This window comes from Kribbella yunnanensis (assembly GCF_039529655.1).
Taxonomy (GTDB): Bacteria; Actinomycetota; Actinomycetes; order Propionibacteriales; family Kribbellaceae; genus Kribbella; species Kribbella yunnanensis.
On record NZ_BAAANF010000012.1, the window covers coordinates 75,426 to 123,254 of the forward strand.

General features: G+C 67.6%; 45 protein-coding genes. 11 read left to right on the forward strand and 34 right to left on the reverse strand.

Annotated elements, in window-relative coordinates; translation table 11 throughout:
• Nucleotides 1-29: 29 nt before the first annotated feature.
• From ABD231_RS17765 to hppD, 7 genes are all read right to left on the reverse strand, one after another.
• Nucleotides 30-482 carry a hypothetical protein gene (locus ABD231_RS17765; protein ID WP_344152577.1) on the reverse strand — a complete coding sequence of 151 codons (453 nt, stop codon included), beginning with the start codon at nucleotides 480-482 and terminating at the stop codon, nucleotides 30-32.
• 100 nt (nucleotides 483-582) lie between these two features.
• On the reverse strand, nucleotides 583-1,824 hold the full coding sequence (locus ABD231_RS17770; RefSeq protein ID WP_344152580.1) for a HAMP domain-containing sensor histidine kinase: 1,242 nt from the start codon (nucleotides 1,822-1,824) through the stop codon (nucleotides 583-585).
• Nucleotide 1,825: 1 nt separating this feature from the next.
• Nucleotides 1,826-2,491: a two-component system response regulator CseB gene (gene cseB, locus ABD231_RS17775; RefSeq protein WP_165952626.1), complete on the reverse strand. Its 666-nt coding sequence runs from the start codon at nucleotides 2,489-2,491 to the stop codon at nucleotides 1,826-1,828.
• Between the two features lie 39 nt (nucleotides 2,492-2,530).
• Nucleotides 2,531-3,136 carry a hypothetical protein gene (locus ABD231_RS17780; RefSeq protein ID WP_344152585.1) on the reverse strand — a complete coding sequence of 202 codons (606 nt, stop codon included), beginning with the start codon at nucleotides 3,134-3,136 and terminating at the stop codon, nucleotides 2,531-2,533.
• 142 nt (nucleotides 3,137-3,278) lie between these two features.
• The gene (locus tag ABD231_RS17785) at nucleotides 3,279-4,655 is read right to left on the reverse strand and encodes an FAD-binding oxidoreductase (RefSeq protein ID WP_344152588.1); all 1,377 of its coding nucleotides are present in this window, start codon (nucleotides 4,653-4,655) and stop codon (nucleotides 3,279-3,281) included.
• 49 nt (nucleotides 4,656-4,704) lie between these two features.
• Nucleotides 4,705-5,178, reverse strand: a complete 474-nt coding sequence (locus ABD231_RS17790; RefSeq protein WP_344152591.1) for a hypothetical protein — start codon at nucleotides 5,176-5,178, stop codon at nucleotides 4,705-4,707.
• Between the two features lie 318 nt (nucleotides 5,179-5,496).
• A complete protein-coding gene (hppD, locus tag ABD231_RS17795; protein ID WP_344152594.1) occupies nucleotides 5,497-6,699 on the reverse strand; it encodes a 4-hydroxyphenylpyruvate dioxygenase in 1,203 nt (400 codons plus the stop codon).
• A gap of 150 nt (nucleotides 6,700-6,849) precedes the next feature.
• Between hppD and ABD231_RS17800 the strand changes: the two genes are divergently transcribed.
• Nucleotides 6,850-7,320, forward strand: coding sequence for an Lrp/AsnC family transcriptional regulator (locus ABD231_RS17800; RefSeq protein WP_344152597.1), 471 nt, complete (start codon nucleotides 6,850-6,852; stop codon nucleotides 7,318-7,320).
• On the opposite strand, the gene ABD231_RS17805 is transcribed toward ABD231_RS17800, so the two are convergent.
• Nucleotides 7,321-7,965, reverse strand: coding sequence for an IclR family transcriptional regulator (locus ABD231_RS17805; protein ID WP_132409924.1), 645 nt, complete (start codon nucleotides 7,963-7,965; stop codon nucleotides 7,321-7,323). It lies immediately after the preceding gene.
• A gap of 83 nt (nucleotides 7,966-8,048) precedes the next feature.
• Here ABD231_RS17805 and ABD231_RS17810 point away from each other — a divergent pair, with 83 nt between their 5' ends.
• The gene (locus ABD231_RS17810; RefSeq protein WP_344152604.1) at nucleotides 8,049-8,789 is read left to right on the forward strand and encodes a hypothetical protein; all 741 of its coding nucleotides are present in this window, start codon (nucleotides 8,049-8,051) and stop codon (nucleotides 8,787-8,789) included.
• Nucleotides 8,790-8,950: 161 nt separating this feature from the next.
• Here the strand turns inward: ABD231_RS17810 and ABD231_RS17815 are convergent, their stop codons facing one another.
• Both ABD231_RS17815 and ABD231_RS17820 read right to left on the reverse strand, forming a co-directional pair.
• Nucleotides 8,951-10,183: an MFS transporter gene (locus ABD231_RS17815; protein ID WP_344152607.1), complete on the reverse strand. Its 1,233-nt coding sequence runs from the start codon at nucleotides 10,181-10,183 to the stop codon at nucleotides 8,951-8,953.
• A 28-nt stretch (nucleotides 10,184-10,211) separates the two neighbouring features.
• Nucleotides 10,212-10,946: a phytanoyl-CoA dioxygenase family protein gene (locus ABD231_RS17820; protein WP_344152610.1), complete on the reverse strand. Its 735-nt coding sequence runs from the start codon at nucleotides 10,944-10,946 to the stop codon at nucleotides 10,212-10,214.
• Between the two features lie 101 nt (nucleotides 10,947-11,047).
• On the opposite strand from ABD231_RS17820, the gene ABD231_RS17825 reads away from it, so the two are divergent.
• Both ABD231_RS17825 and ABD231_RS17830 read left to right on the forward strand, forming a co-directional pair.
• The gene (locus tag ABD231_RS17825; protein WP_344152613.1) at nucleotides 11,048-11,677 is read left to right on the forward strand and encodes a helix-turn-helix domain-containing protein; all 630 of its coding nucleotides are present in this window, start codon (nucleotides 11,048-11,050) and stop codon (nucleotides 11,675-11,677) included.
• 14 nt (nucleotides 11,678-11,691) lie between these two features.
• Nucleotides 11,692-12,237, forward strand: coding sequence for an NUDIX hydrolase family protein (locus ABD231_RS17830; RefSeq protein WP_344152616.1), 546 nt, complete (start codon nucleotides 11,692-11,694; stop codon nucleotides 12,235-12,237).
• A gap of 109 nt (nucleotides 12,238-12,346) precedes the next feature.
• Here the strand turns inward: ABD231_RS17830 and ABD231_RS17835 are convergent, their stop codons facing one another.
• Nucleotides 12,347-13,063: an SDR family NAD(P)-dependent oxidoreductase gene (locus tag ABD231_RS17835; protein ID WP_344152619.1), complete on the reverse strand. Its 717-nt coding sequence runs from the start codon at nucleotides 13,061-13,063 to the stop codon at nucleotides 12,347-12,349.
• Between the two features lie 101 nt (nucleotides 13,064-13,164).
• Here ABD231_RS17835 and ABD231_RS17840 point away from each other — a divergent pair, with 101 nt between their 5' ends.
• A complete protein-coding gene (locus ABD231_RS17840; RefSeq protein ID WP_344152622.1) occupies nucleotides 13,165-13,995 on the forward strand; it encodes a helix-turn-helix transcriptional regulator in 831 nt (276 codons plus the stop codon).
• A gap of 112 nt (nucleotides 13,996-14,107) precedes the next feature.
• Here ABD231_RS17840 and ABD231_RS17845 read toward each other — a convergent pair whose 3' ends face one another.
• From ABD231_RS17845 to ABD231_RS17865, 5 genes are all read right to left on the reverse strand, one after another.
• Nucleotides 14,108-14,443: a hypothetical protein gene (locus ABD231_RS17845; RefSeq protein ID WP_344152625.1), complete on the reverse strand. Its 336-nt coding sequence runs from the start codon at nucleotides 14,441-14,443 to the stop codon at nucleotides 14,108-14,110.
• A 519-nt stretch (nucleotides 14,444-14,962) separates the two neighbouring features.
• A complete protein-coding gene (locus ABD231_RS17850) occupies nucleotides 14,963-15,910 on the reverse strand; it encodes an alpha/beta fold hydrolase (protein ID WP_344152628.1) in 948 nt (315 codons plus the stop codon).
• 63 nt (nucleotides 15,911-15,973) lie between these two features.
• On the reverse strand, nucleotides 15,974-19,324 hold the full coding sequence (locus ABD231_RS17855) for a CARDB domain-containing protein (RefSeq protein ID WP_344152631.1): 3,351 nt from the start codon (nucleotides 19,322-19,324) through the stop codon (nucleotides 15,974-15,976).
• Nucleotides 19,325-19,508: 184 nt separating this feature from the next.
• Complete coding sequence (locus tag ABD231_RS17860) at nucleotides 19,509-21,296, reverse strand: DEAD/DEAH box helicase (protein WP_344152706.1); 1,788 nt, start codon at nucleotides 21,294-21,296, stop codon at nucleotides 19,509-19,511.
• Between the two features lie 64 nt (nucleotides 21,297-21,360).
• A complete protein-coding gene (locus ABD231_RS17865; protein WP_344152634.1) occupies nucleotides 21,361-21,933 on the reverse strand; it encodes a Uma2 family endonuclease in 573 nt (190 codons plus the stop codon).
• A gap of 119 nt (nucleotides 21,934-22,052) precedes the next feature.
• Here ABD231_RS17865 and ABD231_RS17870 point away from each other — a divergent pair, with 119 nt between their 5' ends.
• Complete coding sequence (locus ABD231_RS17870) at nucleotides 22,053-22,313, forward strand: DUF3039 domain-containing protein (protein ID WP_344152637.1); 261 nt, start codon at nucleotides 22,053-22,055, stop codon at nucleotides 22,311-22,313.
• Here ABD231_RS17870 and ABD231_RS17875 read toward each other — a convergent pair whose 3' ends face one another.
• The 3 genes from ABD231_RS17875 to ABD231_RS17885 are packed head-to-tail and all read right to left on the reverse strand — an operon-like array spanning nucleotide 22,314 to nucleotide 24,695.
• On the reverse strand, nucleotides 22,314-22,871 hold the full coding sequence (locus tag ABD231_RS17875; RefSeq protein ID WP_344152640.1) for a YqgE/AlgH family protein: 558 nt from the start codon (nucleotides 22,869-22,871) through the stop codon (nucleotides 22,314-22,316).
• 7 nt (nucleotides 22,872-22,878) lie between these two features.
• Nucleotides 22,879-23,265 (reverse strand): VanZ family protein, encoded by a 387-nt coding sequence (locus tag ABD231_RS17880; protein WP_344152643.1) that lies wholly within the window; start codon nucleotides 23,263-23,265, stop codon nucleotides 22,879-22,881.
• On the reverse strand, nucleotides 23,262-24,695 hold the full coding sequence (locus ABD231_RS17885; protein WP_344152646.1) for an NAD-dependent malic enzyme: 1,434 nt from the start codon (nucleotides 24,693-24,695) through the stop codon (nucleotides 23,262-23,264). Before ABD231_RS17885 ends, ABD231_RS17880 begins: the two co-directional genes overlap by 4 nt.
• A 120-nt stretch (nucleotides 24,696-24,815) precedes the next feature.
• On the opposite strand from ABD231_RS17885, the gene ABD231_RS17890 reads away from it, so the two are divergent.
• On the forward strand, nucleotides 24,816-25,817 hold the full coding sequence (locus ABD231_RS17890; protein ID WP_344152649.1) for a LacI family DNA-binding transcriptional regulator: 1,002 nt from the start codon (nucleotides 24,816-24,818) through the stop codon (nucleotides 25,815-25,817).
• A gap of 82 nt (nucleotides 25,818-25,899) precedes the next feature.
• On the opposite strand, the gene ABD231_RS17895 is transcribed toward ABD231_RS17890, so the two are convergent.
• From ABD231_RS17895 to ABD231_RS17920, 6 genes are all read right to left on the reverse strand, one after another.
• Entirely contained in the window at nucleotides 25,900-26,898 is a 999-nt protein-coding gene (locus tag ABD231_RS17895) for a substrate-binding domain-containing protein (RefSeq protein ID WP_344152652.1), read from the reverse strand.
• Between the two features lie 14 nt (nucleotides 26,899-26,912).
• Nucleotides 26,913-27,944 (reverse strand): ABC transporter permease, encoded by a 1,032-nt coding sequence (locus ABD231_RS17900; RefSeq protein ID WP_344152655.1) that lies wholly within the window; start codon nucleotides 27,942-27,944, stop codon nucleotides 26,913-26,915.
• The gene (locus tag ABD231_RS17905) at nucleotides 27,941-29,497 is read right to left on the reverse strand and encodes a sugar ABC transporter ATP-binding protein (RefSeq protein WP_344152658.1); all 1,557 of its coding nucleotides are present in this window, start codon (nucleotides 29,495-29,497) and stop codon (nucleotides 27,941-27,943) included. The genes ABD231_RS17900 and ABD231_RS17905 overlap by 4 nt, the downstream gene beginning before the upstream one ends.
• 259 nt (nucleotides 29,498-29,756) lie before the next feature.
• Entirely contained in the window at nucleotides 29,757-30,899 is a 1,143-nt protein-coding gene (locus tag ABD231_RS17910) for a CaiB/BaiF CoA transferase family protein (protein ID WP_344152661.1), read from the reverse strand.
• 77 nt (nucleotides 30,900-30,976) lie between these two features.
• Nucleotides 30,977-32,068 carry an alpha/beta fold hydrolase gene (locus ABD231_RS17915; RefSeq protein ID WP_344152664.1) on the reverse strand — a complete coding sequence of 364 codons (1,092 nt, stop codon included), beginning with the start codon at nucleotides 32,066-32,068 and terminating at the stop codon, nucleotides 30,977-30,979.
• On the reverse strand, nucleotides 32,065-33,888 hold the full coding sequence (locus ABD231_RS17920) for a hypothetical protein (RefSeq protein ID WP_344152667.1): 1,824 nt from the start codon (nucleotides 33,886-33,888) through the stop codon (nucleotides 32,065-32,067). Before ABD231_RS17920 ends, ABD231_RS17915 begins: the two co-directional genes overlap by 4 nt.
• An 84-nt stretch (nucleotides 33,889-33,972) precedes the next feature.
• Between ABD231_RS17920 and ABD231_RS17925 the strand changes: the two genes are divergently transcribed.
• On the forward strand, nucleotides 33,973-34,719 hold the full coding sequence (locus tag ABD231_RS17925; RefSeq protein WP_344152670.1) for a MerR family transcriptional regulator: 747 nt from the start codon (nucleotides 33,973-33,975) through the stop codon (nucleotides 34,717-34,719).
• Nucleotides 34,720-34,723: 4 nt separating this feature from the next.
• On the opposite strand, the gene ABD231_RS17930 is transcribed toward ABD231_RS17925, so the two are convergent.
• From ABD231_RS17930 to ABD231_RS17950, 5 genes are all read right to left on the reverse strand, one after another.
• The gene (locus tag ABD231_RS17930) at nucleotides 34,724-34,993 is read right to left on the reverse strand and encodes a type II toxin-antitoxin system VapB family antitoxin (RefSeq protein WP_344152673.1); all 270 of its coding nucleotides are present in this window, start codon (nucleotides 34,991-34,993) and stop codon (nucleotides 34,724-34,726) included.
• Nucleotides 34,994-35,101: 108 nt separating this feature from the next.
• Nucleotides 35,102-35,692 carry a hypothetical protein gene (locus tag ABD231_RS17935; RefSeq protein WP_344152676.1) on the reverse strand — a complete coding sequence of 197 codons (591 nt, stop codon included), beginning with the start codon at nucleotides 35,690-35,692 and terminating at the stop codon, nucleotides 35,102-35,104.
• 24 nt (nucleotides 35,693-35,716) lie between these two features.
• Nucleotides 35,717-36,325 carry a hypothetical protein gene (locus tag ABD231_RS17940; protein WP_344152679.1) on the reverse strand — a complete coding sequence of 203 codons (609 nt, stop codon included), beginning with the start codon at nucleotides 36,323-36,325 and terminating at the stop codon, nucleotides 35,717-35,719.
• Between the two features lie 111 nt (nucleotides 36,326-36,436).
• The gene (locus tag ABD231_RS17945) at nucleotides 36,437-37,054 is read right to left on the reverse strand and encodes a hypothetical protein (RefSeq protein ID WP_344152682.1); all 618 of its coding nucleotides are present in this window, start codon (nucleotides 37,052-37,054) and stop codon (nucleotides 36,437-36,439) included.
• Nucleotides 37,055-37,130: 76 nt separating this feature from the next.
• A complete protein-coding gene (locus ABD231_RS17950) occupies nucleotides 37,131-37,982 on the reverse strand; it encodes a helix-turn-helix domain-containing protein (RefSeq protein WP_344152685.1) in 852 nt (283 codons plus the stop codon).
• A 108-nt stretch (nucleotides 37,983-38,090) separates the two neighbouring features.
• On the opposite strand from ABD231_RS17950, the gene ABD231_RS17955 reads away from it, so the two are divergent.
• Complete coding sequence (locus ABD231_RS17955; protein ID WP_344152688.1) at nucleotides 38,091-39,167, forward strand: aldo/keto reductase; 1,077 nt, start codon at nucleotides 38,091-38,093, stop codon at nucleotides 39,165-39,167.
• 201 nt (nucleotides 39,168-39,368) lie between these two features.
• Here the strand turns inward: ABD231_RS17955 and ABD231_RS17960 are convergent, their stop codons facing one another.
• Together ABD231_RS17960 and ABD231_RS17965 are read right to left on the reverse strand one after the other, a co-directional pair.
• Nucleotides 39,369-40,682, reverse strand: a complete 1,314-nt coding sequence (locus tag ABD231_RS17960; RefSeq protein WP_344152691.1) for a hypothetical protein — start codon at nucleotides 40,680-40,682, stop codon at nucleotides 39,369-39,371.
• A 52-nt stretch (nucleotides 40,683-40,734) separates the two neighbouring features.
• Complete coding sequence (locus tag ABD231_RS17965) at nucleotides 40,735-42,189, reverse strand: flavin-containing monooxygenase (protein WP_344152694.1); 1,455 nt, start codon at nucleotides 42,187-42,189, stop codon at nucleotides 40,735-40,737.
• A 65-nt stretch (nucleotides 42,190-42,254) separates the two neighbouring features.
• On the opposite strand from ABD231_RS17965, the gene ABD231_RS17970 reads away from it, so the two are divergent.
• Both ABD231_RS17970 and ABD231_RS17975 read left to right on the forward strand, forming a co-directional pair.
• Nucleotides 42,255-42,881, forward strand: a complete 627-nt coding sequence (locus ABD231_RS17970; RefSeq protein WP_344152697.1) for a TetR/AcrR family transcriptional regulator — start codon at nucleotides 42,255-42,257, stop codon at nucleotides 42,879-42,881.
• A 699-nt stretch (nucleotides 42,882-43,580) separates the two neighbouring features.
• Nucleotides 43,581-44,975: a glycosyl hydrolase family 18 protein gene (locus tag ABD231_RS17975; RefSeq protein ID WP_344152700.1), complete on the forward strand. Its 1,395-nt coding sequence runs from the start codon at nucleotides 43,581-43,583 to the stop codon at nucleotides 44,973-44,975.
• Nucleotides 44,976-44,977: 2 nt separating this feature from the next.
• On the opposite strand, the gene ABD231_RS17980 is transcribed toward ABD231_RS17975, so the two are convergent.
• On the reverse strand, nucleotides 44,978-46,708 hold the full coding sequence (locus ABD231_RS17980; RefSeq protein ID WP_344152709.1) for a heparinase II/III domain-containing protein: 1,731 nt from the start codon (nucleotides 46,706-46,708) through the stop codon (nucleotides 44,978-44,980).
• 206 nt (nucleotides 46,709-46,914) lie between these two features.
• Nucleotides 46,915-47,745: a phosphotransferase gene (locus tag ABD231_RS17985; RefSeq protein WP_344152703.1), complete on the reverse strand. Its 831-nt coding sequence runs from the start codon at nucleotides 47,743-47,745 to the stop codon at nucleotides 46,915-46,917.
• Between the last annotated feature and the right edge of the window lie 84 nt (nucleotides 47,746-47,829).

The window sequence follows — 47,829 nt, forward strand, 5'->3', positions numbered from 1 at the left end:
GAGCCGGGCGCCGCTGGTTTTGGTTCAGCTCACTTGGTGATGGTGACGGCGACCGGGGCGCTGGCGGTCTTGGCGGCGACGACGCGGAACTTGTTGACGCCGACGCGGCCGCTCTGGACCCACACCGAGTAGGTGGACTTCGAGGTGACCTTGGTGGTGGCCGGGAAGTTGACCCACTTGTTGTTCTCCAGGCGCTGCACCTGGACGACCGTGCCCTTGGCGATGCCGGTGGTCTTGCCGGTGAACGAAACCTTGGCCCACGCCTTGGCGGTGGTCTTGTCCGACTTGATGGTGACCGCCTTCGCAACAGACGACTGCGCCACGGTCGGCTGGGTGACCGCGACCGGCTTGGTGTCCGCGGCGTTGGCCTGCAGTGCGCCGGCGACACCGAACCCGGTGGCGGCGAGAGCGATACCCGCGACGGTGGCGGCGGTACGACGGACGAACTGCGAACGGTTGCGGATGATGTTTGCCTCAGACATTGAAAATTAGCCCCTCGTTGTTCAAGGCCCTCGGTGAGCCTTTCACCAGAGGAGACGCCCTGACTCCGCAAGAGGTTGTGTTAAGACTTCGTCACAGCTCCTAGGCGTCACTTTCCAGTGCTGGCAGGACAAGTCGAGCCAGCGCTCCGCCGTCCGGGGCGGTACCAAAAGTGAGCTCGGCTCCGAGGACCTTGGCATGCCCGGCCGCGATGGTGAGGCCGAGACCGTGGCCGACACCGCGCTCGGCCATCCCGGAGCGGAACCGACGGGGGCCCTCGGCAATCAATTCCTCGGGGTAGCCGTTGCCGTGGTCAACGACCTCGACGATCCGGCCGGTGACCGTCACCTCGATCGGCGGGCGGCCGTGGCGCAGGCCGTTGACGATCAGGTTTGCCAGGATGCGCTCGATCCGGCGCGAATCGGTCGAGACCGTCTCGTCCTTCCCGTTCAGCTGTACGACGACGCTGTCCGGCGCGAGCGATTGCTGCATCCGCAACCGCGCGACCGCGGACCCGACGAACGCCCCGAGCCCGACCAGCTCAAGATCGGCCTGCTCCACGCCGGAGTCGAACCGGGCGATCTCCAGCAGGTCTTCGACCAGTCGGCGCAGCACCTTCGCACGGTCCCGGACGAGCTCACTCGGCCGACCGGGTGGCAGCAACTCGGCCGCGGTGGTCAGCCCGGTGACCGGCGTCCGCAGGTCGTGGGCAACGTCGGCGGTGAACCGGCGCTCCGCCTCCAGCTGACCGCGCAGCGAACTCGCCATGGTGTCCAACGCCCCGGCCAACGACGACACCTCGTCCTTGCCCTTGCCGACCACCTCGGTCGCCGACGCGTCCAGATCACCGGCCGCGATCCGGCGCGCCGTACCGGCCACTGCCACGATTCGTTTGGACAGGCCGCCGGCCAGGATCACGCTGACCAGCGCGACCAGGCCGACCGTGCCCAGACCGCCGACGATCAGCGCCTGCTGCAGCGCCCGCATCGAGTCGTCGGTGGTCTCGTAGTCCTGCACGATCGAGAGGATCTTGCCGTCCTTGACCGTGACCGCCGCCCACATCTTCGCGTTCGGCGAACCGGTCTTGAAGGTGGCCCGCTTCCCCTCCAGCACCGCGGCCCGCAGCTGCGGCGGCAGCTCCGGATCGTCCACCTTCGATCCGAACACCGGGATCTCGGTCTGGTCGTAGTTCTGCGCCGCGAGCTGCAGCCGCTCGTCGGCAAAGCTCCGCGTCCGGTCCAGGCGCGCCGACTGGGCCTGCGTGTAGACCGCCACGCAGAGCACCAGGATCGCCAGCGCCGAGACCAGCAGGAAGATGAGCCCGAGTTTGCCCCTCAGGCCCATGTCACGCCCTGAGCTTGTATCCGAATCCGCGGACCGTTTCGATGCGGTCGGCACCGATCTTGGTCCGCAGACGCTGCAGGTGGACGTCGACGAGGCGGCCGTCGCCACCCCATTCGTAGTCCCAGACCCGCTGCAGCAGCGTGGACCGGCTGAGCACGACACCCGGGTTGTTCGCGAACTCGATCAGCAGCTTGAGCTCGGTCGGCGTCAACTGGACGGTCGCGCCACTACGGCGTACCTCCAGAGCCTCGCGATCCAGCTCGAGATCGCCGAACGACTCCACCCCGGAGCCTGCGGCCGGGGCCGGGCGCTCAGGGTCGGAGACCGCCCGCCGCAGCACGGCTCGCAGCCGCGCCACCAGGACCTGGGTGTCGAACGGCTTGGTGACGTAGTCGTCGGCACCCGCCTCGAGCCCGAGGACGACGTCGAGCGCGTCACCGCGCGCGGACACCATCACGATCGGGACCGTGCTCGTCTCCCGGATCCGGCGGCACACCGAGATCCCGTCCAGCCCGGGGAGCATGATGTCCAGCATCACCACATCGGGATGGATCTTCTCGAATCGCTCGATCGCCTCCAGGCCGTCCTCGGCCGTGGTGACGTCGTAGCCGTGCCGCTCGAGGGTCAACTGGGTTGCCTCACGGATCACCGCGTCGTCCTCGACCATGAGAATGCGCGCTGCCGGTTCTTCCGGTACCACCGAACTTCAGTCTCCCTTTTGGTCCGTCGAGCTCACCTTGGCCATCTGCCGACCGTCCCAACGGTAGACCTCGACCTTGCGCCCGGAGGGGCAGCAGGGCTTGTCATCCGGCTGGAAGTTTTCGGATTCGACCACCAGGTCGCCCTGGGGACTAGCGTTGATCGTCGGCTGATCCACCTTCAGGGCCCAGATCCGCCGCGGGCCGCCCGGTTCGAGCGCCATCAGGAAGGCGCCGAACACGAACTTGTCCAGGGTATGGATGTAGACGACCTGCTGGGGAACACCGTTGTGCATAACATCAACGGTCGGACCCGGGCCGAGGCAACGCGAAATCACTGTGCATTTCACCAGAACCGACCGCGAGTAGCTGTCGAGCGCCTTGTCGGCGAGCAATTTGGTCCGGATCTGGGTCAGCGGGGCGGGCGTCACGGGCTTCGCGCGCACCCCGGGAGAGCTGGAAGTTGTCGGCGCAGAGACCCGCGGACTGACCGAATTCGCGTCGGCCGGCTCGGCACCCTCGACCCGCAGGCCGCTGCCGTTCCCACAGCCGGACAGGACGGCCAGAGCGGCCACGGCCGCGACGGCAGGGGCGAGCAGGCGCTGCATACGCATAGGGCGCCTCCTACCCTGCCTCATCGATGATTCCCCCGGGAGATTCAGACAACTACCTTCCATAGTGCTGGGCTCACGTCACATTCGACGGCCATGGACGTCGAATGGCCCCGGCAGTTCCGTTGCGGTTGGGTCACAGCCCTCAGCTCTCCACCACTTTGCCGGGATTCAGCAGATTTTCCGGGTCGAGCGCGGCCTTGATCGCCCGGTGCACGTCGACGGCGACCGGACCGATCTCCTCGGCCAGCCAAGTCCGTTTCAGTACGCCGACCCCGTGCTCACCGGTGATCGTGCCACCCAGCTCCAGACCGACCTCCATGATTCGGTCAAACGCTTGTTGCGCCCGGTCGGCCTGATCCGGATCGGTCGGATCGAAGACCACCGTCGGGTGCATGTTGCCGTCACCAGCATGCCCCAGGACACCGACAGTGATGTCGAGCTCGGTGGCTAGGGCCTCGACCGCGCCGATGAAGTCGGCCAGCCGGGACCGCGGAACACAGACGTCGTCGATCATCGTCGTACCGAGTTGATCGAGCGCGATCAGAGCCGCCCGCCGGGCCTCCAGCAGCAGCTCACCCTCGGCCGGGTCGTCCGCCTCGATGCACTCGATCGCGCCGTGGTCGCGACAGAGCTTGGCCACCGCGGCGACATCGGCCGCGCCCGCCTCACCACCCGCGTCGGACTGGGCGATCAGCATCGCGGCCGCCTCGGTCGGCAGATCCATCCGCTTGTACGAGTTCACGGCGGCGATCGTCGTACGGTCCATGATCTCCAGCAGGCTCAGCGAGACGCCGCTGCGGATGATCTCCACAATCGCCTCGCCGGCCGCGACACCGGAGCTGAACAGGGCCGCCATCGTCCGCGGGCGGGCAGTCTCCGGACGCAGCGCCAGGGTCGCCTCGGTGATGATGCCGAGCGTCCCCTCGCTGCCGACGATCAGCTTGGTCAGGTCGTACCCCGCGACACCCTTGACGGTTTTCCGGCCGGTACGCAGGATCCGGCCGTCGGCGAGCACCACCTCGAGACCGAGCACGTAGTCGGTCGTGACGCCGTACTTGACGCAGCACAGACCGCCGGAGTTCGTGGAGAGGTTGCCGCCGATCGAGCAGAACTCCCAGCTGGACGGATCCGGCGGGTAGAACAGCCCGTGCTCGGCCACGGCACGAGACAGTACGGCGTTGAACACGCCCGGCTGGGTGACGACGTACCGGTCGATGGGCTCGATCGCGAGGATCTTGTCCATCTTCTCCAGCGAGATCACGATGCAGCCGTCGAGCGCGTTCGCCGCCCCTGACAGGCCTGATCGCGCCCCTTGCGGAACGATCGGCACCCCGGCCGCGGCCGCTACTTTGACGGCCGCCTGCACATGGGCGGTCTCCCGCGCCAGTACGACGGCGACCGGCATCCCGGCCGGGCAGAACATGGCCCGGTCGTACCGGTAGCTCTCCATCCGGTCCGGGTCGGTCACCAACGCCTCAGGCGGCAACACCCGCCGCAGCTCCTCGAGCACCTCACTCATGTTGTGAGCCTAGTGTTCTCGGCGCCGTGGCGGGGGTTTGTCCCGAGTTTCAGCGGGCCTTGGGGGTCGCGTTCTCGGAGATCTCCTCGTAGCCGCCGCCGTAGTTGTGGTACTCACGGCCGATCGCGGCGAAACTGATGTTGGTGTTGGTGGCCCGCACCTTGGGTGTGCGGCAGGTGCGCTGGCCCTGGATGACCGCGCCGTTGCCGCCACTGCTGTCACAGCTCAGCGCGCGGCCGTTGTTGGATCCGCCGTACTGCACCAGGAACGCGTTGGCTCTGGCGTTGGCCGGTAGTCGTGAGTCCATCACGACCTCCGCCCAGTACTGCGAGCAGTTGTCGCGCATCAACCGGACCGAGCCCCAGCTCGGCGGGCGGTGATCACGCAGCATCTGCGCGGACGAAATGGATCGTGCACCCGAACAAGCAGCGGCCTCGGCTGCCTGGGCCGGCGCCGCGGCGAGCGCGATCGCGCCCACTCCGGCCAGACCGGCGGTGCTGAGCAGAATGCCCAGTGTCTTCATGACGAACCCTTCCTGAACACACGCCCCGACGCGCGTTCAGTAGCGCACACTACGCCAACAACCCCTGCCTTGACAGTCATTCCGGTAATCGGACGGCGACACGCCGTACAACTTCGGTGTGCCGCCGTCGCCCGTTGCCTGTGGCAAGCGATTGGAGGGTGTCTGGGAGCTGCACGCCGTAGCGAGCAAGTGCTCGGTGCGGTAGCTCGGCGTGCTGGGGCGGAGGCCTCGATGTTTTTCCATCGTGGCCTTTGCACCAGTGCGGCGAGGTGCCGTGCCGAGTGCTGCGCAGTAGGCGTGGAGCTCCCAGATGCCCTCCTAGAGGTTGCCGCGGCGCTCCTGCTCGCGCTCGATCGCCTCGAACAGGGCCTTGAAGTTGCCCTTGCCGAAGCCCAGCGAGCCGTGCCGCTCGATCAGTTCGTAGAACACCGTCGGCCGGTCGCCGAGCGGCTTCATGAAGATCTGCAGCAGGTAGCCGTCCTCGTCGCGGTCGACGAGGATCTTTCGCTTCTGCAACTCCTCGATCGGGGCCCGCACGTGACCGATCCGCTCCCGCAGCTCCGGGTCCTCGTAGTACGAGTCCGGGGTGTTCAGGAACTCGACGCCGTTGGCCCGCATGATGTCCACGGTGCGCAGGATGTCGTTGGTGGCCAAGGCGATGTGCTGCGCGCCGGCGCCGTCGTAGAACTCCAGGAACTCGTCGATCTGCGACTTCTTCTTCGCGATGGCCGGCTCGTTCAGCGGGAACTTGACCCGGTGGTTGCCATTGGCCACCACCTTGCTCATCAGCGCCGAGTAGTCGGTGGCGATGTCGTCGCCGACGAACTCCGCCATGTTCACGAAGCCCATCACCTTGTTGTAGAACGTCACCCACTCGTCCATCAGACCGAGCTCGACATTGCCGACCACGTGGTCGATGGCTTGGAACAACCGCTTCGGGTGCCCCTCCGGCCGCTGCACCTGGGTCTCGGCCGCGACGAACCCCGGCAGGTACGGGCCGTGGTAGTTGCTGCGGTCAATCAGCGTGTGCCGGGTGTCGCCGTACGCCGCGATGGCCGCCCGGCGGATCGTGCCGTGCTCGTCGCTGATGTCGTTCGGCTCCTCGAGCACGGTCGCGCCCTGCTCACGCGCGTGCTTGATGCACTTGTCCACATCCGGCACCTCGAGCGCGATGTCGGAGACACCGTCACCGTGCTTGCGGTGGTGGTCGTTGAGCGGGCTGTCCGGCGCGACCCCGCCGGTGATGACGAACCGGCCCGACCCCGCCTTCAGCACGAACGCCTTGTGGTCCTTATTGCCGTGTTCCGGACCGGAGTACGCGACCAGGTCCATCCCGAAGGCGAGCTGGTAGTACTTCGCGGTCTGGGTGGCGTTGCCGACGACGAACACCACCGCGTCCATCGCGGTGACCGGGAACGGGTCGGTGCTCTCGTCGTACGGCACCAGGCCGACGAGCTGCTTGAGCTGGTCGAGGTCGAGATCGGCGTCGAGCTCTGCGGGGGTGAGGTCGGTGCTGGTCATCGGTGGCTCCTCCAGGTTCGGATCAGTACGCCGAGCCTCGTCCGATGCATGCAGGTTGCGCAACAGTTCTCTGTTTGCCTAGTCAGTCTGTCTAGTATTGAGGTCGTATCGCTGGACTATTTGGTCAGTCTGACCATCGCAGGAGGCGTCATGTCGGTCGATGCACTGGATGCCCGGATCCTCGAACTGTTCGCGGCCGAGCCACGAGTCGGCGTCCTGGAGGCGTCCCGCCGCCTCGGCGTCGCCCGCGGTACTGTCCAGGCCCGCCTCGACCGCCTGCAACGCGACGGCGTAGTCCGCGGCTGGGGCCCCGACATCGACACCACCGCCATCGGCTACCCGGTCACCGCCTTCGCCACCCTCCAGATCGAGCAAGGCTCCGGCCACACGACAGTCGCCGCAGCCCTCGCCCGCATCCCCGAAGTCCTCGAGGTCCACACCATCACCGGCGCCGAAGACCTCTGGTGCCGCATCGTCGCCCGCTCCAACGCCGACCTCCAACGCGTCATCGACCAGGTAGTCAAAGTCCGCAACATCCAACGAGCCTCAACCGTGATCGCCCTGGCCGAACAAATCCCCCACCGAGTCCTGCCGTTGGTGGAGGCTGCGACCAAGGGTTAGTCAGGCGAGGCGTTTGGCTACTTCTACGGCGGCTCGGGCTACGCGGGGGCCTACGAAGTCGCGGTCGAGTTTGCCGAGGACTACGACGCCGATGGAGGCTTCGACGCCTGGTACGCCGAGGACCGGGGAAGAGACGCCTTGGGCGCCGGCCTGGAGTTCGCCGGAGGTGACGACGAAGGGGCGGCCGGCGGGGTCGGGTTTGCGGCGGCCGGCCAGGATCGCCTTGCCGGCCGCGCCCTGGTCGAGGGCGTGCCGGGAACCCATCCGGTACGAGACGTGGAAGTCGGTCCAGGACGGTTCGATGACGGCGATGGCCAGAGCTTCGTCACCGTCTGCGACTGTGAGGTGTGCGGTGGCGCCGGTGTCTTCGGCCAGGGAGCGGAGGACCGGGAGTGCTGCGTCACGCAGTGTGGGCTGGACGCGGCGGCTGTAGTGCAGGACGGCGAGGCCGAGGCGGGCCCGTCCTTCACTGTCGCGGCGCACCAGGCGGTGCAGCTCGAGCGTGTTCACCAGGCGGTAGACGACCGTCCGGCTGACCCGCAGGGCGGCGGCCAGCTCGGTGATCGAGAGACCGTCCGGCGCGTCCGCCAGCAACTCGAGGACGGTCAGTCCCCGGTCGAGCGTCTGCGAGGTCTCTGCGGGCACTCCTGAAGCCTATCCGCATTTCGGGCGTAGCCCAGTAAATGGCACCGTCGTGCGCGGACCCGTGGACCACGTATCTTGCTGCCGTGCGAAATTACTGGGCGCTCCTCCCCGCCATCGCCGTCATCGTGGGGCTGATCCTGCTCTACGCGATCCCCACCCTGATCAATCCGCAGTGGACGAAGACGGTTCTGAACCTCTTCCGCCAGTACCCGGAGGACGAGCAGGCCGAGGCCGGGAAGCCGGCCGGGACGCTCGGGGCCCAGCAGATCAAGTCGCGGCGGATGCTGGCCGGGCTGCTGGTGGTCGGCGCGTTCGCACTGGTCGGTTTCAACGTCAGCCTGAATCGGGAGTCCAACGGCTGCTACACCGCCGCCAGCGCCTTCGGAGCGATCGACAGCAAGGCGGCTGACGACCCCTGCATCTCGATGATCTTCGGGACCTTCATCGGCGACGGCACCGGCCCGTCCTTCGAGGAGAAGCCCCAGCCCATCACGGTCTACCAGGTGGTGGAGAAGAAGAACCCGAAGTACCTGCGCTGGATCCAGAACCCGCCGGCGTACGAGAACAACACCCTCCTGTTCGGTACGTCGATCGAGTGCGCGATGGACCTGCGCGTCGAAGAGAGCGATGACCAGATCAAGGCCTTCATCGACGCCGACACGCCGTGCTCCGAGTCCGGCAGTGTGTCGCTGACCCCGCTCAAACTCAAGCAGCCGCTCGGCAACCGCAAGGTCGTCACCGTCGGCGGCAAGGACGTGCAGCGGATCGACCCGGACGCCGCCTCCTGGCCGAAGATCCTCGGCAAGCTGGTGACCGGGGGCTAGGGGGTGTGCGGTGGGTCCGCGCCGTAGCGAGCATGTGCTCGGTGCGGTAGCTCGGCGTGCTGGAGGGAAGGCCTCGATGTGGTTCATCGTGGCCTTTCCGCCAGTGCGGCGAGGTGCCGTGCCGAGTGCAGCGCAGTAGGCGTGGGGCCACCGCACACCCCCTAACTGAGGGCTCGTACGTCGGAGTCGTAGACGCGGAACGGGCGGTTGCGGGCCAGCAGGATGAGCAGTCCGATGATGCAGACGCCGGCCCCGCCGAGCAGGGCGATGGTCGGGGTGGTGAGCGAGGCCGTCGTACCGGCGACGAAGTCTCCGAGGCGTGGCCCGCCGGCCACGACCACGATGAAGACACCCTGCAGCCGCCCGCGCATCGCGTCCGGCGCCGCGGACTGCAGCACGGTGTTCCGGTACGCCGAGCTCACCATGTCGGCCGCTCCCGACAACGCGAGCAGCGCGACCCCCAGCCAGATCGTGCGGGCCAGGCTGAACAGCCCGACAGCCATCGCGTACGCCGTGATCGCGACCACGATCGCGATTCCCTGCCGCCGGACCCGGGTCACCCAGCCGGAGAACAGCACCCCGATCAGCGCGCCGATCGCCGGTGCCGCCTGCAGCAGTCCGACCGTCCGCACTCCCCCGGCGAAGAACGCACCCGCGACCGCCGGGAACAGCGCCCGCGGCTGCGCGAACACCATCGCCAGGATGTCCGCGAGGAACGTCGCCAACAACGCCGGCGCGGCACGCAAGAACGTGAACCCTTCGAGCACCGACCGCAGCCCGGCCCGCCGTACCAGCCCGGTCGGCGGCACCGGAGGCAGCCTGAACAGCGCGTAGAGCGCCGCGGTGAACGTGATCACGTCGACCAGGTACGCCGCCGCGAAGCCGTGCCACGCGATCACCGCCGCACCGATCAGCGGTCCGGCGGTGAAGCCCAGGTTGAACGCGGCCTGGCTGAGCGTGTTCGCGGCCGGGAGCAGTTCCGGCCGGATCAGTCGCGGGATGATCGCCGCCCGCGCCGGGTTGTTCACCGCGAAACACGCCGACTGGCAGGCGACGACGCCGTACAGGATCCAGGTCTGGTTCCACTGCAGCTGGGACTGCACGACGAGGACCATCGACAGCAGCCAGAGACCGCCCGACGAGAACAACGCGAGCCGGCGCCGATCGATCGCGTCGGCCATCGCGCCGCCGTACAGGCCGAAGACGACCAGCGGCACGAGCGAGCAGAGGCCGACGAGACCGACTGCGAACGTCGAGTGCGTGAGCGCGTACACCTGGATCGAGACGGTCACCGCGGTCATCTGCTGACCGAGCTGCGACACCGTCGACCCGATCCACAACCGGCGGAAATCGGCGGACTCCCGGAGCGGTCGGATATCGGTGAGAAGCGGCACGAACCCTCACTTTATGTCATGACGTGAATTAACTCACTCGGGGGAAGCGTTCGTGGTCGAGCGGCTGGCCCGGGGTGAGGTTCAGGCCGTCGCTGACGACGTGACCGCCACCGGTGTACGTCGTCTCCGCGTCGATGTAGATCGTCACGTGCGCGATCCGCGGGTCGTCGGTGAGATTGGGGGTCGCGGAGTGCGCGAGATACGCGTTGTGGAAGGTGCAGTCGCCGGCCCGTAGCGGGATCGTCAGGCGTGTGTCCCAGCGCAGGTCCGGCGCGACGCGGAACAGATCGTCGCGGTCCGCGAGGTCCTGGGCGCGCAGTCCTTGGTGGTCGTGGGAGCCCGGGATGAACGTCATACAACCGCGCTCAACCGGTACGTCGACCAGCGCGATCCACGCCGACAGGGAGTGCCGCGAACCGCTGTGCGGCCAGTACGGCGCATCCTGGTGGAACTCGGTCGCCGCCCCGTTGTGCGGCGGTTTGATCAGCAGGTGGTCGTGCCACATCTTGAGTGGTACCCCGGCGAGCGCGGTCGCAGCCTCGGCGACTCGCGGGTGCAGGGTCAGCTCACGCAGTACGTCGTTCTGCTGCCAGACGTTGACGTACTGGTTGAAGATCGCCGAGCCACCGGCGTAGTCGCTAGCCCTGCTGCTCACCTCGACAGCCGCGTCCCGGAACTTCGCCGCCTCCTCGGGCGTGATGACGTTGCGGACCCGGACCACGCCGTCCCGGCGATAGGCAGAAATGGACTTCTCGTCGATCATCACGGCTCCTTGAGCTTGTGCATCTGATGCATCCAGCTTCGTGGTGCGGCTAAGTTGACGACCAGACGGCTGTTGACCACTCCTTGACTGGAATTGACCTCATGCACAAGATCTTGAGCAGCGAAGTCTTCCCGGAACCCCGGCTGCCGGTCGCCGAGGAACTGCTCTCGGTCGACGACGACGTGGCGCCGCACAGCCACGCGTTCTTCGAGATCGCGGTCGTGGTCGCGGGAACCGCCGTACATGTCTCGGCCGATGGGTCGCGGGAGTTGTCGGCCGGGTCGGTCGTCGTACTGCGGCCTGGGCAGTGGCACGGGTACTCGCAGTGCGAGGGGTTGGTCGTGCGGAACGCCTACCTCGGGACCGATGTCTTCGGGCTGCTCTCCGGATCGCTCGGTGCGCCGGCCGGGCATCCCGCCGTACAGCATGCGATGCGGTTGCTGGAAGCGGACCTGACCGCCGGGTGGACCCTCGACCGCCTCGCCGCCGCCGTGAACCTAGCCCCCGGCTACCTCGTCCGCCTCTTCGGCAGAACCGTCGCGGTGTCCCCGATGGCCTACCTGCAACGCCTCCGCGCCGAGCGCGCAGCCGGCCTCCTGATCGAGACCGATCTCCCGATCGCCACCATCGGCACCCTCGTCGGCTGGCCCGACCCCAGCCACGCAACCCGCCGCTTTCGCGCCCATTTCGGTCTGAGTCCAACCCGCTACCGAGAGGCATTTCGGCCATAAGTAAAGATGTGCCTGTGACTTCTGTGCGCACGCCTGACCCGAACCCCGGCTGGCTGTCCGACCTGGCCCTGCAGGAGACCCGTTCCCGGGTCCCGATCCTGTACGTCGAGGCCGTCCCGGCCCGCGTCGACGCGACCGGGCACATCGAGCACGTCGGCGTCCTGCTCCGCGGCTCGGCCCAGACCAACCAGATCGTCCGAACCCTGGTCTCCGGCCGCGTCTTCCACGGCGAGACCATCCGCGACGCCCTCCAACGCAACATCGAAAAGGACCTGGGCCCGGCGGCCTTCCCGCGCCTCCCGGTCAGCCCGGTCCCCTTCACGCTCGCGGAGTACTTCCCGCTGCCCGGTCTGACGCCGCTGCACGACCCCCGCCAGCACGCCGTAGCCCTCGTCTACGTCGTCCCGGTCACCGGCGAATGCAACCCCCGCCAAGACGCCCTGGAACTCACCTGGCTGACGCCGGAGGAAGCCCAGGCCCCGTCGTTGCTGGCCGACCTCGAAGGCGGCCGAGGCCAGCTGCTCAAGCAAGCCCTCGCCTGGTCCGGCGCCCTCATCTAACGTCCGAAGGACCCGCAGGCGTGGTCTCCGCGTCATCGGACGTTAACCACCGCTCCCCGCTAACGTCCGAAGGACCCGCAGGCGTGGTCTCCGGATCGTCGGACGTTGGCTACCAGGGGAGCTGGCCGGCTTCGGCGTGTACTTCGCCGGTCGGGCCGGTCTCGTCCAGGGTGGCTAGGCGGACTGCTACGGCGGCGCCTTGGGCTGGGGTTCGGGCGGCGTCCCAGCCGCCCATGTCGGTGGCGCAGTTGCCGGGGTCGGCGGCGTTGACGAGGATGCCGGTGCCGCGGAGTTCGTTGGCGAGCATGACGGTGACCATGTTCACGGCCGCCTTGGTCGCGTTGTAGCCGACTGTCCGCACGGTCGACATCCGCGACTCCGGATCGCCAACCAGCGTGAACGACGCGAGCGAGGTCGACAGGTTGACGATCCGCGCCTGCTCGGCCTTCCGCAACAGCGGCAGCATCGCCTGCGTGACCGCGACCAGCCCGACCACGTTCGTCTCGAACCCATCCCGCAGTACGTCGCTCGCAACCTCCGACACCGCGGTGTCCCCGACCGGGATGATCGCCGCGTTGTTGATCAGCACGTCCAACCGCCCGTACTCGGCCGCGATCTGATCCGCGGCCGACCGCACCGACTCCGGGTCGTTCACCTCGAGCTGGACGGCCGTCGTACCGTCGAGGTCCTTGGCTGCTTCCTCGCCGCGGCCCAGGTCGCGCGATCCGAGGAGTACCTGGTACCCGGCCTCGCCGAGCTGCCGCGCGATCTCCTTGCCGATGCCCTTGTTGGCGCCCGTGACGAGCGCAATCTTCTTCTCAGTCATGCCTCCCAGGCTGGTGCGCGACCGCCGCCCGTGGCAGAGCGAGCCGACCCTGGGACCGGCAGTCCCTGTCTGGCGTTCCCGCCGCCTGCAACCATGGAGGTGTGGACCGAGCACAGCTGGCAGAGTTCCTCCGAGTACGGCGAGAGCGCCTCACGCCCGCCGATGTCGGCCTACCCGCCGGCCTCCGCCGCCGTACCCCCGGCCTCCGTCGCGAGGAAGTCGCCACCCTCGCCACCATGTCCACCGACTACTACACCCGCCTCGAACAGGCCCGCGCCCCGCGCCCGTCCCGCCCGGTCCTCACCGGCCTGGCCCGCGCGCTGCGCTTGAGCGACGCCGAACGAGCCCACCTCTTCCGCCTGGCCGGCGAACAGCCCGGCCCACCCCCAGGCCCACCCGCAGACGTCCGCGACGGCGTCCTCCGCATGATCGCACGCCTGGACCTGCCGGCCATCGTCCTCGACGCGAAGTACGACGTACTGGCCTGGAACCGCCAAGCCGCCGCCCTCCTCACCGACTTCTCCGCCCTCCCACCCCGCGACCGCAACCTCCTCCGCCAACGCTTCCTGAACGGTGACCAGTCCCGCTTCACCCCCGAAGCCACCCGAGAGTTCGCCCGCGAAGCCGCCGCCGACCTCCGAGCCGCCTCCGCCACCTACCCCGACGACCCCGCTGTCGCGAGCCTGATCGCCGAGCTACTGGCCGGCAGCCCCGAATTCCGCGACCTCTGGTCCCACCACGAGGTAGCCCGCCAGCAATCCCTCTGCCAAACCATCCTCCACCCCGAAGTCGGCCGCATCGACGTCATCTGCGAGATCCTCGTAGTCCCCGACCGAGACCAACGAGTAGTCCTCTACACCGCCGACCCCGGCACCCCCTCAGACCAAGCCCTCCGCCTCCTCGACGTCATCGGCACCCAGTCCCTCGCTTGACCCTTCGCGGCTCCAGCTAGGCACCTTTCGGGGGTACGCACATCTCGTGCAGGGTCTGAACAGGTAATGCCTTGTTCACACCCACCAGTTCTTGTTCACGCCCCCGGGAGGACTACATGTTCTGCGGGTCGAACAGCACCAGGCCGTGCTTCTCCGCGAGAACAGCCGCGTACTCCGCAACCTCACCGGCGTACTCGAACTGCACCCCGAACGGGAACAGATCACCCACCGCGTCCGCGATCAACGGCTCGACCACCCACGGCCCACCGGCCGACGCCTCCGGCCACCGGGCCAGCAACGCATTCGCGAACTCGACCAACCGCGGGTTCGGCGGCGTCTCGTCGTCGTCATTGTCTTCCTGGAGCTCCATCAGCTCCTCGTACAACTCCTCCAGCGCATCACCATCCGCCGGCCGCTCCCCCGCCCAAACCACCAAGTCGTAGCTCATGCGCCAGATCCTGACACCCACGAGGCTCACCCGCGTGGCCCCTCCAGAGCTAGTCAGCGCAACACGGCGGACCCCCAGGCCATCACATCTGCAACTCATTCCGCTCCGCGCGCTCACCCCGCGGCCGGGGCGCGCGATTGTGATGGCCTGTGTGTCCGGTCCACTCCCGACGGCTACCTCCGGGGCGGTTCGTCGCTAACGACACGTACTACCTGCCTCCCGCGGCACGCCGCACGCTTGGGCGACTGCTTCGAGGGGCCTTCCAACCGACTACTACGTGTCCTTCCCGACGCGGCCAGACGGAAACCCCCCGCCGGAACACCGCGACAGCACCCGACAACCGCCTGCCTTCGACGGCGAGCGTGCGAGCCAACTCGCGAGCGGAGTGAGCAGGTGGGGCGAGCGCCGCGAGCGTGGGAAGGGTGGGTGGGCGGACTGCGTAGCACGCGACGTAGGAGTGGGCGTAGTCGGCCGCGAGAGTTCGACGCGGGATCGGCCGCGGGAGGTCGGCGTACGGGGTTAGCTGCGGGCTACCAGTTCTTCGATGGCGGCGGCTACTTCGGTCGGGGCTGAGATCTGGGTTAGGTGGCCTTGGTTGGGGAGGATGGTAGGTGGGGGTGCGCCTACTCGGGTGGCGGTTTGTTCGGCGGAGCCGCCTTGGTTGTCCAGGGCACCGAAGAGGACTGATTTGGCGACTGGAGAGGTCTTGAGGAGGGCCAGACGGTCGGGTTGGACGGCGGGGATGTCTCGGCCGACCATTTGCCACAACGCCTTTTCGGCGCCTTGCTGGCGGAAGGGGCGGGTCCAGACTTGGACCTCGTCGTGGGTGAGGGGCGCGCACTTCGAAGCGCAGGCGTCGTTGTAGATGTTGCGGATGAGGGTGTCGGAACCAAGGACCAGGCGGAGGGCGCTGGTTCGGTAGGGGTCGACGATGAGGGTGTTGACGACGGCTCGGGGTGGGCCGCCGCCGGGGATGGGGAGGCCGTCGCCGTCCAGGAACATGATGCCGCCGACTTTCTCCGGCTGTTCCAGGGCGGCCTCGGCGACCACGCCGGCGCCCAGGGAGTGACCGACCAGGACGGGCTTGGTCAACTTCATCGCATCGAGGAAGCCGAGCAACTGCGCCGCTAGATGCTCGATCGTGTACGGCGCTTTGCGTTCGCTGTAGCCGTATCCGGTGATGTCGTACGCGTAGACACGGTGTGTCCGCGCCAGCACCGGGACGAGCGCGGACCACGATTCGACCGACTCGGCGGCGCCATGGACGAGCACGATCGGCGAACCCGTCGTACCCCAGGAGTCGTACCGGGTCTGCAGGTCCGCGGTCTGGACGAATCGAAGCCCGGGTGGTGGCTCGGCGCGTTCCCTGGTGGCGAAGTTGTAGGTCAGGGACGCTCCGGTGATGACGAGCCAGATGACCACCAGTACGACGAAGATTCGCCGCAGTACCCGCACGAGCCGCTTCACAGGCTCAAGTTTGTCGGACGGTTCAAGGGCCCCGCACCCAAGGGGGTACGGGGCCCTCGAGAACTACTGCCCGGTGAAGGTGAAGGTGGAGCCGGGCTCCTTCACCACGTCGCCGTCGCGGGAGTTCGTGACGACGACGTTGGTCAGGGTGGCGCTGCCGCGGGCGCCGCCCATCGCGAGGATGCCGGAACCGTTGTTCGACTTGTCGATGCGGAGGTTGGTGAGCTGGACGTTCGGCATCTCACCGCCGCCGGTCTTGAACTGGATCCCGTCGTACGTCGAGTCGTGGATCTCGGTGTCGCGGATCGTGACACCGGGGATCGGCAGATTCGACGGGAAGAGCGTGATCGCGCCGAACTCCTGGTCCTCGTTCCAGAAGACGCCGCCGCAGCGGTAGAGCGCGTTGTTGGCGATCAGCGTGGTGCCCGAGAATGGCAGCGGGTCGTGGTCGGTGGCCAGCATGATGCCGGGGTAGTTCATCGTGTCGTAGATCAGGTTGTTCTCGATCTTGTTGCCGTAGCCGCCGTAGATCGCGATGCCGTTGGCGCGCCAGGGCAGCTGGACGGTGTTGTTGGTGAATGAGTTGTCGTGACCGATGTCGACCGACTGGTCCTTGACGTACTTGCTCGCCCACACGGCCAGCGCGTCGTCGCCGGTGGTGCGGAACGACGAGTTGAACACCTTGGAGTTGCGGGTGCCGTTGGCGAAATTGATGCCGTCGGCATAGGTGTTGCGGATCCGCATCCCGGAGAACTCGAGCCCGTCACCCGGCCCCCACAGCTCAGGGATGTTGTCGAAGTCGCGGCCGGCCCAGGCGCCGACGTTCGCGTGCTCGATCCAGACGTTGGTGATCTTCGTCCCGGTCCCGAACCGGCCGTTCAGGCCGACGCCACCTTCGGCGTTGCCGTCACCGCCGCGGATCCGGCCGGAGCCGAAGATCGCGATGTCGGACAGTTGCACGTTCTTGTCGATGTCGAAGCCGAAGTTGCCTTCGTGCGGGTGGTTGATGCCACCGGCATTCTGCGGTTCGGTAGTGGAGTAGAGAACCGAGTACCACATACCCGCACCACGGATGGTGGCGTTGCTGATCCCGACCTGGTTGAACTGACCCCGGTTCAGCGGGTCGTCGGTGAGGATCTTCTTCTCCTGCCGCCACTGCCCTTCCGGGATCCAGACGCAGCTGATCACACCGTTCTGGTCGTCGGTGACCGCCCGCTGGATCGCGTCCGCATCGTCGATGCCGTCACCGGGGACCGCGCCGTACTGGGTGATCGACGTGCAACCGGCAGGCTGACCCAAAGCGGGGGCGACTTGCTCGAGGTCGATCGAGTCGACGATGTAGTACGACGCCGTGTCGCCGGAGTCGCGCTGCAACTTGAACTTCGTTCCGGCCGGGTACGACGTACCGAGCAGGGCGTGCGATTCGTCGAAGAGCCGGCGCGCGTCGCCGCCCGGGGTGTTGGTCAGTGCCTCGGGGCCGTCGCTGTTGCCGTAGAGCCAGCTGTAGTGCGAGGACAGGTTGAGTTTCTGCTTGAACGTGCCGTTGACGTACAGACTGATCGTGGCGTCGATTCCCTGGCCGTTGGCCGAGTCCGGGATCGAGTTGCGGACCACGATCGAGTTGGTCTGCACGGTCGAGGTGAACTCGACGTACTGACCGGTCGAGTTGAGCCGCACCGACGAGCGGCCGGACGACTCGGTGGCGAAGTTGGTGTGACCGAAGGTGCGCAACGGGTCAGTGGTCAGGAGTGCACCCGTGTACGCCGCTGCCTCCGCCTCGTACGACGTGTACGGTACGGCGGCGCCGCGGCCGACCACGATCGCCTTGGTGAACGTGTTGTTGTTCTCGTTGGTCTCGGTGACCGCATTCGTCGAGTCGGCGGTACCAACCACATTGGCGCCACCATTGACCGCGGTCCACGTGCCCGAGATCGCGACGTTGGCAGTCGCACCGGCGGCGATCGTGCCGGTGGCCCCGGTGAGGGTGGTCGACCCGACGACGAGCCGAGTCGTGCTCGCCCCGGCGGCCGTCGTACCGCGGTTATTCAAGGCGACTGTGAAGGAGACAGCGGTACCCGGTGCCGGGTTCGACGGGTTCGAGGTGATGCCGGTGATCAGGAGGTCCGGGCCGGGGGCCTGAGCGACCTGGAGCTGACTCGTTGCCTGGAGCGTGTTGTTGGTTTCGCTCTGCTCCGTGACCGCGTTGCCGGCATCGGCGACCGCCGCGACGGTGTAGCTGCCTTGCGGCTTGGTCCCGACGTTCGCGGTGACCGTGGCCGAAGCACCTGCTGCGAGTGCGCCCACTGACGCCGTACCAGCGACTGAGCCGCCGAGCAGGAAGTTCAGGCTGCTGGCGGGAGCGGCCGCCGTACCGGAATTCTTGACCGTCGCCGAGAGCGTGATCGGCGTGGTCTCGGACGGGCTGGCCGGCGACCAGTCGACCGCGGTGACGACCAGGTCCGGGTTGGGCGCAGCGGCACCGAAGACCTGCAGTTCCGCGACCTGACCGCCGGGGGCGCCGGTGTTGGAGAAGACCTGCAGCCGTACGTCGGCGTACCGACCGGTGACCGGGATGGTGATCGTGTTGGCCGCGCTGTTCGGGTTGAACTGGTAGTCGGCGCGGGCCTTGATCGAGGTGAACGCGGTCGCGGACTGCTCACGACCGAGGACCTCGATGCTCTGCGTGCGCGGGCCCCAGACCGCGTCGGGGTTGAGTTTGACGACCACCGAACTGAGGTCTGCGTTGGCACCGAGCTTGACGGTCAGGGTCGACGGGAACCCGTTCGACTCCCAGTAGGTGCCGACGTTGCCGTCGTTCGCGTTCGTCGCGACGAAGTTGAAGACCGCGCTCGACGCTTCGATCGGCTTGTTCGCCGCGAGGTCCGTGCCGGTCGGGGGTTCGACGGGCCCGCCACCAGGTCCGGCCAGGTCGAACTCCGACAGTTGCGCGGCCGGCCAGCCCGTGTTCGCAGTGAAGTTCAGCCGGATATAGCGGGCCGCGGTGGTACCGAAGTCGATCGTGACGACATTCGATCCGGTGAAGTTGTACGCCGTACCGGTGACGATCGTGCCGTACGTCGAACCGTTCGTGCTGCCCTGGATCGACAGGGTCTGGGTGCGGGCACTCCAGGCACTCGGCAGCTTCAGGGTGAGCTGGTTGACGTCCGTGGTGGAACCCAGGTCGGCCTGGATCCACTGCGGGAACGCGTTGTTGGCGCTCTCCCAGTACGTGCTCTGGTTGCCGTCAGCCGCGTTGGTGCTGGGGTATCCCCCGACCGAACTGCTGGCTGACAAGGTCTTGGCGAGGTTCGCGGTCACGGCCGCGGTCGCTGCGGGCACCAGCCCCACCGCGACCACCACTGCCACCAGCATCCCGGTCAGGATCCGGCGGACAGGACTTCTCTTCCCTTGCATAAGGGCTCCTCCGTCAGAGGGCGGATAGACGGACAGCACCGTGCAAATCTGAAATTTTCAATGCTTTGCTAATTTCTTGCACGACGGTAGTCGCATGTTGCAGCACTCCGTCGGGAAGGTCAACAGCTCGCGCACGCAAAAAACGCCCCCACCCGATGACCCGGGTGGGGGCGTTCTCAGACCGTCAGGCTCGGCGCTGGGTGGCCCAGTCGCGGATGAGCTCGATGCGCTCCTTCAACTGCGTGGAGGAGGCCTGAGCGGCAGCGGGGCCGCCAAGTTTGCGGCGCAACTCGTTGTGGATGACGCCGTGCGGCTGGCCGGTGCGGTGGTTCCAGGCGCCGACCAGGCCGTTGAGCTCGCGGCGCAGCAGGGCGATCTGCTCGTGGGTCGCGAGCTCGGTCGGGGTCGGATCCTCGCGCTCCTCGCCCGAACCGCGTTGCGACCGTTTCTGCGCGGCGATCGACTTCGCCTGCCGCTTGCGCAGCAGGTCGCGCACCTGGTCGGGCTCCAGCAGCCCCGGCAGGCCGAGGAAGTCCAGCTCCTCGTCGGACGCCTGGTCCCCTCCGGTCCCGTAGTCACCACCGTCGAAGACGACCCGGTCGAAGCTCGCATCCGACCCGAGTGCCTCGAACTTTGCGTCCAGCTCGTCGCTCGCGCCCTCGGCCTCGTTCGCCTTCTTCAGCAGGTCGTCCTCGAGGGCGAAGATGTCGCCGTCCTCGTTGTTGTTCTTGCGGCCGAGGACGTGGTCGCGCTCGACCTCCATCTCGGCGGCGAAACTCAGCAGCCGGGTCACCGAGGGCACGAACACCGAGGCGGTCTCACCGCGCTTCCGCGCTCGCACGAACCGCCCGACCGCCTGCGCGAAGAACAGCGGCGTCGAGGTCGGCGTCGCGTAGACCCCGACCGCCAGCCGCGGTACGTCGACCCCTTCCGACACCATCCGGACCGCGACCATCCACCGCGACTCGTCCGCGGAGAACTTCGCGATCTTCTTGCTCGCGGCCTTCTCGTCGGACAGTACGACGGTCGGCGCCTGCCCGGTGATCTCGCGCAGGGTCTTCGCATACGCGCGGGCCGAGTTCTGATCACCGGAGATGACCAGACCACCGGCATCCGGCATGTGCCGCCGTACCTCGGTCAGCCGCTTGTCCGCAGCCGACAGTACGGCGCCCATCCACTCGCCGGTGGGGTCGAGCGCGGTCCGCAACGCCTGCGCGGTCAGATCCTTCGTCAGCGGCTCACCCAGTCGCGCCGCAACCTCGTCACCGGCCTTCGTCCGCCACCGCATCTCACCGGAGTAGGACATGAAGATCACCGGCCGTACGACGTGGTCGCGCAGCGCGTGACCGTAGCCGTACGTGTAATCCGCCTTGCTCCGTGCGTGCCCGTCAGCCCCGTGCTCGTACGTGACGAACGGGATCGGGTTGTCGTCGGAACGGAACGGCGTACCGGTCAGGCACAACCGGCGGGCAGCCGGCTCGAACGCCTCCCGCACCCCTTCACCCCAGCTGAGCGCGTCACCACCGTGGTGCACCTCGTCCAGGATCACCAGTGTCTTGAACCGCTCGGTCCGCACCCGGAACGCCAGCGGATTCACCGCGACCCCGGCATACGTCACCGCGACCCCGGTGAAGTCCTGGTTCGTCTTCCCGCGCCGCCCGGCAAAGGCAGGATCGATCGCAATCCCGGCCCGGTCCGCCGCCTCGGCCCACTGCACCTTCAGGTGCTCGGTCGGCGTCACCACCGTGATCCGATCGATCACCCGCCGCTGCAGCAGCTCGGCCGCCACCGTCAGCGCGAACGTGGTCTTCCCGGCTCCCGGCGTCGCGACCGCCAGGAAATCGCGCGGATTGGTCTCCATGTACAACGTGAGCGCCTCCGCCTGCCAGGCCCGCAGCTTGCTCGCGGTACCCCACGCAGCACGGTCCGGATAGGCCGGAGGAAGCACGCCCGATCCACCAGGCACGTGCATTTCCACAGGCGGAACTCCCCCGATCGACGACAAGTACGCCGTACAGCAACGTTACCCGAGATCCCTACAAGATCAGATTCGCAGGAACGATGGTCACCTCGTACGGGGCCGTCAACCTGACCGATTCGTCCCCGGATACCTTCGCCACCTGCGCAAACACCCCGTCGCGCAATTCCCAGGCGATCAGGCTCGGCGTGTCGGGGTCCACCGCCCAGTAGCAGGCACATCCGGCCGCCTCGAGCCGCGACCACTTCAGCATCAGATCCACCCGCCGAGTGCTGGGCGACAGCACCTCGACCGCCAGCAGCGGAGCCATCGGTAGGTCCCGGTCCGTGAACGCATCACGCGAAGCGACCACGAGATCCGGCTGCAGCACCGTGTCCGCTGCCAGCACCACGTCGACCGGCGCGAAGAGCACCAGCAACTCGGGCGGGCAAGCCTGCTTGAGTACGTCGTTCAGGTTGCTGGCGACGATCTGATGCCTGATGGTCGGCGCCGGGCTCACGAGGAGGATCCCGTCGATGAGCTCATACCGGTGCCCGTCATCGGGCATCTGGTCGAGGTCGGCCCTCGTCACGGGCACATTCGGCCGCCAAGGCACCTGCGTAGGTGCCGGGAGAGGTTCCACGAGACTCATACTGCCTCCTTGAGTTGGTCACACCAAGAATGTGCAGTGATCTGCCCCGGGATGCCCCGACGAGTTCCCCGGCTGTGGATAAGTGCCGTTGGGGTGGTGGGGCGGCTTACACTCGGGGCATGAGTACGCAGTTGAGCCCGGGTGCGGACACGGTTGTCGATGAGCGGACCCAGCCCCTGGAGGGCGGGGATCACGAGCGGTTCTCGCACTATGTGCCGAAGGACAAGCTGACCGAGGCGATGGTGATGGGGACGCCGGTGGTCGCGTTGTGCGGCAAGGTGTGGGTGCCCAGTCGCGACCCGCAGAAGTTTCCGGTGTGTCCGGAGTGCAAGGAGATCTGGGAGTCACTCAACCCTGGGGACGGCGACGGCGCGGAGTAGTCAGTTCTGGGTGGGGTCGTCCGGGTAGGTGGCCACGTAGGCGAGCTGGTCGGTCTGGCGGCGCAGGACGCGGCGCCAGAGGGTGTCGGGGTCGAGGCTGAAGACGTCGTCGGGTTCGGACTTGACGACGTACCAGGCGCCCTCGGTGATCTCGCCTTCGAGCTGGCCGGACGACCAACCGGCGTACCCGGCGAAGATCCGCATCCGCTGGATGGCGCCTGCCAACAGCTCAGGCGGTACGTCGAGATCGACCAGCCCGATGCGGCCGAAGCACTCGCGCCAGCCGGGCGGGTCGGCGGACTCGATCACCTCGGCGACGGCCAGTGCGCTGTCCATTCCGACGGGACCGCCCATGAAGAGGACGCCGGGTTCGTTGACCGTGTCGGACCAGTCCGGGAGGACGCGGTCGACGGTGAGGTCGGCCGCGCGGTTCACGACCACGCCGAGCGCGCCGTCGTCGTCGTGATCCAGTAGCAGGATCACCGACCGGCGAAAGGGCGGCTCGTCGAGCAACGGGGTCGCCACCAGCAGTGAGCCGGTGAGGGTCGTGGCCGTCATACCCCCATCATGTCGTGCGCGCGGTTCGGCGCACCACGGCCCACCCCGCCCAGGCGCCTGCGGCGACCCCGAGCAGGTCCGCGAGGGCGTCGAAGACATCACCATCGCGGTGCGGCAGGAAGTAGTACTGGACGAGCTCACTGCCGATCGCGTTGGCCGCCAGCGCGGCCAGTAGCCAGCGCGTGGGGACGCCGACAATCAGGCCGGTGAACGCCACCGCGGCGAACAGGCCGAAGTGCGCGACCTTGTCGACTCCCGGGAACAGCTCCGACGGACCCGGCTCGCCCGGCGAGTAGACGCCGTACAACTGCAGCGCGCAGGCCGCGACGAACGCGACCCGCCACGCCCAGACCGCCGTACGCGCCCCGGCGGTCCCAGCTACCTCGGATGTCATCCCAGAACAGGCGAGTCGTCCGGGAACAGCTCCGCGGCCGGCGCCTTGCCTCCGGCAGCCTCCCGTACGGCGTGCGCTACGCGCTTGTGCACCTCGGGGTGGAACACGCTCGGCACGATGTATGTCGCGTTCAGCTCGTCGTCGGTGACGACCCCGGCGAGCGCCTTCGCGGCGGCCAGCTCCATCTCGATCGACACCTTCGACGACTGCGCGTCGAGCAGACCGCGGAAGACCCCCGGGAAGACCAGCACGTTGTTGATCTGGTTCGGGTAGTCGCTGCGGCCGGTCGCGACCACGGCCGCGTGCTCGCCGGCCTCGCTCGGGTCGACCTCGGGGGTCGGGTTCGCCAGCGCGAACACGATCGCGTTCTCGTTCATCGTGGCGATGTCCGCGCCGTGCAGGATGTTCGGCGCCGAGACCCCGATGAACACGTCCGCACCGGCCAGCGCGCCCTTCAGATCACCGCTGTACTGCGCCGCGTTCGTGTTCTCCGCGATCCAGCGCAGCTCGGGCGACAGGCCCTCGCGCTCGGTGTGGATGATGCCGCCGATATCCGCGACACAGGTGTCCTTGACCCCGGCCGCGATCAGCAGCTTGAGGATCGCCGTACCGGCCGCACCTGCGCCCGACAGCACGACCTTGACCTCGCTGATGTCCTTGCCGACCACCCGCAGCGCGTTGTAGAGCGCGCCCAGTACGACGACCGCCGTACCGTGCTGGTCGTCGTGGAAGACCGGGATGTCGAGCTCCTCGCGCAGCTTGGCCTCGATCTCGAAGCAGCGCGGCGCGGAGATGTCCTCGAGGTTGATCCCGGCGAAGCCCGGGGCGATCGCCTTCACGATCGAGACGATCTCGTCCGGGTCCTGGGTGTCCAGGCAGAGCGGCCAGGCGTCGATGTCGGCGAACCGCTTGAACAGCGCGGCCTTGCCCTCCATCACCGGCAGCGCGGCCTTCGGCCCGATGTTGCCGAGCCCGAGGACGGCGGATCCGTCGGTGACGACGGCGACCGTGTTCCGCTTGATGGTCAGCCGGCGCGCGTCGTCGGGGTTCGCGGCGATCGCCAGGCAGACCCGCGCGACCCCCGGCGTGTAGATCATCGAGAGGTCGTCACGGTTGCGGATCGGGTGCTTGGCCTCCATCGAGATCTTCCCGCCGAGGTGCATCAGGAAGGTCCGGTCCGAGACCCGGCCGATCTCAACCCCCGGTACGGCGCGCATGGCCTCGACCAGCCGGCCCGCGTGCTCGGTGTCGGCGGCGGCACACGTCACGTCGATGCGCAGCCGCTCGTGGCCGGACGCGGTCACGTCGAGCGCGGTCACCAGGCCGCCGGCCTGCTCGACCGCGGTCGTCAGCTTGCTCACCGTCGAGCCGCCCGCAGGCACCTCGAGGCGAACGGTGATGGAGTACGAAACACTCGGCAAGGCAGTCACGCGGGTGATCCTCTCATGGCACTGGTAAGGCGCCGGAGTTCCGTAAGTAAAGTGCACGGCAGACCTCTGGGAAATCCATTACCCACGCGGTTAGGGTGTCGCAAAGCGAGGGAGGTATAGGTGCCGACTATCAGCGACGTGGCGGCACGCGCGGGGGTGTCGACGGCGACCGTGTCGCGGGCGCTGAACGGGAAGGCGACCGTCGACCCGGCGCTGGCCGCGCGGGTCCAGCAGGCCGCGACCGAGCTCGGCTACCAGCCCAATGGCCCGGCCCGAAACCTGCGCCGTCAGGAAGCGGCCGTGGTCGCCCTGATCATCTCCGACGTCGAGAACCCGTTCTTCACCGCGATCGCCCGCGGCGTCGAGGACGTCGCCCACGAGGTCGGCTACTCGGTCGTGCTGTGCAACTCCGACGAAAGCGCCGAGAAGGAGAACCGCTACATCGACATCGCGATCCAGGAGCGAGTCGCCGGCGTCATCCTCTCCCCCAGCGGCCCGGCGGCCGGTGTCGCAAAACTCGCAGCCCGCGGTACGGCGTACGTCGCGGTCGACCGCCCATTGCCGGATTACGCGAGCGACGTCGTACTGGTCGACACCCGCCTGGCCGCCGCTCAGGCGACCGCACACTTGGTTGCCCAGGGCTACCAACGGATCGGTTGCCTGAGCGGGCCCACCGGCGTTCGCACGGCGGATGACCGCGTGGCCGGTTATCGCGACGCGCTCCGCGCCGCCAAACACCGCGCCCGGCTGGTCCGGCGTACCGAGTACAAGGCCGCCGGAGCGCACCTCGCCGCGCTCGACCTGCTGTCCCAGCCCCAGCCGCCCGATGCCCTCCTCGTCGCCAACAACGCCATGGCCGTCGGCGTCCTCCAAGCACTCCAGGAGCTGGGACGACGCCCCGGCCGCGACGTCGGTGTCGTCGCGTTCGACGACGCCCCTTGGGCCGAGTTGCTGGATCCCCCGCTGACCGTGGTCGCCCAACCGGCGTACGAGATCGGCACGGAGGCGGCCCGCCTGCTGCTGGCGAGAATCGCCGACAACACCAGACCGCCAACCGTCACCACGCTGGGCGCCCGCCTCATCGAACGAGCCAGCTCGCATCGCTCCAAGGACAGGACATAGGTGGCTGCGTACAGCCGTCCGAGCGCCTGAGCCGGGGTTCGACCGGCCCGGATCAGGCGTATACGTCCTGTCCTTCTGCAGATCAGCCCGCCGGGTTCTCCTCGGCGTAGATCTTGGCGGCGTTGTCCTTGTCGATGAGGCGGGTGGGGAGGATTTCGGAGCGCTCGATGGTGCCGCAGTCGACGAGGATCTTCTTGGCGGCTGCGATCGCTTCCTTGCCGTTGGTCGGGTAGGTGAAGGTCGCGCTGAGGCGGCCCTGTTCGACGGCCTTGATGCCGCCGGACGGGATCGGCAGTGCGTCGATGCCGATGAACTTCATCTCCTTCTCGCGGCCGACCGACTTCGCGGCCAGGTAGGCACCCTCGGCCATCGGGTCGTTGTGGGCGTAGACGACGTCGATCTTCGGGTTCGCCTTGAGGAGCGCGTCCATCTGCGCCTGGCCCTTCTCGCGCAGCCAGTCGCCGCTCGCGTCCGCGATGATCTTGATCTTCGGGTTCGCCTTGATCGCGTCCACGAAGCCCTGGTGGCGCTCAGCCTGCGGAGTCGCACCAGCCAGCCCCTTCAGCTCGACGATGCTGCCGCCGTTCGGGAGGAGCTTCTCTGCCACGTACTTGCCGGCCTCGGATCCAATCTGCACGTTGTCGCCACCGATGAAGCCGGTGTAGGCGTCACCCTCGACCTTGCGATCCAGCACGATGACCGGGATGCCCTTGTCGAAGGCCTTCTTCACGACCGCGGTCAGTGGTTTCGCCTCGTTCGGGCTGATGATCAGCAGGTCGATCTGCTGGGTGATGTAGTTGTCGACATCCGCGACCTGCTTGGCGTTGTCCTGGGCCGCATCGGCGAACTTCACGTCGAACTGCGGCACCTCCTTGGCCGCCGCCCGGATGTCGTCGTCCATCCGCTGCCGGTACGGCTCGGCGACGTTCGCCTGACTCATCCCGATCGTGTACTTGCCGTCGGCCCCCTTGCAGGACTTCGACGCACCGTCCGACGGGCTGCCTGACGTACGGTCGCTCGTCGTACCGCAGCCGGCCAGGACCAGCGCGGCGACCGCCGCAGCAGCCAAGGGAATACGCATGGTGGGAACCTTCCTCACGAGGCGGGCCGGAGCCGTTGCAGCGCGGCGGCCGCAACGATCACGAGACCCTTGATCAACAGCTGGATATTCGAATCAATGTTGTTCAAGGCAAGGATGTTGTTCAGTACGCCGAGCAGCAGCGCGCCGGCCACCGTTCCAGCGACCGAACCGCGCCCGCCGGCCAGGCTGGTACCGCCGATCACCACCGCGGCGATCGCGTCCAGCTCGTACCCGATGCCGTCGTTCGGGCTGCCCTGGTTGAGCTGGACCGCGTGCACAATGCCGGCCAGCGACGCCAGCAGACCGCAGATCGCGAAGACCGCGATCTTGACCCGGACCACCGGTACGCCGGACAGCCGAGCCGCCTTCTCGTTGCCACCAACGGCGTACAGGTGCCGGGAGAACGCGCTGACCCGGAGGAAGACCACTGCCGCGATCGCGACCACCGCGAAGATCAGTACCGGGATCGGGACCAGTCCGCCGAACGTCCGCTCGCCGAGCAGCGCGAACGACGCCGGCGCTTCGTGCGGCCCATCGCCGTACGAGATCGCGACGCCTTGACCGCCGGACCAGATCCGCGCCAGACCGCGTGCTATCTGCAGACCGGCGAGCGTGACGATGAAGGACTGGATCCCGATCATCGCGGTCGCGACGCCCTGCAGCGCTCCGAAGATCAGCCCGATCACCAGCACCAGCAGGACCGAGGGGATGAAACCCCAGTCGTTCTCGACCATCAGTACGGCGGATCCGACCGCCGCGAGACCGAGGACCGCGCCGACCGACAGGTCGATCCCGCCGATCAGGATCACGAACGTCATGCCGACGGCGATGATCCCGATCTCGGACACCGCCCGGACCACGTTCGCGAGGTTGTCCGCGCTGACGAACAGGATCGCGCCGTTCTTGCGGGGCGAGAAGATGATCGCCGCGATGAACACCGCGAGCAGCCCGAACACACTCTGGAACCGGAACAGCGTCGCCACCACTCCGCCCGCGGATTTCTCCACCGGCGTCGCCGCGACCGTCTTGTCCTGCACGTCCGTCACCGCGTTCCTCCTCCGACTTCGCCCAGCACTGCGCGCTCTCCCATCGCCGCCGCGAGGAGATCGCCCTCGCTCGCATCCGCCGTACTGAACGACGCCACGTCCCGCCCGTCCCGCAGTACGACGACGCGGTCGCAGACGCCGATGAGTTCCGGGAGCTCGGACGACGCGAGCAGTACGCCGAGGCCCTGGCCGGCGAGTTCGCCGAGCAGGCGGTAGATCTCGGCCTTCGCGCCCACGTCGACACCACGGGTCGGTTCGTCGAGCAGCAAAAGCTTGGGCTCCGTGAGCAGCATCCGGCCGAACACGACCTTCTGCTGATTGCCACCGGACAGTGTCCCGACCTCGTCCTGCAGGCGACCGAACTTGAGCCGCAACCGATCCGCCATTCCCACCGACGCCGCCCGCTCGAGCCGGCGCGCGATCACCCCGACCCGCCCGTACGCCGGGAGGCTCGACAGCACGGTGTTCGCCAGGATGCTGTGGAACAGCACGAGCCCCGACGCCCGCCGATCTTCGGGGACGAAACCGATGCCGTGGGCAAGCGCCTGTCGCGGACTACGCGGCTTGATTTCCGAACCCTGCAAGAGGATTCGGCCGGACCGCGTCCCGGCCGGAGCGACGCCGTACAAGGTCTCGAGTAGTTCGGTGCGGCCTGCGCCGAGTAGGCCGGCCAGGCCGACGATCTCGCCGGCACGGACGGTGAGTGAGATACCGTCCGGGTCGCGGCGGCCCGGTCGCGGGCGGCGGGCGGTCAGTTTGAGGTCCTCGACGCGGAGCAGTTCGTCGCCCGTGTCGGCGTCGGGGGTGGTGAACATGGTCTGCACCGGGCGGCCGACCATCGCCTCGACGACTTCCGCCGTGCTGAGGGTGCGCGGGTCGAAGCTGGTGACGATCTCGCCGTTGCGGAGGACGGTCGCGCGGTCGGCGACCTTGGCGATCTCCTCCATCCGGTGCGAGATGTAGACGATGCCGACGCCGGCCCGGCGGAGTTCGCGGATGACCTCGAAGAGTCGCTCGACCTCGGTGGTGGTGAGGGCCGAGGTTGGCTCGTCCATGATCAGCACCCGCGCGTCCAGCGAAATCGCCTTGGCGATCGTGACGAGCTGCTGCTCGCCGACCCGCAGTTCGCCGACCGGGCGGCGCGGGTCGATCCGGACGCCACTGCGGTCGAGCAGGGCGCGCGCCTCGCGGTCCATCCGGCGGCGGTCGACGGTTCGCAGCGGGGTGCGCAGTTCGCGGCCGAGGAAGATGTTGTCGGCGACCGACAGTCCGGGAACGAGGTCGAGCTCCTGGTGGATCATCGCGATCCCGGCCGCCTGCGCGTCGGTCGGCCCGCCGAACGACACCGGTTCGCCGTCGATCTCGATCTGCCCGTCGAAGTCGGTGACATCACCGGACAGGATCTTCATCAGCGTCGACTTGCCCGCGCCGTTCTCCCCGAGCAGCGCATGTACCTCGCCCGCGCCGAGGGTGAAATCCACCGCCCGGCACGCCTGCACGCCGCCGTACCGCTTCCCGATCCGTTCCATCCGGACCAGGGCCGGGCCTTCCATCGCGCCTCCGGCGTCGGGTGAGTAATCGATTTCCCGGACGCTATGCCGCACCGTCGCAGCCCGTCAACCCCTCACCGACCGGCACGCCCGAACCGTGACCCAGCTTCGGTCACTCACTCGCCACGGCGTCACCCTTTCGACCTGGGTGGAATAGTGCGGACGCCCGCCACCCACTAACCCCGCTGGGAGGACATCGGCGAAGCACCGCTGAGCGTGGGCTCGCCCTCGCGGCCGCGTTTGGACGGTGGTGGCGGTCCGCCTACTCCGCCAGCCACTCCCGAACGGACTCGTTGTGCTCACCCAGGCGCGGAGGCGGGAGGTTGGTTTCGCGGGCGCCTGCATACGGCTGGTTGTCGAAGCGCAGGGGCGGGCCGGGGAGTTGGATGCTGCCGAGAGTCGGGTGGTCGACATCGATCAGCAGCCCCTGGGACAGGGTCTGGTCCCACTCGTAGACCTGCTGGATGTCGCGCACCTTGCCGGCCGGAATCCCCTGCTCAGCCAGCGTTTCCAGCCACTTGTCAGCCGGTGCCGCCGAGAACGCCGCCTCGATCACCGCGATCAACTCATCGCGATTCCCGACCCGATCCGCATTCGACGCGAACCGCGAGTCCGCCGGATCCAGCCCCACGATCGGCGCAAACGTTCGCCACTGTCCTTCGCTGCCCACCGCCACCTGCACGCTGTCGTCCGCCGTCCGGAACATCCCGTACGGCGCGATCTGCGCATGGTGATTGCCGACCCGCCCGGGCACCTGTCCGGCGACCGTCCACTTCGTCCCGTGGAACGCGTGCACCCCGACCATCGCCGCCAGCAGGCTCGTCCGAACCACTCGCCCCTTCCCGGTCACCGAGCGCTCGTGCAACGCGGCCAGCGCGCCATAAGCGCCGTACATGCCGGCCAGCAGATCGGCGATCGGGACACCGACCTTCGTCGGCTCGGCGTCACCGGTGACGCTCATCAAACCGCCTTCGCCCTGCGCGATCTGGTCGTACCCGGCCCGACCACCCTCCGGCCCGTCGTGCCCGAACCCGGTGATCGACAGCACGATCAACCCCGGGTTCAGCTCATGCAGCCGCTCGACCGAAAACCCGAGCCGATCCAAGACCCCCGGCCGGAAGTTCTCCAGCAGGATGTCGGCCTTGCGAATGAGCTTGGTCAGGAACTCCTTGCCCTCCGCAGACTTGAGGTCCGCGGTCACCGACTCCTTGTTCCGGTTCGCGGACAGGAAGTACGTCGACTCACCCTCGACGAACGGCGGTCCCCAGCCCCGGCTGTCGTCCCCGCCGGCCGGTGTCTCCACCTTGATCACCCGCGCCCCGAGATCACCGAGCATCATGCCCGCATGCGGGCCGGCCAGCGCCCGGGTCAGGTCCACCACGACGACATCCGAGAGCAGCTCCATACCGTCGACCCTAGAGCCCCCACCCTCACCCCGCAGCGAAATGAGACTGACCCCTCAGCCGAGCGCCCGGCCCCCCATCAGGCGAGGGCTTTGCGGGCCAGGGAGGCTAGGCGGTGGGTTACGTCGCGGGGGCGTTCTTGGGGGAGCATGTGGCCGGCGCCGGGGTACATCCACAGGCGGGCGCTCGGCAGCTCGGCGGCGATGCGGTTCGCGTGCCGCGGCGGCAGCAGGCGGTCCCGCGTACCGTGCATGACCTCGACCGGAATCTGGTCCAGCACCTTCAGCGCATGCGCCCGCTCGTGCTGCAGGATCGCCTCGAAGAACCCGCTGTACGACGGTCCTGGCAGCAGCGCGAGCCCTTGCTGGAAGATCGCGATCTCGGCCGGATCGACCTTCTTCCCGAACACCATCTGTCGGAGTGCCGGCCGCTGCAGGAGCGCGGCGATGTTGGCCCGGGCAGCACGGGCCATGTCGCGCCCGCCGACAACTCGTCCCGCGGCCCCACCGGCGGTCATCGCGACACCTTCGACAGCCCCGGCGGCAGTCGTCGCCGCCCGTCCAGCAGCATCAGCGACTCGAGAGGCGGCGCCTTCGGCAGCGACCACCGCGGTATCCGCAGCAGCGGCCAGGCGTTCGGCGCGGCGGTCGACGCGAGTGCCGACCACTTGCGCGACGCGCGGGGCGAACCGTACGGCGGCCGGCTCGAAACGCGCTGGCATGCCGAAAGCGCCCCGGGCCGCCTGACCGGACGACGTACTGATGAGGGCAGCAGCTTTGATCCGCGAGCCGAAGAGATCCGGCCGTTTGTCGGCCAGCTCCATCAGCGTCATCCCGCCCATCGAGTGACCGGCGTACACGACCGGTCCGTCACCCACGACCTCGTCGAGCACGGTCACCAGGTCGTCGGCCAACTGCGAGATCCGCAACGACCCAGGCGGTGCCGCATCCGACTGCCCGTGACCGCGGTGGTCATACGTCACCACCCGTACGGCGTTCGTCCCGAGAATGTGGGGCAGCCCGTCAACCTGGTTGTGCCAGGCGCGGGTCGAACACGTCCACCCGTGCACGAGCAGCACCGTGACCGGCGCATCGGCCGGTCCGGTGGTCTCGACGTTCAGATGAATGCCGTCGGTCGTGGTCACGCCCGATCGCTCCGCCTGGATCGTCACGCAGTCTCCCGTTCCCGTTCACCGGCCGCCAGGTGGGCCGCTCGCAGTCGCCCGCCGCGGGCGCCGCGCCCGACCAGCCAGGCGATACCGGCGATCTCCAGTAGACCGACCACACCCAGCAGGGCGTAGCCGCCGTTCCACATCCATCGTGGCACGTCGGTGCGCTCTTCGCGACGCAGCGTGTGCTGCTCGTTGATGAAGGCAACGGTCTCGCCGTCGGAAACCTGGATCGCAGGCTTCTCGATGGCCGCGTCCTCGGGCGCGTAGACCCACATCGCCTTCAGGTCTCGCTGGCCGGTGTGCAGCCGGATCATCGACTTCCACTTGCCGTACATCGGTACCGCGTCCTCGGACCGGTAGGTGCCCTCAGCAACCTTCTTCATCGGATGCAGTATCCGTCCACCACCCTGCCAGGAGAGCGCCTCGAACCATCGCGCATCGTCAGCCGCAGTGGCCGGATCCAGCTTGACCGTGACGTACGCCGTCGGCTCGGCCCCCGTGGCGATCCGCTCCAGCGAGACAGTCCCGGTCACACCCGGCTCGGCCGACCGCGGTACACAGAAGAAGACGATGGCGACGACCGCCACCAGCCCGACCGCACCAAGCTGATGCGTACGACGAACCGCCTCCGGCCGCGAGTTCCGTACGTCGGTAGCTCGCTTCTCACCCGCAACTTCGGCGTACCGGGTGGCGAGCCAAGCGCCGACGAGACCGGCGCCGGCGCCGACCACCACGCCGTACCCGAGAGCCGACGGGAGGATCGCCGACGGCCAGGCGATCGGCATCCAGACCTGGCTCCACGCATACTCGGCGACCACGCCGACGGTTCCAATCAACGCACCGGCGACCAGGCCGAGGCGGAAGCGATTCTTGTTGCCGAGGGCAAGTGCCACGGCCTCGACCAAGACCGCCTCGACGATCAGCAGCGGGAAGTGACCGAGGATCTCGCCGAGCGGCTCGTCGACCGCCCACGCGATCCCACCGCGGACAACCAGATAGATCGCGAGCGCGCCGAAGGTGATACCGGGACCGCGGCGGGCGCGCAGGATGGTGAAGGCCATCGCCGCGCCGAACGCGATCAGCAGCGGGTGCAGAATCAGCGGGAACTGCGGTACGCCGTAGTTGAACTCGGTGCTGAACAAGTCCCACGCAATCAGCAGCGCACCGACCGCCGCGACCTCCTGGAACAGGCGGCGCTTGTTCATCCCCATCAGCTGCTCGACCTCGGCGACCGCCAGCAACCGGGCGAAGATCGAGAAGACCACGCCGCCGATCATCAGCAGGTGAGTCGGGCCCCACAGCGTGACGTCCTCGCCGAAGAGCCGGTGCCACGTGTCATCGAGCGGGAATCCGACCAGCGCGAACGTGCCGCAGACCAGGATCAGCGCCGCACTGCACGGGATCCGCCAGCTCTTCGTGAGCTTGATCGTCCGGGCCGGCAGCGGCTTCCCGGCGAGCGCGATCGGCAGTACGCCGGTCACGATCACCCCGAGGATGCCGAAGAAGATCGGATAGTGCGCCGGCGTACCGAACGGGCCGGTGTCGCGGCCCTTGTCGATGTGGACGGCGATGTCCCACCAGACCCCGAAGGCGCAGGCGAGCAACGACACGACATGGATGTACGGCGACAGCGCGGCCCATCGGGGGACTCCGTCCAGTCGCCCGATGGTGTCCGCGAGTCTGCCGACCAGCGTGGCGCGCCCGGTCCGCTCCCGCCAGAGGAAGACGGCCAGAGCGACGTACAGCAGTCCCACCACGCCGGTCACGATCGCGATCTGATCGAACGTCGCCGTACCGGTGGTGGCCATCGGGATCGCCATACGGTGCTCCTTCGGGACATTAAGTATGCGCCATGGCAGATGTTACATATCCTATGTAACGCGTCATCTGGAACACTGTCAAGGGTGGAACCAGACGAGGAGCTCACCGTCGACCAGCTCGCCGCCAAGGTGGGCATGACGGTGCGTAATGTGCGGGCCTATGCCGGGCGTGGATTGATCCCACCGCCGCGGCTGGTCGGCCGCACGGGGTACTACGGCCAGGACCACGTGGCGCGGCTCACGCTGGTCCGCGAACTACTCGACAAGGGCTACACGCTGGCCGCCGTCGAGCGGATGCTCAGCGACCTGCCCGACGGCGCGATGGCGCTCGGCGTCTTCGAAACCCTGGTGAACCCCTGGACCCCGACCGAGCCCGAGGTCATCACCGAACAACAACTCGCCGACCGGGCCGGCATCCCGCACAACCCCGCCACCATCGCCAAACTCATCGACCTCGGCATCGCCGAGCGCGAGGACGGTGACCGCCTCCGCATCCCGAACCCGGACCTGCTCCGCACCGGCCTCGAGGTGATCAAACTCGGAGTCCCCCTGGACGCCATCTTCGAGATGCTCCCCAAGCTCTTCCAGCACGCCGACGCCGTCGCCAAGGTGTACGTCGAACTCTTCCGCAGCACCGTCTGGCGCCAGTTCGCCGACGCCGGCCTTCCCCCCGAAGGCTGGCCCGAGATTCAGCGCACCCTCGAAGGCATCATCCCCCTGGCCGGCCAAGCCCTCGTAGCCTCCTTCCGCGAAGCCATGGGCCGCGAAATAGAACTGGTCGCCTACGAGGAACTCGGCGTCGACCCGAAAGAACTCCCCTCGACGGGCTAACCCGTCAAGGCAACTGCTCGGCCCGAGACTCCGGCAGGCCGGCCTCGTCGTACAACTGATTGCTGGGATCAGCTGCTCCGAGGTCGGCGGGCAATCGACGAGCCGCGTCGGCACTGATCGCCAGCAGACGATCGGCGAGTCGGTCTGCATGCCTGCGGTGGACTCGGGCCAGCCGCTCCCGGACGGCGGCATCGACCGCGGCCTCCGGCGATTCCCCGGTCAGGCGAGCCAACTCGCCGACCAACTCGCAGGTCGCCTCGTGTGTGATCCTCACACTGGCCACATCCACCACCGCCTCGATAAGTCCGGGTGGCTCATTCTCCTCTATCTGAGCATGCCGAAGCCCGGAGAGTTCGGAACTCTCCGGGCTTCGGAAGGTGGTTCAGTCGCCGTTGTAGAGGGAGTAGGTGGAGCGGGCGAGGACGGTGCCGAGGAACTTGGCGTTGTTCGGGGAGCCGGCGACGGTGATTTCGTTGGTGGCTTGGTCGTAGCCGTAGGTGCCGAGGTAGCGGGTGGCTACCCAGCGGGTGGTTTTGCCGCTCTTGTAGGTGTAGACGATGGTGCTCGCGGTGAGCGGGCCCATGCCGGTGTTCGACTTCAGCTTCTTCGTCGCCATGCTGAGGATGTGCAGGCCCTTGGTGCCCTTGAGCGCCTTCTGCTTGGCCTTCATCTCCTGGGCGGTGGTGCGGTCACTGCCGCCGATGGTGTTGTTGAACTTGACGAACTGGTTGCCTGCGCCAAGGAACTTGTAGTCGTACACCGTCGGCTGGACGAACCGCCAAGTGCTCGGCACCTCCGCACTTGCCAGGCAACCCGTCGAGCTGTAGCAGTCGAAGTACCGGGTCTTGAACTTGACCGCGGACGCGGCCTGCCGGGTGACGGTGGTTTCGGCGTGGCTCGGCAGGGCCGAGGCACCGAGGATCATTCCGCCGGCGGCGATGGTTGCCGCGACACCACTGATGAGCTTTCGCATTGTTCTACTCCCCCGAGTCGATTGTCAGTGGAAGGACGCCAACGACGTGGTTGCCTTAAGCAACACGGTGCCGAGGAACTTGGAGTTCGCGGGCGCGCCGGCGACGGTCAGCTCGGCGCCGGCGAGGTTCGAGCCGTAGCTGCCGATGTAGCGGTTGGCGACCCAGCGGGTGGTCTTGCCGCTCTTGTAGGTGTAGACGATCGTGCTGACCGTCAGCGGCCCGCTGCCGGAGGTCGACTTCGTCGTCATGGTCTTGGTGCTCAGGACCTTCAGGCCCTTGGTCCCCTTGAGCGCCTTCTGCCGGTTCTTCAGCGCCTGCGCAGTCGTCAGCTTGTAGCTGTAGTTCACGTCGAAGTAGACCGACTGATTCGACTTGTCGACGAACCGGCTCCGGAATTCCGAGACCTCGACGTACCTCCAAGTGCTCGGCACCAGCGCACTGTTCGTGCACTCCTCGCCATGAATGCAGGTGAAGTAACGCGTCGTGAACTTCACCGCCGCGGCCGGAGCCGCAGCCTGTACGACGTCCGTCTTCTTCGGCGCGGTGTCCGCGGTACTGTGCAGCGCGGCCCCGCCGAGCACGATTCCCCCGGCCGCGATCGTTGCCGCGACACCGCTGATGATCTTTCGCATTGGTCTACTCCCCCAAGGTGTTGGTCCCCACCAATTGATGCTGTCGGAGATTCAGACGACCGCACCACTTCGGCGGTTGGCTGCACCTCGGGGGTTGGCACCTTCGGGCAGTCAGCCGGCCAAAGCGAAGGATTGTGTTGCCTTCAGCAACGCTGTGCCCAGCAGCTTGTAGTCGGTGGGCGCGCCGCCGACGGTGATCTCACGCTCGGCCTGCTTGCTGCCGTGCTGGCCGAAGTAGCGGGTGGCGACCCAGCGGGTGGTCTTGCCGCTCTTGTACGTGTACACGACCGTGGTCAGGGTCAGCTTGCCCTGGCTGTTGGTCGACTGCATGGTCGTCGTGTAGACGTTCTGGATCTTCAGCCCCGGTGTGCCCTTCAGCGCAGCAACCTTCCGCTGGCCGGCGACCACCGTCGTCGGCGGCTTGTCCCCGAGCCAGATGTTGAACCTGATCATCCGGTTCGCGGTTGGATCCAGGAACGCCGTCTTGCTGTCGCCCTGATCAACATGCTTCCACGTCTTCGGCAGTACGGCGGAAGCGTGGCACTCCTTCGGTTTCCAGCACTCGAAGTATCGCCAGGTGTAGCTGACCGCGCTCGTCGCCTCGGCCTTCGTCGTCACCTGCTGACCGGTGGTGTCCGCCGAACTCGGCAACATCGTCGCCAGCACCAGACCGGCCGCCCCCAACGTCGCGCCAACCCCAGCCAGTACGACGGAACGCTTCTTCTGCATGGTGATACCCCTCCAGCTCGACGCCGGGGCCGTGTGAACCCGACGCGGAGACAGACGCAGCCACCTACCGAATAGTTCACCCCGCCAAGGCACGATCTCCGGCGGAGACCATCGCGGCGATCCGGTCCAACGCCTGCTGCGAGGCCGCGTCGACCGCCCGGTACACGATCAGCCGCTGCGCGGTATCACCGAGCGGCGTCAGTACGTCGTACTCGATCGTGAGCCGGCCGACGTCGGGGTGGTTGAGGCGTTTGCGGCCGGTGCTCTTCACCTTGACGTCGCGTCGCGCCCACAGACCGGCGAACTCGCGGCTCTCGTCGCACAGCGTGCGGACCAGGTCGGCCAGGCCTTCGTCGTCGGCGTGCGCCGCCCAGGCTGCGCGCAGATCCGCGATCCCCTCGCGGATCACCCGCTCCCGATCGGTGTAGTAGTCGAAGAACGCAGGCTCGAGCGTGCACAGCACCATCGCGTTCCGCCGCTCCGGCGGGACATTGGCGAAGTTCAGCATCAACAGCGCGAGCTCCGGATTCCACGCCCGGATGTCGAAGCGGTGGTTGATCAGCATCGCCGGCAGCGGCGACACCGCCTGCACCAACGCTGCCAGCGACGATGACTCGGGCTGCGGCTGACGCCGTACGGCGGTCCATTGCCGGGTCAGGTCGAAGACATAAGCGTGCTCGTCATCGGACAACTGCAATGCGCGCGCCAGTGCCTCGAGCACCTCACCCGACGGTCGCAGACCACGCCCCTGCTCGAGCCGGATCACGTAGTCGACGCTGACCCCGGCGAGCTCGGCGACCTCCTCCCGCCGCAACCCCGGCGTACGGCGCGCGCGGCCCGCCCGGGCGAGACCCGCCTCGGCAGGCCTGAGCCGCTCCCGGCAGGCGCGGAGGAAGACAGCAAGTTCCTGAGCCACGTCGACGGTCATGCAGTCCACCTTACGAAGGTGGGAAGGCCAGTCCCAGGATGAACCTTCCCTTACCCAAGAACGCGACCCGGACGAAGGTGGTGACACCACCACGGAAAGAGGACTTCAGTGAGCACCACACTTGACACCTATCGGCTGCTCGGCCGTTCCGGGCTGCGCGTGTCGCCGCTGTCGCTGGGCACGATGACGTTCGGCGAGGACTGGGGCTGGGGCACCGGCAAGGACGAGGCGCAGCGGATCCTCGACACGTACGTCGACCGCGGCGGCAACTTCGTCGACACCGCGAACATGTACACCAACGGCACCTCCGAGCAGCTGCTCGGTCAGCTCACGCAGGGTCGCCGGGACGGGCTCGTGCTCGCGACCAAGTACACGATGATCACCAACCCGAAGGACCCGAACGCCGGCGGCAACCACCGCAAGAGCATGGTCCGCTCGGTCGAGCGCAGCCTGCGCAACCTGCAGACCGACTACATCGACCTCCTCTACCTGCACGCCTGGGACTTCACGACCCCGGTCGAGGAGATCCTGCGCGCGATGGACGACCTGGTCAGCCAGGGCAAGGTCCTGTACGTCGGCATCTCGGACGCGCCGGCGTGGCAGATCTCGCGGATGCAGGCGATCGCCGATCTGCGCGGCTGGTCGCCACTCGTCGCACTGCAGGTCGAGTACAGCCTGGTCGAGCGGACCATCGAGCGTGAGCTGATCCCGATGGCGCGCGAACTCGGTCTCGGCGTACTCCCGTGGTCGCCGCTGGCCAGCGGTGTGCTCACCGGCAAGTACACGGCCGCCGACCTGAATCACGGAGGCGGCGAGGCGAGTGCCGAGGGGACCCGGAAGAACGTGGCGGCCGGCAACAACTCGCTGACCGAACGCACACTGGGTATCGCGGACGTGGTCAAGAAGGTTGCCGAGCGCAATGGTTGGACTCCGGCCCAGGTCGCGCTGGCGTGGACCCTGCTCAACCCTGGGGTCACCTCACCGATCATCGGCGCCCGCACGCTGACTCAGCTCGAACAGAACCTGACCGCTCTCGAGGTGGATCTCGGCGAGCAGGACATCGCCGAACTCGAAGCAGTCAGTGCGATCGATCTCGGGTTCCCGCACGAGTTTCTGCAGCGGCCGTTGACGCGGAGCGTCGTTCAGGCGGATCTGCGGATCGAGTCCGACCGGGTTCCGAGCTGATCGCGAGCCCGTCGATCGGAAGGTCGCCGAGATCGTGGCCCCCGCTGGCGCTCGCCGGGAGATCGCCGAGGTCGGCGTCCCAGTCGTCCTCTTCGCCTGGCGAGGCCTCATTCCGCCGCGCGATCCGAAGGAACGCGATGATCAGCAGGATCGGCCCGAGCACCATCGCGGTCTCCGGGATACCGCCCATGTGCAGCGCGATCATGAGGCCGTCACCAAGGCGATCCCACCGGCGGTGAAGGCGACCATCGCCGCCAGCATCGGGTACTGCGCCTGCCGCAGTTGCCGCCGCCGGAACAGACCGGCCGCGCGATCGTGCGCGGACACCACCCCTAGTACGTGTCCGAGCACGATCGCGCCGATCTGTACGCCGGCGATCACCCCGGTCCCGAGGAACGCGTAATCGATCCGCAGTCCGCCGGTCCCGAGCAGGTCCCAGCCGCGGCCGAACGGATCGGTCGCCAGCAGCACACCTTCCTGCCCCTGGAACATCGCGAACGAGAAGTAGTGCGCGACCGCATACCCGATCGCGATCGGGACGAGCGAGTGCACGAACGCACCCGGCAGCCCGGCTTCCCCGACCGCGCCGGGCCGGACGTCCGCCGTACCGGTGGTTCGGGCGGCGAGGACGAAGAGCGCGGTCACGGTCGCGACCGCCGCGCACAGTCCGATCGTGTAGACGAGCAGGTGCTGTCCTCGGCTCAGATCGCCGGTCCGGCTGGTCCAGGCCGACCAGCGCGAGATCCCGTCGAACGCGGTTGACCCGAGCAGCAGGCAGAGCAGCGCGACGATCCCAGTCCGCTGCGGCATCGCGGCCAACCCCGCCAGCGGGTTGCGGAGCACGATCCGCCCGTTCTCGCGCCCCCACGGACTCAGTCGCGCCAGGACTTCGGCGTACACCTCGAAGGCGTCGCCGATGCCGAACCAGGCCGGCCCGTAAACGATGCCTGCGGCAACATTCACCAGTGCGTAGACGGTGACGAAGGCTGCGACCACGATCGGTTCGGAGGCATCCGGGTAGACGAGTTCCAGCCAGAGGAATCCGGCCAGCCCCGCGACGGCGGGCCAGTACGCGATCCGATCGGGAAGACGCCGGTACGACGTACGCCGTACCAGGCTCGCGATGGTCCGCAGCGGGTTCGCGAGCCGCCAGATCGGGCCGAACAGCAGGGACAGCGGGATGATGCCGACCCAGATCCAGACGTACAGCCAGGTCGGCGCCGGGTTCTCGGCGGGCGAGTCGCTGCCGAACCAGGCCGCCCCGATCAGCAGCGCGAGTGCCAGGAGACCGGCCAGCTTGAGCAACCAGCGAACCGGTCGGGCATCGACAAGACGGGTCAGGTGGGCGAGCGCCGTACCGCCGGAGGTCTCGAAGCGCGGGCGCGACCAGAAGGCCGCGAGAGCGAAGAACGAGACGGCCACGGCGGCGCCGGCCGAGTAGATCGCCAGCCAGAGCGGGACCGGTAGGTCTCCGCGACCGCCGATCCCGTGCAGCGGTACCAGCAACTCCAGCACGGCGGCACCCTCCGATCAGCTATCTGACCGATCGAATGTAACACGCACGATGTCACATAGCGAGGGTCTGGTATTCGTCCGGATCGAAGTGCCGGGTGAGCTGCCGGAACCGGAAGGTGAACGACGGCCAGAGCGTGGTGTTGCGGCCCTCGGAGTCGACGTACCAGCTCGTGCAGCCGCCACGCGTCCAGACGGTGTTCTTCATCGAGGTCCGGACGCCGTCGACGAACGCGCGCTGCACCTCCGGGCGGACCTCGACCTCGCGCAGACCCCGCGCGTCGATCGTCTTGAGCGCGTCCAGGATGTAGGCGATCTGGGACTCGATCATGAAGACCATCGAGCTGTGACCGAGGCCGGTGTTCGGGCCGATCAGCATGAAGAAGTTCGGGAAGCCGGAGACCGCCGTCCCGAGGTGGGCCTCCATGCCGTTCGACCAGGCCTCGCGCAGCGACTGGCCGTTGCGGCCGCGCACCATGTCCATCACCGGGAGGTCGGTGACGCGGAAACCGGTGCCGTAGATGATCGTGTCGACCTCGTGCTTCACGCCCTGATCGGTGATCACGCCGGCCGGGGTGACCTGGGCGATCCCGTCGGTGACGACCTCGACGTTCGGGCGGGCGAGGGCCGGATAGTAGTCGTCGGAGATCAGGACGCGCTTGCAGCCGAGGGTGAAGTCCGGCGTCACCTTGGCGCGCAGCTTCGGGTCGCGGATCTGGTTCTGGAGGTGCTTCTCGGCGACCTTCTGCGCCTGCTTCATGATCGCGGGCAGCTTGGCGAAACCGAGCACCATCGACTCACGACCCCAGTAGATCGCAGCCCGAACCGCCTTCTGGACAAGGGGAAACCGGCGGTACACGGCCTTCTCGGTCGCGCTGATCTTGCGGTCCGGCCGCGGCATCACCCACGGCGGTGTCCGCTGGAACAGGTGCAGCTCCTCGACCTCGGGCTGAATGGCCGGCACGAACTGGATCGCCGAGGCGCCGGTGCCGATGACGGCGACCTTGCGGCCGGCGAGGTCGAGATCGTGATTCCAGCGCGCGGAGTGGAAGACCTCGCCCTCGAACTCCTCGATCCCGGGAAGCTTCGGGACCGACGGCTCGGCCAGCGGGCCCGTCCCGGACAGCACGAACTGGGCGACGAAATCGCCCTGGTCGGTGCGGATCCGCCACTCGCCATCCTCCCAGTTCGCGGACTCGACGGTGTGACCGAACCGGATGTGGCGGCGAACGTCGTACCGGTCGGTGACGTCGCGCAGGTACTGCTCGATCTCGGGTTGCGGGGAGAACGTCGACGACCAGTCCGGGTTCGGCGCGAAGGAGAACGAGTACAGATGGGACGGTACGTCGCAGCGGCAGCCCGGGTAGGTGTTGTCCCGCCAGGTGCCACCGACGTCATTCGCCCGCTCCAGTACGACGAAGTCGTCGTACCCGGCCTGCTTGAGGCGAACCGCCATCCCGATCCCCGCGAACCCGGTGCCGATGACCACGATCCGGTGCTTGTTCTCCATGGCAGAACCTCCAGGTGGATGAACTTACTCGCAGTAAGTTACTCGGAGTCAGTTACGCTGTGCAAGTGACGTTCACCACTGAGCAGCCCCCCAAGCGCCGTCGCGACCGAGCCGCCCGCGAGCGCGAGATCCTCGCCGCCGCCGAGCAGATCTTCGGCGAACGCGGCTACCAGGGCACCTCGATGGACGATGTCGCCGCCGCGGTCGGCGTCTCGAAACCGCTGATCTACCAGTACTACGGCTCCAAGGACGGCCTCTTCCTCGCCTGCCTGGCCCGCCTGCGCGCCCAACTCCTGGAAACCGTCGCCGACGCCGTCATGGCCGCGACCGACGCCGAGGACGCCCTCTACGCCGGCTTCGTCGCCTGGTTCCAGTTCCTCGACGACCACCCACAGGCCTGGTCAGTCCTGATCGACGAAGGCCTACTCGCGGCCGGCCCGATGGCCGCCGCCACCGAGGAAGTCCGCAGCGCCTTCGTCGAGTTGATCGCCGCGATGGTCCGCCTCAACCTCCCACCGACCCGCCCCACCGACCCCGACGAGATCGAGATCCTCGCCCACTCCATCTCCGGCGCCACCGAACGCCTGGCCATCTGGCGCACCCGCACCCCCACCCCACCCACCCCGCAAAAGGTCGCCCAAACCCTCAAAGACCTCCTCTGGCAAGGCCTAGCCACCCTCAGCGCCGAGTAAAGGACACCGCTTCGCGGCGACAGACCATTGGCCGCCTCCGGCGGCAGTACACCGTGGTCCCACGCAAGGTCATCTGTGCGAGAACCGCACATCCAGCGACCGCCCCACACTCGCATCCCGACACCCGCACCAAAAGTCGCGGTCAGTGCACCCAGATCGCGCCGTCGGCCAGCTCAACCGACCCACCCCCACATCCCTCACACCCGAAGACACCACGACCCGGATCCAAACCGCTCTCGGAACGCACAAGTCACCGAGCGCCTGAAACGCCAGACGCTCATCGACGGCCCGCCGCCCTCGAGGCCGACGCGGCCTACGACGACGAGGCGCGCGCACTTCGACCGGATCGCGACCAGCTACCGCGGTCTCCTCGACTGACCTCGGACAATCGCGGCACCCACCTGGCCGCAGGCGACGTCGCGAGCGCCGCCGGAGGCGGCCAAAAGGCTGCCGCCGCGGAGCGGTGTCCTTTTCGAAACTCCCGGTACCGCTTTCCTCGCGGGGTTTTCCGAAGATGGCGAGAATGCGCATTCTCGTTTGTCACGACACCTTGACGCGACTGGGTGTGACCAGCAAACTAGCGGCACTTCGGTCAGATCTTTACTTATCTTCGCCTTCGCAACAACCGCCCCCGGAAGGTGCGAGTCGACCGTTCGCTGGCTGCTGCCCGGGGGTCCCCTCCGAAAGGACACCGCCCCCATGAAGTTTTCCCGAAGTCGCATTGCGCTTGCCGCGCTGGCCCTGGTCACCGGCACGGCCGGATTGATCCACACGACCGCCGCTGCCCCGAAGGCCGAGGCTGCTCCGACGGCGACTACCGCTGCCGCGGCCCTGCCGGCCGGATTCAAGAGTGTCGGTTACATGCCTTCCTGGTCGGGCAGCGTCAGCGCGATCCAGTACAGCAAGCTCACCCACATCAACTACTCGTTCGCGCTGCCGAACTCCAACGGTTCGCTGCAGGCCATCCCCGACCCCGGCAAGTTGAACCAGCTGGTCAGCCTCGCGCACCAGAACGGCGTCAAGGTGTCGCTGGCCATCGGCGGCTGGAACGACGGCAACGACTCCAACTTCGAGGCGCTGGCGGGCAACTCAGGTGCCCGCACGACCTTCGTGAACGCGGTCATGGGCGCTATCAACCAGTACAACCTGGACGGCGTCGACATCGACTGGGAGTACCCGGACCCGGGCACCTCCGGCAACAACTACACCGCGCTGATGCAGCAGCTGAGCACCACGTTGCACAACAACGGCAAGCTGCTCACCGCGGCCGTCGTCTCCGAGGGCGGTACGGCGAACGGCGTCCAGCCGGCCGTGTTCAACGCCGTCGACTGGCTGAACATCATGGCCTACGACGGCGGCAGCCCGCACGCCAACTACGACTGGTCGATCAACGCGGCCAACTTCTGGAAGGGCCGCGGCCTGCCGAAGGCCAAGACCGTGCTCGGCGTCCCGTTCTACAGCCGGCCGACCTACGTGGCCTACAAGGACATCGTCGCGGCGAACCCCAACAACGCGAACGTGGACTGCTACAACAACGGCGGTCAGCAGTGCTACAACGGCATTCCGACCATCAAGCGCAAGACCCAGTGGGCGGTCGCGAACGCCGGCGGCATCATGAACTGGGAGCTGTCCCAGGACGCCACCGGCAGCCTCTCGCTGCTCAGCGCGATCTTCGACGCGGCCGGCGGTACCCAGAACCCGCCGACCGGTAAGACCGGCCCGATCCGCGGCTACGGCGGCAAGTGCGTCGATGTTGCCGGCAGCAACAGTGCGAACGGAACGGCCGTCCAGCTCTGGACCTGCGCCGGCAATGCCGCACAGACCTGGACCGTCGGCAGCGACGGCACCATCCGGGCGCTTGGCAAGTGCCTGGACGTTGCCGCCGCCGGAACCGCGAACGGCACCGTCACCCAGCTCTACGACTGCAACGGGACCGGGGCCCAGACCTGGCAGGCCGGGGCGAACGGATCCCTCCGCAACCCCAACTCGGGCCGTTGCCTCGACGCCACCGGCCCGAGTTCGGCCGACGGCACCCGCCTGCAGATCTGGGACTGCGCCGGTAGCGCCAACCAGAACTGGATCCTCCCGGCCTGAGCTCAGTTCAAGCGGGTCAGCCGTCCCTCCGGGGTGATCTTGATGCTGACCCGCTGGGCGCCAACGACGAGATCCAGTACGACGTTGGCGCCCGCCGGCCGGGTCGTGTAACTGACCTGCTCCGCCGCCTTCGCCGGCACGATCACCGAAAGAATCCGGGCGCTCTGTCCGGTGTGCGTGAACTTGACGACCGGCGCCGGCAACACCGTGAAGATGTCCTTGAAGAACCAGCCCTGCGGCGGTTTCTTCACACCCTCCTCGACAGTCGTCGTCCCCGAATCGGCACCGATCGGAATGTGGAAGAGGTGCGTCCGGACGGCGTCTCCCGGCTTACCCGCCACAGCCGTCGTCGGCGATTGCACATCAACCTTCTGCCCCGGTGCGAGATGCCACAGCGTCTCGTACCGCTGGTCGCGCCCCGACACCGCCCGGTCCAGCGCGATCACCAGATCCGGGTCCTTGAGAACCAGCACATCCCGCGTCCGGTCGACCCCATCCGCGGGCTGATCCGAGAACTCGAAGTAGTCCGAGTTCGACGTACTCATCGAACCCACCAACTTGGTCACCGGGCTCTTGGCGGTCGCGGTCGGGATCGTGAGCTGATTGTGCGCGGCCGGCCCTTTGGCCCACTCCTGCCGCTCCTCCGCCTGATGACCGCCGTACCCGGGGTCGATGAGGATGTCGTGGCCCTTCCAGTTGTAGGTGATCGCCGTGTGGTCCTGGTGACCGTGCCACCGGCGCGCAACCCCGAAGCGCAGCGAGTACGTCGACTCCTCGGCGAACGGCCGCTGTTCGCCCCACCCCGTTCGCCCGAACACGTATCCCGCCTTGTAGATCGCGGTCCGCAGCCGCGGCTTCTTCCCCTTCTTGCCCTGGGTGGCGACGAACTCCATCGGCGTACCGGGAACGTTGGGCAGCTTCGAGTAGCCGGTGTTGCCGATCTGATGCAGGTACCCGGTCGCGGTGGTTGCCGTGGCCAACCATTCCCCGAGGGCCTGCCGGCGCTTCTCGATCGCCGGCCCGGGGTCGACCCCGCAGTCCCGCAAACGGTCGGCAGCGCGTCCCCACAACCGATAGTTGAAGTCGGCGTACCCGACCGCCTGCTCGTTGGTCGACCCCTCCTCATCGATCGCCGTCTTGACCGCCTTGTTCAGCCGTCCCGCAGCGATCTTCATCAAGTCGCTGCGCCCGTAGGTGCATCCCACACCGAGCAACGCGATGCTCTGGTCGGTCCCGTGATTGTGCGCGCCGCTCCAGTTGTCGACGAGGTACCGCGCATGTGTCATCAGCGCCTCGTCGAGCCATTTGTACTTCGGGGGTAGCTCGCGCGCCTTCAGATGCGTCAACAGCGACTGCCGCACACAGATCAGCACATTCGTCCGATGCATCGTGGACTCTGACGCACTCGTGTTGCTCTTCCAGGAGAACGGGTTGTCCCGCACCCAGTCCTTCACGATCGCGAGCACCCGCTCGGTCGCTTTCACGTCACCGGCCTTCATCGCATGCACGCCGTTGCCCAGCCAGCGCAGCGAATGCAACCACAAGTGCCAGCTCAGATTCTGATAGGGATCGGCGTCCCACTTGATATCGCCCGCTCCGTTCCCGACCTTGTACGGCGCAGTGTTGCCCCAGGCAAACGTATCGTCCATCAGGGCGGGCAGCGGCACCTTCTTCTCGATCCCACTGAACCCCTGACACGGGTAGCCCGGCGCGCCCACCGCCGGTGCCGACATCGTCACCCCGGGAACCGTCGTCGACCCGATTCCCTTACCAGGCTCGGATCTCGCCACAAACCGTGGCACCACGACCGCCGTACCGCACACTACGAGACACGCCACGCCCAGCCCTACGCTCTTCGACCCAATGCCCATCGGTGCCGCCTCCGCATCCGCCGCCGTGCAGGCAAAACGGATCCACGGAAGCGAACCGTTGCACGGAGCTACCGATCCGGAACCAGGCGCCCGACCTCCGCGAACGCCTGCAGCCCCTCGCGCACCATCACCTCGGCCAACTCGACAGACCGCCGTACGACGTCACCCAGAAACATCGCGCTGTTGACCGCGAGCCCCCACGCCAGCCCGAGCTCCGACACCACACCACCGGCACCCCGATAGGCATTGAGTGCCGCTTCGCCACCGGCCATCGTCACATCCAGCTCGGCCGGTCCGACCCGCGCACTCCCCCAGTCGATCAGCTGAGTCCCGACGACATTCCCGCCGTACACATCACCGTGCAGCAAAGTCGCAGGCAGTACGTCGAGCGCTCTCGTCAACCGCTCATCCGCCACGAACAAGTCGAGCATCGCCAACGCCTGCTCACGAATCGGATGGTCGACTCTCACTACACCCGCCCGCGCGAACCGCCCGAACGACATCCGCAAGAACTCCCCGTCCACGCGAGGCAACTCCACCGGCAACTCGCGTCCGGCGTACTCGCCATGCAACCGAGCCAACGCCGCATAGACCTCCCCCGGTGGCTCAGCAGACCAGTCGAGCACCTCGCCCGCCGCGTACGACGTCACCACCCACGGCCCGTCCGCATCCACCCCCGCGTCATACAACCGCGGAAACCCCGCATCCCCCGGCAACAACCGCAATGCGGCGGCCTCGGCCGCGGTCGCCCGTTTCGCCACGAACTCCAACGACCCCACCCGCACGAGCTCCACCAACGGCGAAGTCACCCCACCCGCCAACCCAGTACGCCGTACCGGCCCGTCCACCGCCCCGGAAACCACCCGCCGAATCCGCTCAAGCCGCAAAGGCACACTCACCCGCCCAGTATCACCACCCCCAGACCTCCCCCACCCGGAGCCCCGCCCCCCCCCGGTTCCCCCCCGGTTCCCCACCCCGCCCCC

Excerpts from the sequence above, each read along its gene's own strand:
- ABD231_RS17935 (WP_344152676.1), bottom strand. The coding sequence starts at position 35,692 with ATGCGAAAGCTCATCAGTGGTGTCGCGGCAACCATCGCCGCCGGCGGA.
- ABD231_RS17975 (WP_344152700.1), top strand. The coding sequence starts at position 43,581 with ATGAAGTTTTCCCGAAGTCGCATTGCGCTTGCCGCGCTGGCCCTGGTC.
- ABD231_RS17790 (WP_344152591.1), bottom strand. The coding sequence starts at position 5,178 with ATGAAGACACTGGGCATTCTGCTCAGCACCGCCGGTCTGGCCGGAGTG.
- ABD231_RS17940 (WP_344152679.1), bottom strand. The coding sequence starts at position 36,325 with ATGCGAAAGATCATCAGCGGTGTCGCGGCAACGATCGCGGCCGGGGGA.
- cseB (WP_165952626.1), bottom strand. The coding sequence starts at position 2,491 with ATGGTCGAGGACGACGCGGTGATCCGTGAGGCAACCCAGTTGACCCTC.
- ABD231_RS17825 (WP_344152613.1), top strand. The coding sequence starts at position 11,048 with ATGCACAAGATCTTGAGCAGCGAAGTCTTCCCGGAACCCCGGCTGCCG.
- ABD231_RS17785 (WP_344152588.1), bottom strand. The coding sequence starts at position 4,655 with ATGAGTGAGGTGCTCGAGGAGCTGCGGCGGGTGTTGCCGCCTGAGGCG.
- ABD231_RS17860 (WP_344152706.1), bottom strand. The coding sequence starts at position 21,296 with ATGCACGTGCCTGGTGGATCGGGCGTGCTTCCTCCGGCCTATCCGGAC.
- ABD231_RS17950 (WP_344152685.1), bottom strand. The coding sequence starts at position 37,982 with ATGACCGTCGACGTGGCTCAGGAACTTGCTGTCTTCCTCCGCGCCTGC.
- ABD231_RS17875 (WP_344152640.1), bottom strand. The coding sequence starts at position 22,871 with ATGACGGCCACGACCCTCACCGGCTCACTGCTGGTGGCGACCCCGTTG.
- ABD231_RS17920 (WP_344152667.1), bottom strand. The coding sequence starts at position 33,888 with ATGGCGATCCCGATGGCCACCACCGGTACGGCGACGTTCGATCAGATC.
- ABD231_RS17865 (WP_344152634.1), bottom strand. The coding sequence starts at position 21,933 with ATGAGTCTCGTGGAACCTCTCCCGGCACCTACGCAGGTGCCTTGGCGG.
- ABD231_RS17945 (WP_344152682.1), bottom strand. The coding sequence starts at position 37,054 with ATGCAGAAGAAGCGTTCCGTCGTACTGGCTGGGGTTGGCGCGACGTTG.
- ABD231_RS17765 (WP_344152577.1), bottom strand. The coding sequence starts at position 482 with ATGTCTGAGGCAAACATCATCCGCAACCGTTCGCAGTTCGTCCGTCGT.
- ABD231_RS17910 (WP_344152661.1), bottom strand. The coding sequence starts at position 30,899 with ATGGAGCTGCTCTCGGATGTCGTCGTGGTGGACCTGACCCGGGCGCTG.
- ABD231_RS17780 (WP_344152585.1), bottom strand. The coding sequence starts at position 3,136 with ATGCGTATGCAGCGCCTGCTCGCCCCTGCCGTCGCGGCCGTGGCCGCT.
- ABD231_RS17965 (WP_344152694.1), bottom strand. The coding sequence starts at position 42,189 with ATGGAGAACAAGCACCGGATCGTGGTCATCGGCACCGGGTTCGCGGGG.
- ABD231_RS17800 (WP_344152597.1), top strand. The coding sequence starts at position 6,850 with ATGTCGGTCGATGCACTGGATGCCCGGATCCTCGAACTGTTCGCGGCC.
- ABD231_RS17980 (WP_344152709.1), bottom strand. The coding sequence starts at position 46,708 with ATGTCGGCACCGGCGGTGGGCGCGCCGGGCTACCCGTGTCAGGGGTTC.
- ABD231_RS17880 (WP_344152643.1), bottom strand. The coding sequence starts at position 23,265 with ATGACATCCGAGGTAGCTGGGACCGCCGGGGCGCGTACGGCGGTCTGG.
- hppD (WP_344152594.1), bottom strand. The coding sequence starts at position 6,699 with ATGACCAGCACCGACCTCACCCCCGCAGAGCTCGACGCCGATCTCGAC.
- ABD231_RS17835 (WP_344152619.1), bottom strand. The coding sequence starts at position 13,063 with ATGACTGAGAAGAAGATTGCGCTCGTCACGGGCGCCAACAAGGGCATC.
- ABD231_RS17820 (WP_344152610.1), bottom strand. The coding sequence starts at position 10,946 with ATGATCGACGAGAAGTCCATTTCTGCCTATCGCCGGGACGGCGTGGTC.
- ABD231_RS17895 (WP_344152652.1), bottom strand. The coding sequence starts at position 26,898 with ATGCGTATTCCCTTGGCTGCTGCGGCGGTCGCCGCGCTGGTCCTGGCC.
- ABD231_RS17870 (WP_344152637.1), top strand. The coding sequence starts at position 22,053 with ATGAGTACGCAGTTGAGCCCGGGTGCGGACACGGTTGTCGATGAGCGG.
- ABD231_RS17905 (WP_344152658.1), bottom strand. The coding sequence starts at position 29,497 with ATGGAAGGCCCGGCCCTGGTCCGGATGGAACGGATCGGGAAGCGGTAC.
- ABD231_RS17855 (WP_344152631.1), bottom strand. The coding sequence starts at position 19,324 with ATGCAAGGGAAGAGAAGTCCTGTCCGCCGGATCCTGACCGGGATGCTG.
- ABD231_RS17845 (WP_344152625.1), bottom strand. The coding sequence starts at position 14,443 with ATGAGCTACGACTTGGTGGTTTGGGCGGGGGAGCGGCCGGCGGATGGT.
- ABD231_RS17770 (WP_344152580.1), bottom strand. The coding sequence starts at position 1,824 with ATGGGCCTGAGGGGCAAACTCGGGCTCATCTTCCTGCTGGTCTCGGCG.